50 protein-coding genes and 1 tRNA gene (1 of these 51 only partly in view) are annotated in these 57,671 nt (G+C 47.7%); 15 read left to right on the top strand and 36 right to left on the bottom strand.

Features of this window, described 5'->3' with window-relative positions:
* On the bottom strand, positions 1-105 hold the 5' portion of the coding sequence (locus FC47_RS01420; RefSeq protein ID WP_033934673.1) for a metal-dependent transcriptional regulator. It extends 561 nt beyond the left edge of the window; 105 of the gene's 666 nt are visible here — the first part of the coding sequence; it begins with the start codon at positions 103-105; its stop codon lies beyond the left edge, outside the window.
* 169 nt (positions 106-274) lie between these two features.
* On the opposite strand from FC47_RS01420, the gene FC47_RS01415 reads away from it, so the two are divergent.
* Positions 275-1,177, top strand: a complete 903-nt coding sequence (locus FC47_RS01415) for a cation diffusion facilitator family transporter (protein WP_048345786.1) — start codon at positions 275-277, stop codon at positions 1,175-1,177.
* Positions 1,178-1,300: 123 nt separating this feature from the next.
* Entirely contained in the window at positions 1,301-2,014 is a 714-nt protein-coding gene (locus tag FC47_RS01410; RefSeq protein WP_056967621.1) for a glycerophosphodiester phosphodiesterase, read from the top strand.
* Positions 2,015-2,107: 93 nt separating this feature from the next.
* Here the strand turns inward: FC47_RS01410 and FC47_RS01405 are convergent, their stop codons facing one another.
* From FC47_RS01405 to FC47_RS01395, 3 genes are all read right to left on the bottom strand, one after another.
* On the bottom strand, positions 2,108-2,794 hold the full coding sequence (locus tag FC47_RS01405) for a VIT1/CCC1 transporter family protein (protein WP_034540744.1): 687 nt from the start codon (positions 2,792-2,794) through the stop codon (positions 2,108-2,110).
* Between the two features lie 15 nt (positions 2,795-2,809).
* Positions 2,810-3,490, bottom strand: a complete 681-nt coding sequence (locus tag FC47_RS01400) for a VIT1/CCC1 transporter family protein (protein WP_006500656.1) — start codon at positions 3,488-3,490, stop codon at positions 2,810-2,812.
* Between the two features lie 161 nt (positions 3,491-3,651).
* Positions 3,652-4,128, bottom strand: a complete 477-nt coding sequence (locus tag FC47_RS01395) for a universal stress protein (RefSeq protein WP_006500657.1) — start codon at positions 4,126-4,128, stop codon at positions 3,652-3,654.
* A gap of 237 nt (positions 4,129-4,365) precedes the next feature.
* On the opposite strand from FC47_RS01395, the gene FC47_RS01390 reads away from it, so the two are divergent.
* Positions 4,366-5,904, top strand: a complete 1,539-nt coding sequence (locus tag FC47_RS01390; RefSeq protein ID WP_006500658.1) for a multicopper oxidase family protein — start codon at positions 4,366-4,368, stop codon at positions 5,902-5,904.
* Positions 5,905-6,071: 167 nt separating this feature from the next.
* Here the strand turns inward: FC47_RS01390 and FC47_RS01385 are convergent, their stop codons facing one another.
* The 5 genes from FC47_RS01385 to FC47_RS01365 form a co-directional block, all read right to left on the bottom strand.
* On the bottom strand, positions 6,072-6,926 hold the full coding sequence (locus tag FC47_RS01385) for an undecaprenyl-diphosphate phosphatase (RefSeq protein ID WP_080967967.1): 855 nt from the start codon (positions 6,924-6,926) through the stop codon (positions 6,072-6,074).
* A gap of 81 nt (positions 6,927-7,007) precedes the next feature.
* A complete protein-coding gene (locus FC47_RS01380) occupies positions 7,008-8,219 on the bottom strand; it encodes a CPBP family intramembrane glutamic endopeptidase (protein ID WP_034540738.1) in 1,212 nt (403 codons plus the stop codon).
* A 148-nt stretch (positions 8,220-8,367) separates the two neighbouring features.
* Positions 8,368-10,245, bottom strand: coding sequence for a ribonuclease J1 (gene rnjA, locus FC47_RS01375; RefSeq protein ID WP_006500662.1), 1,878 nt, complete (start codon positions 10,243-10,245; stop codon positions 8,368-8,370).
* A 239-nt stretch (positions 10,246-10,484) separates the two neighbouring features.
* Positions 10,485-10,832: a hypothetical protein gene (locus tag FC47_RS01370; protein ID WP_006500663.1), complete on the bottom strand. Its 348-nt coding sequence runs from the start codon at positions 10,830-10,832 to the stop codon at positions 10,485-10,487.
* A 73-nt stretch (positions 10,833-10,905) separates the two neighbouring features.
* The gene (locus FC47_RS01365; protein WP_006500664.1) at positions 10,906-11,352 is read right to left on the bottom strand and encodes a MerR family transcriptional regulator; all 447 of its coding nucleotides are present in this window, start codon (positions 11,350-11,352) and stop codon (positions 10,906-10,908) included.
* Between the two features lie 235 nt (positions 11,353-11,587).
* Between FC47_RS01365 and FC47_RS01360 the strand changes: the two genes are divergently transcribed.
* Both FC47_RS01360 and FC47_RS01355 read left to right on the top strand, forming a co-directional pair.
* Complete coding sequence (locus FC47_RS01360) at positions 11,588-13,018, top strand: MDR family MFS transporter (protein WP_235803978.1); 1,431 nt, start codon at positions 11,588-11,590, stop codon at positions 13,016-13,018.
* Positions 13,018-13,740, top strand: coding sequence for a DUF4811 domain-containing protein (locus FC47_RS01355; RefSeq protein WP_056967616.1), 723 nt, complete (start codon positions 13,018-13,020; stop codon positions 13,738-13,740). Before FC47_RS01360 ends, FC47_RS01355 begins: the two co-directional genes overlap by 1 nt.
* Positions 13,741-13,825: 85 nt before the next feature.
* On the opposite strand, the gene FC47_RS01350 is transcribed toward FC47_RS01355, so the two are convergent.
* From FC47_RS01350 to FC47_RS01340, 3 genes are all read right to left on the bottom strand, one after another.
* Positions 13,826-14,302 carry an S-ribosylhomocysteine lyase gene (locus tag FC47_RS01350; protein ID WP_048345780.1) on the bottom strand — a complete coding sequence of 159 codons (477 nt, stop codon included), beginning with the start codon at positions 14,300-14,302 and terminating at the stop codon, positions 13,826-13,828.
* Positions 14,303-14,372: 70 nt separating this feature from the next.
* Positions 14,373-15,248, bottom strand: a complete 876-nt coding sequence (locus FC47_RS01345) for an RluA family pseudouridine synthase (protein ID WP_056967614.1) — start codon at positions 15,246-15,248, stop codon at positions 14,373-14,375.
* Between the two features lie 64 nt (positions 15,249-15,312).
* A tRNA-Asp gene (locus FC47_RS01340) sits at positions 15,313-15,388 on the bottom strand.
* Between the two features lie 192 nt (positions 15,389-15,580).
* Between FC47_RS01340 and mprF the strand changes: the two genes are divergently transcribed.
* The 3 genes from mprF to FC47_RS01325 all read left to right on the top strand — a co-directional run bounded on the left by mprF (position 15,581) and on the right by FC47_RS01325 (position 21,360).
* A complete protein-coding gene (gene mprF, locus FC47_RS01335) occupies positions 15,581-18,187 on the top strand; it encodes a bifunctional lysylphosphatidylglycerol flippase/synthetase MprF (RefSeq protein WP_056967612.1) in 2,607 nt (868 codons plus the stop codon).
* 362 nt (positions 18,188-18,549) lie between these two features.
* Complete coding sequence (locus FC47_RS01330; protein WP_056967610.1) at positions 18,550-19,983, top strand: APC family permease; 1,434 nt, start codon at positions 18,550-18,552, stop codon at positions 19,981-19,983.
* Positions 19,984-20,013: 30 nt separating this feature from the next.
* The gene (locus FC47_RS01325) at positions 20,014-21,360 is read left to right on the top strand and encodes an aspartate aminotransferase family protein (protein WP_006500671.1); all 1,347 of its coding nucleotides are present in this window, start codon (positions 20,014-20,016) and stop codon (positions 21,358-21,360) included.
* Between the two features lie 42 nt (positions 21,361-21,402).
* Here the strand turns inward: FC47_RS01325 and FC47_RS01320 are convergent, their stop codons facing one another.
* The 11 genes from FC47_RS01320 to FC47_RS01270 all read right to left on the bottom strand — a co-directional run bounded on the left by FC47_RS01320 (position 21,403) and on the right by FC47_RS01270 (position 32,168).
* A complete protein-coding gene (locus FC47_RS01320; protein ID WP_056967608.1) occupies positions 21,403-21,978 on the bottom strand; it encodes a DJ-1 family glyoxalase III in 576 nt (191 codons plus the stop codon).
* A 36-nt stretch (positions 21,979-22,014) separates the two neighbouring features.
* Positions 22,015-23,001, bottom strand: coding sequence for an alpha/beta hydrolase (locus FC47_RS01315; protein WP_056967606.1), 987 nt, complete (start codon positions 22,999-23,001; stop codon positions 22,015-22,017).
* Positions 23,002-23,077: 76 nt separating this feature from the next.
* A complete protein-coding gene (locus tag FC47_RS01310) occupies positions 23,078-23,743 on the bottom strand; it encodes a uracil-DNA glycosylase (protein ID WP_052669132.1) in 666 nt (221 codons plus the stop codon).
* Between the two features lie 66 nt (positions 23,744-23,809).
* On the bottom strand, positions 23,810-25,180 hold the full coding sequence (locus FC47_RS01305; protein ID WP_006500675.1) for a threonine/serine exporter family protein: 1,371 nt from the start codon (positions 25,178-25,180) through the stop codon (positions 23,810-23,812).
* 159 nt (positions 25,181-25,339) lie between these two features.
* Complete coding sequence (locus FC47_RS01300; protein ID WP_006500676.1) at positions 25,340-26,230, bottom strand: LysR family transcriptional regulator; 891 nt, start codon at positions 26,228-26,230, stop codon at positions 25,340-25,342.
* Positions 26,230-27,114 carry a triphosphoribosyl-dephospho-CoA synthase gene (locus FC47_RS01295; protein WP_056967604.1) on the bottom strand — a complete coding sequence of 295 codons (885 nt, stop codon included), beginning with the start codon at positions 27,112-27,114 and terminating at the stop codon, positions 26,230-26,232. Before FC47_RS01295 ends, FC47_RS01300 begins: the two co-directional genes overlap by 1 nt.
* Before the next feature lie 86 nt (positions 27,115-27,200).
* Complete coding sequence (gene citF / locus FC47_RS01290; protein ID WP_006500678.1) at positions 27,201-28,739, bottom strand: citrate lyase subunit alpha; 1,539 nt, start codon at positions 28,737-28,739, stop codon at positions 27,201-27,203.
* Positions 28,729-29,643 (bottom strand): citrate (pro-3S)-lyase subunit beta, encoded by a 915-nt coding sequence (gene citE / locus FC47_RS01285; RefSeq protein WP_006500679.1) that lies wholly within the window; start codon positions 29,641-29,643, stop codon positions 28,729-28,731. The genes citF and citE overlap by 11 nt, the downstream gene beginning before the upstream one ends.
* 2 nt (positions 29,644-29,645) lie before the next feature.
* On the bottom strand, positions 29,646-29,939 hold the full coding sequence (gene citD / locus FC47_RS01280) for a citrate lyase acyl carrier protein (RefSeq protein WP_006500680.1): 294 nt from the start codon (positions 29,937-29,939) through the stop codon (positions 29,646-29,648).
* Positions 29,929-30,990: a [citrate (pro-3S)-lyase] ligase gene (citC, locus tag FC47_RS01275; RefSeq protein ID WP_056967602.1), complete on the bottom strand. Its 1,062-nt coding sequence runs from the start codon at positions 30,988-30,990 to the stop codon at positions 29,929-29,931. Before citC ends, citD begins: the two co-directional genes overlap by 11 nt.
* A 14-nt stretch (positions 30,991-31,004) precedes the next feature.
* A complete protein-coding gene (locus tag FC47_RS01270; protein WP_006500682.1) occupies positions 31,005-32,168 on the bottom strand; it encodes an NAD(P)-dependent malic enzyme in 1,164 nt (387 codons plus the stop codon).
* 181 nt (positions 32,169-32,349) lie between these two features.
* On the opposite strand from FC47_RS01270, the gene FC47_RS01265 reads away from it, so the two are divergent.
* A complete protein-coding gene (locus FC47_RS01265; protein ID WP_034540723.1) occupies positions 32,350-33,300 on the top strand; it encodes a sugar-binding transcriptional regulator in 951 nt (316 codons plus the stop codon).
* 35 nt (positions 33,301-33,335) lie between these two features.
* Here the strand turns inward: FC47_RS01265 and FC47_RS01260 are convergent, their stop codons facing one another.
* The 8 genes from FC47_RS01260 to FC47_RS01225 form a co-directional block, all read right to left on the bottom strand.
* Complete coding sequence (locus FC47_RS01260) at positions 33,336-34,124, bottom strand: alpha/beta fold hydrolase (RefSeq protein WP_056967600.1); 789 nt, start codon at positions 34,122-34,124, stop codon at positions 33,336-33,338.
* A gap of 56 nt (positions 34,125-34,180) precedes the next feature.
* Positions 34,181-35,599, bottom strand: a complete 1,419-nt coding sequence (locus FC47_RS01255) for a DASS family sodium-coupled anion symporter (protein ID WP_006500685.1) — start codon at positions 35,597-35,599, stop codon at positions 34,181-34,183.
* Between the two features lie 40 nt (positions 35,600-35,639).
* The gene (locus FC47_RS01250) at positions 35,640-36,560 is read right to left on the bottom strand and encodes an L-lactate dehydrogenase (protein ID WP_056967598.1); all 921 of its coding nucleotides are present in this window, start codon (positions 36,558-36,560) and stop codon (positions 35,640-35,642) included.
* 198 nt (positions 36,561-36,758) lie between these two features.
* Positions 36,759-38,147: a flavocytochrome c gene (locus FC47_RS01245; RefSeq protein ID WP_056967596.1), complete on the bottom strand. Its 1,389-nt coding sequence runs from the start codon at positions 38,145-38,147 to the stop codon at positions 36,759-36,761.
* A gap of 16 nt (positions 38,148-38,163) precedes the next feature.
* Complete coding sequence (locus FC47_RS01240) at positions 38,164-39,561, bottom strand: class II fumarate hydratase (protein ID WP_056967594.1); 1,398 nt, start codon at positions 39,559-39,561, stop codon at positions 38,164-38,166.
* A gap of 331 nt (positions 39,562-39,892) precedes the next feature.
* Positions 39,893-40,483 (bottom strand): peptidylprolyl isomerase, encoded by a 591-nt coding sequence (locus FC47_RS01235; RefSeq protein WP_034540716.1) that lies wholly within the window; start codon positions 40,481-40,483, stop codon positions 39,893-39,895.
* 978 nt (positions 40,484-41,461) lie between these two features.
* Complete coding sequence (locus tag FC47_RS01230) at positions 41,462-43,396, bottom strand: sucrose-specific PTS transporter subunit IIBC (RefSeq protein WP_048345772.1); 1,935 nt, start codon at positions 43,394-43,396, stop codon at positions 41,462-41,464.
* A gap of 215 nt (positions 43,397-43,611) precedes the next feature.
* On the bottom strand, positions 43,612-44,658 hold the full coding sequence (locus tag FC47_RS01225; RefSeq protein WP_056967592.1) for a zinc-dependent alcohol dehydrogenase family protein: 1,047 nt from the start codon (positions 44,656-44,658) through the stop codon (positions 43,612-43,614).
* An 87-nt stretch (positions 44,659-44,745) separates the two neighbouring features.
* Between FC47_RS01225 and FC47_RS01220 the strand changes: the two genes are divergently transcribed.
* From FC47_RS01220 to FC47_RS01210, 3 genes are all read left to right on the top strand, one after another.
* The gene (locus tag FC47_RS01220; RefSeq protein WP_006500693.1) at positions 44,746-45,192 is read left to right on the top strand and encodes a GNAT family N-acetyltransferase; all 447 of its coding nucleotides are present in this window, start codon (positions 44,746-44,748) and stop codon (positions 45,190-45,192) included.
* 81 nt (positions 45,193-45,273) lie between these two features.
* Positions 45,274-46,737, top strand: coding sequence for a sucrose-6-phosphate hydrolase (locus FC47_RS01215; protein ID WP_056967590.1), 1,464 nt, complete (start codon positions 45,274-45,276; stop codon positions 46,735-46,737).
* 17 nt (positions 46,738-46,754) lie between these two features.
* Positions 46,755-48,140, top strand: coding sequence for a DUF2252 domain-containing protein (locus tag FC47_RS01210; protein ID WP_056967588.1), 1,386 nt, complete (start codon positions 46,755-46,757; stop codon positions 48,138-48,140).
* 61 nt (positions 48,141-48,201) lie between these two features.
* Here FC47_RS01210 and FC47_RS01205 read toward each other — a convergent pair whose 3' ends face one another.
* The 3 genes from FC47_RS01205 to FC47_RS01195 form a co-directional block, all read right to left on the bottom strand.
* Positions 48,202-48,876: a TVP38/TMEM64 family protein gene (locus FC47_RS01205; protein ID WP_056967586.1), complete on the bottom strand. Its 675-nt coding sequence runs from the start codon at positions 48,874-48,876 to the stop codon at positions 48,202-48,204.
* A 267-nt stretch (positions 48,877-49,143) separates the two neighbouring features.
* On the bottom strand, positions 49,144-49,761 hold the full coding sequence (locus FC47_RS01200) for a hypothetical protein (RefSeq protein WP_056967584.1): 618 nt from the start codon (positions 49,759-49,761) through the stop codon (positions 49,144-49,146).
* A gap of 15 nt (positions 49,762-49,776) precedes the next feature.
* Positions 49,777-50,667 (bottom strand): PPK2 family polyphosphate kinase, encoded by an 891-nt coding sequence (locus FC47_RS01195; RefSeq protein WP_056967583.1) that lies wholly within the window; start codon positions 50,665-50,667, stop codon positions 49,777-49,779.
* Positions 50,668-50,874: 207 nt separating this feature from the next.
* Here FC47_RS01195 and FC47_RS01190 point away from each other — a divergent pair, with 207 nt between their 5' ends.
* Complete coding sequence (locus FC47_RS01190) at positions 50,875-51,528, top strand: hypothetical protein (protein ID WP_048345768.1); 654 nt, start codon at positions 50,875-50,877, stop codon at positions 51,526-51,528.
* A gap of 61 nt (positions 51,529-51,589) precedes the next feature.
* Here the strand turns inward: FC47_RS01190 and FC47_RS01185 are convergent, their stop codons facing one another.
* Positions 51,590-54,448, bottom strand: coding sequence for a DEAD/DEAH box helicase (locus FC47_RS01185; protein ID WP_056967582.1), 2,859 nt, complete (start codon positions 54,446-54,448; stop codon positions 51,590-51,592).
* Positions 54,449-54,645: 197 nt separating this feature from the next.
* On the opposite strand from FC47_RS01185, the gene FC47_RS01180 reads away from it, so the two are divergent.
* Positions 54,646-55,566, top strand: coding sequence for a serine hydrolase (locus FC47_RS01180; RefSeq protein WP_034540708.1), 921 nt, complete (start codon positions 54,646-54,648; stop codon positions 55,564-55,566).
* Between the two features lie 90 nt (positions 55,567-55,656).
* Here the strand turns inward: FC47_RS01180 and FC47_RS01175 are convergent, their stop codons facing one another.
* On the bottom strand, positions 55,657-56,775 hold the full coding sequence (locus FC47_RS01175) for a D-alanyl-D-alanine carboxypeptidase family protein (protein ID WP_081036717.1): 1,119 nt from the start codon (positions 56,773-56,775) through the stop codon (positions 55,657-55,659).
* 431 nt (positions 56,776-57,206) lie between these two features.
* Between FC47_RS01175 and FC47_RS01170 the strand changes: the two genes are divergently transcribed.
* Positions 57,207-57,572: a HesB/YadR/YfhF family protein gene (locus FC47_RS01170; RefSeq protein ID WP_006500707.1), complete on the top strand. Its 366-nt coding sequence runs from the start codon at positions 57,207-57,209 to the stop codon at positions 57,570-57,572.
* Positions 57,573-57,671: the final 99 nt, after the last annotated feature.

Below are 57,671 nucleotides of genomic sequence, written 5' to 3'. Positions count from 1 at the left end.
GGCTGCGATGCCCAATCCCAGTGAAATTTCTTTATTAGAAACCTTTTTATAGCCACCGCCTAGCTCAAAAATTATCTTTAAATAGTCTTCTTTCATTGGGGTCATGTTTTGTACAACTTCCTCCTAAAATATCAGCGGCAGTAAGTGTCGTCGAGCTTTTAACCATGTATTTTTCCATATTGAAACTAATCAGATTATAACATATCATAAAAATGTAATTTGGAATACCTAAATCTATTTTTAGCTTATTTATTTTAAGGCGGGGAGTGATTTTATGGAACGGTCCAACGTTTCCAAACAGCGTTTCTTAATCGTGACGCTGCTTAATGTTTTGATTACCGTTGTCGAGATTATTGGGGGATTGGTATCCGGCAGTCTGGCACTGCTTTCCGATGCCTTTCACAACTTAGGGGACTCGATTTCGATTGTTTTAGGCTACTTTGCCCAAGTCATTTCGGGGCGGCCGGAAAATCGGCGACGTACTTATGGCTACCGGCGAGCTGAGATTCTTTCAGCAATGGCTAACAGTATCTTTTTGATTGTCGTTTCAATCGCGCTGATCGTTGAAGCCATTAAACGATTCAGCCATCCCGAACACATCAACGGTCGGATCATGCTGATCGTAGCGATTATCGGGCTGATTGCCAACCTGGTTTCTGCGCAGCTTTTACACAGCGGCAGCCATGACAGTCTGAACGTCAAAGCTACCTACTTGCACGTCTTAAGCGATGCACTGTCTTCAATTGCCGTAATTTTTGGCGGTGTGATCTTAATGTTTTTCAACATCACCTGGCTTGACCCAACCCTGACGATTCTGGTTGCACTCTACATCGCCAAGGAAGCCTTGCCAATCATCAAGCAGACTTTAAGCATTCTGATGCAGTCGTCGCCTGATCTGGACTATGAAGCCATCAAGCATGATCTGATGCAGGTACCAGGAGTCGTAGGCGTCCACCATGTTCATGCCTGGACGATTGACGAACACCGCATCGTCTTTTCAGCACACCTCAACTGCCATGATATGATGCTGAGCGAAGTCGAAAAAATCTATCTGCAGGTTGAAAAAATCCTAAACGACAAATATGACATCAAACACGTAACTTTGCAGGCCGAATGCCAGCGTGGACGTGACGAAGAGCTCTTTAATCCACCGGTTGATCATGACAAGCTGTGCTAATGAGTTTGAGCGGTCCGATCAATAATTTACACGTTTTTTACCAAATTGCTATTGCTTTATCATACCAAGCGTCTATAATTCGGTTCGAGAAATAAGCAAAGACAATCTTTAAGAGGTAAAAAAATGAATACTCAATCAAATCAAGCCATCCAAACCAAGATTTTTGGGCACCGCGGCTACCCTGCCAAGTTTCCGGAGAATTCATTAGCCGGTTTTCGCTATGTGGTTGCCCACCAGATCGATGGCGTTGAATTTGACGTTCATCTGACTTCGGATCGCATTCCGGTTATCATGCACGATGAAACCATTGACCGCACGACAGATGGCACTGGTCGCATCGTTGACTACACGCTGGCTGAGCTGCGTCAGTTCAAGCTGAGCAATGGTGAATCCATTCCAACCCTGGATGAGCTGCTGGACGTATTTGAAAACAAAGACGTCTGGATCAATCTGGAATTCAAGACCGACAACATTGCCTACCAAGACATTGAAAAAATCGTTATGCCAATGGTCAACCAACACCAATTGCTGCATACGGTTATCTACTCATCATTTAATCTGCAGACGTTAAAAAACTGCATGCAGCTTGACGCAACGCAGGACTATAACTGGCTGACTGAAAATGACGTGCCCAAAGCCCAGGAATTCGTAAAAAAAGAGCACCTGCATGGCATTCACCCGCATCATTACCAAGCAACCACCGCTACACAGCGCGTCTGGACCGTTAATGATGATCAAGAGGCCCAGCAGCTGTTTGAAAAAAACGTTGCCGGTATTTTTACAAATCGCTTTGAAGACATGGTTCAATTAAGAAAAAACGTTCAAATCGCTCAATAGTCTCAAATCCTCGTTTCAAAACCTGAGACGAGGATTTTTTGACACAAAAAAATCCGAGATGATAAACATCTCGGATTAGTATAAATTGATCTATCAGAACATCTTACCAACACAGTAGTGAATAATAACGGTAATAATACCAACGATAATATTACGGACGATCGCTACCTTAACCAAGCCATTGCCTAATTTGGAACTGATATATCCGGTCAGCGCACTGGTAAGGATAACTGCCAAAATTACGGCTTCCCAGCGCCAGGCCAACGGTGCCAAGACCATTGCCAAAAGCGGCAACAATCCTCCTGCCGCCGCCGCTGCCAGGGATGAGAAGGCCGCATTCCATGGGTTGAGATAATGTCCCAGCTCAATATCGTATTTAACGCGTACCACCGTCTGCAGCGGCTTTTTGTTCAGTAGATCCTTGGCAATTGCCGTTGCGGTTGCCTCGCTGACCCCTTTTTCCATGTAGTGATCGCGAACTGCGACAACTTCGCTTTCAAAGTCATGCTTGAGCAGATATTCCTCATGAGCAACGGCTGATTTTTCCGTATCCTTTTGCGTAGAGACTGATGCATATTCGCCAGATGCCATTGAAAAAGCGCAGGCCAACAGATCCGACAGACCAGCGATAAAAATCGTAAATTGATCCGTTGTTGCCGCGGCTACCGAAACCAGCACGCCAACGACCGTCAAGATTCCGTCATTGGCTCCTAAGACACCCGCACGCAGCGTATTGAGCTTTTCTTGCATCGTCTGCTTGGGCTTTTTATTTTGATCCATTTTCACTTACCCCTTTCAACGTGCAAAAAGCTGACCAATCAAGTACGTTACCAGCATCGTCAAAAAACCGGATGCTACATTGCGAATCACTGACTTCCACCGGTTTGACTTACCCAAAACGGCTGCCAGATAGCCAGTAATGATCAAGGCAATCAAAACGGCAATAATCGTAGCGGCAATCGCGATCTCATGCGGAAAGCTCATCACAGCAACCATCGGCAAAATCGAGCCCAGAGGAAACGCGATCAATGAAGCAATTGCTGCTGCATAAGGACTGGTAAATTCCTTGGGATTGAAGCCATAGCGCTCTTGAACGGTCGTAACCAGCGGATCTTCATCCATCAGCTCTTTAGTGGCTTGGTGAGCTAATTTTGGATCAATATCTTGCGCTAAGAACTTATTTTTGACATAGTTGAATTCACGATCATAGTCTTCTGACAATCGTTCCTTTTCTTCAATCAATGCCATCTTCTGCGAGTCTTTTTCAGTAGAAACGGAAACGTACTCACCCATACACATTGAAATCGTGCCAGCCAAACTGCCGGAAAGCCCAGAAATCAAGATTGCATGTGGATTGCTGGTCGCGGCTGCCACCCCAATAACAATTCCGGCAACCGAAATGATCCCATCATTGGCCCCCATTACACTGGCTCGCAGCACATTGATTTTTTGTGCCAGCGACATTTTCTTTTTCATAAGCCAGTCCTCTTTTCTTCTCCTAGTTTAGAATCATTATAACATAGAACTGAGAACCGACAAGCTTTTTATTTTATCAACTAAAACTAAAAGGCAAGCCCGATGCCGCCACCAGCATTCGGCTTGCCTTTTTGATTGCCAAAATATTTTTGATCAGCTGACTATTCGTAGTGAGTAACCTCATCCGTACGAATCACGAAAACCGAAGTTCCCGAATGCTTAACCATGTATGAAGCCTGTGAACCAACCGTATTACGATTGCCGTTTTTACCAATCGAGCCAATAATCAGCAGATCTGGCTTAAATTCAGGAATCACATGATTGCAGATTCGTTCAGCGGGACGATCGCCTTGGTCAACGATCGCCGTGATTTTTTTAGGATCCACGCCATAATCAATCGCAGCCTGCACGTAGTCGTTCAAGCGTTTGCGTAAATCATCTTCCGTACTGTGAACGTAGTCTTTGTCCAGTGCTTGATAAATGTTGACTCGGTTAGTCTCCAAGATCGAAACGATTCCAATCTCAGACCCATCGCGCTTGGCCTTATCAACAGCGTAGGAAAAGGCAGCCCGAGCGTCAGGCGCATCATCAACGCCGACGAGAATCTTTTTAAATTTCTTTGGCTTAATGTCGAACAAACTAACGACTCCTCTCTTAGATAGCAAACCGACGCCACTCGCCGGTACTGACTGATGTTCATTTAACTCATCTATGTCTATGTTACTACATTTACCGACTTTGTAAACTCAATTTTTTAGACAAGCCTAAATATTATTTAATGAATCATAAAATGTTTGCAGGCTATTTAGTTCAATTAATGATTATTAGCGTTATAATAGTTTTGTAAACGTATTCATTTAAGGGAGGTTATTGACATGAACGACCAAGAAACGATTCAAGACTATTGTTATGATGAAGCCGCCTTTGACTACCATGATCGTGCATACATTCCGCTGCAGGTGGCAGACGCACCAGAACAGCCTCTGCGGATTCCAGAAATTTTAAAACCCGATCAAGAAACTGCTACTGATGTTTACTATACGATCACCGCGCAAACCGGCGCCGTTCAGCTCCTGCCAGGCAAAAAGACCGCAACCTGGGGATATAACGGACCGCTGCTTGGCAAAACCGTCATCTTTAAAGATGGACAAACCGTGCACATTCACTATATCAACGACCTGCCCGAAGTAACGACTTTTCACTGGCATGGCCTGGCAATTCCGGGACCGATCGAGGATGGCGGCTGTCACGCTCCCGTCTATCCTGGACAGACGCGCGACGTTGAATTTACGATTCATCAACCAGCTGCCTTTGTCTGGCTGCACGCTCATCCATGTCCGGCCACTGCCGAACAAGTCTGGCATGGACTAGCTGGTGGCGCCATCGTTCAAGACCAGCACGAAGCTCAGCTGCCTTTGCCGCGTAACTATGGCGTCGATGACATTCCGGTTATTCTGCAGGATCGCCGTTTTCACGAGGACAACCAATGGGACTATCGCCAAGACTACGATCCAGATGGTATTTTAGGCCCCACGCCAATGATCAATGGGACGATTAACCCCTACTTCGACGTTACCACGCAAAAAGTAAGGCTGCGTTTCTTAAACGGTGCCAACCGACGTGAATGGCGGCTGCATTTTAGCGATGATCTGCCATTTACCCAAATTGCCGGTGACCTTTCACTGCTCCCTAAACCGTTGAAAATGACCAAACTAATGCTGACGTGCGCCGAACGAGCCGAAATCATCGTTGACTTTGGCAGTTATCGCCCTGGTGATGAGGTCGTGCTCTATTCAGACGATACGCCGCTGCTGCGCTTTAAGATTCACGAATTCAAACCAGATCACGCTGCACTGCCTAATGTCTTATTTGAAACTCCTAATCCGGCTGTAGCTCCTGAAATGCCGATTCACTACGTAACCTTGGATGGAATGGACGAAGCAGTTGCAATGAACGGCAAGAAGTTTAAGATGGATCGTATCGACTATCAGATGCCAATGCATAAGGTTCAGCTTTGGGATATTGAAAACACCAATCACGCACCTGGTATGATTCATCCATATCACATGCACGGAACCGGCTTTGTCACGGTAGCTCGGGATGGGCATGCGCCAAATCCAAACGAGCTGGGGCTTAAAGATACGATTGCCATCAATCCAGGCGAACACGTCCTGCTTAAAGTCTGGTTTGACGTGCCCGGCGTCTTTATGTATCACTGCCACATTCTTGAGCATGAAGACGGCGGCATGATGGCACAATTAAAAGTCGTTGATCCCAAAAATCCCAACAAACAATATCAGTTGATGGATCATATGACCCTAATGCGTGCCTTTGCCGAAGAACGCCATGTGCCATTAAATGAGCTCTGGCTGGGCGGGATGGATTCCTATCGCAAAATGGGTGAAGAAATGTAGCGTATTTCCCGGGAAATTTTGTTTTTTCCTGCTGATCAGCCAGCTATAAAATTGCCGGAAACAAATAATGGTGCTTGCTCAAGCCGCTAAAACTTGAGTAAGCACCATTTTATTTTAGGAAAAATAGAAGTTCAGGCTACGACTGTCTGATTTTCCATCTGCTTTGACTACTTCAAGACCAAAAAGTACAGCAGCACAAGCAGACCAAGGGCAATCCGGTACCAGCCGAATACCTTAAAGTCATGCTTTTTGATGTAGCGCATCAAGAATTTGATAACGATAATCGATGAGACAAATGCCGTAAGCAAGCCAACCATCATGATCCAAAATTCCATTGAGGTAAACGCCAGACCGAATTTAAGCAGCTTAAACAATGCTGCCCCAAACATGACTGGAATGGCTAAGAAGAAAGTATATTCGGCCGCTACCGTCCGTGATACCCCCAAAAGCAGCGCACCGACAATCGTTGCCCCAGAACGGCTGGTTCCAGGGAAGACAGCGGCAATCAGCTGAAAGAAGCCGATCATAACTGCCATGTTATATGAAATTTCGGCAATTGAATTAACCTTGGCTTTTTTACCCTTGTGCGCCGTTTCAATCCAAATAAAGGCCACCCCAAAAACGATTAAGGCGATTGCGACACTGACTGGGTTGTAGAAAAGCCGTTCGAAAGTATCATTGAAGGCTACCCCGATGATCCCAGCCGGCAGACACGAGATAAAGATCTTCAGCCACATGATCATGATGTCTTTATCAACATAGCGCCAGATGCCTTTAGGTGCAGCAACCCCCACGGCTTGACTGTGATGGAACGGCCAGATGCGCTTCCAGTAGATTACAACGACGGCCATGATCGCCCCTAATTGGATGACGACTTCAAACATGCTGTAAAACGATTTGGACACATCCAATTTAACGAACTGGTCCAACAGAATCATATGGCCGGTACTGCTGATTGGCAGCCATTCAGTGATCCCTTCTACAAGCCCAAAGAAAAAGGACTTGATTAGTTCAATTATCATTAAGTTAAACATCCTTTCAAAAATCGCTGTTTATAATGATAAGCTTTTTTTTCAAGATAATATAGGGCCTTTACCAAAATTTCACATTCTAAAGTCAAATGAGAAGTCGAAATGCTGGTGATCGCCAGTAAAACGATCGGCATGCCGCTCCATAACCAAGCGGCGGTTGCCAAACATCATCCAAAGCGTAACCGCAACAAAGTAGAGAAACTCAATCGTCAGGGCAATCCAATCAGCCAGACTGGTGCTGCCGACGATCGTTTCATGATGCGTTAAGCAAAAGATTGCTGCATCGATAAAGAAATGCATCAGCATCGTCAGCCATAATTGTCCCGTGTATAGATAGACGACGGCCAGGTATAGACCCAGACCAATCGCAAAAATCGCCTGCAGAAGCGTGACGTCCCATTTCTGCACGGCAGCATTTGGCAGGTGCAGCAGACCAAAACAGAGCGCACTCAGGCCCACCGCAATTGGTACGCGCTGCGTCAGATTACGGCAGGCATAAAGCAGCGCGCCTAAAATCCCAAATCGGCAAAGCGTCTCTTCAGCAATTCCTGCTTCCAGAGCCGTCAAGACCAAGCGCCGGTTCCATTGAACGTGAAAATCAAACTGCAGCCAGCCAGTTTGGAAAATGTCAAATGCCACATAAATTACATAAACAGCCAGCAGAACGCTCATTACCCACCAGCTCCAGCCAGTGCCAAACGTTGGTACCAGCCCAGGCCATGACAGATGCCAGGCTCGCATCAAAACCGTTACCGAAACAAAAAATGCCAGGGCACCCCAAAAGCCGGTCCCAATAAACTCCTTAAACAACTGTGGCTGAATAAACTTATCTGGCAAAAAGTACTGCATCATCATCACCGTTGTCATAAACAGATAAACCAAAAAGACGATGCGGGCAATCACGTTTTCCAATTGACCGCCAATCTCACTGGTAAACGGTGCAAACATGATTAGGTAGTATAGCAGCGTTACGGCAATTACGCCTCGTGCCGGCAGATGCAGCCGCACGATGATCTCTCTGGTGACGGTTCCCCACAGCATGATCAGCATGATCGGCTGCAGCATAGTCTGTAAGAACACGTCGACAACCTGCAGCCAGCGCGGTACATGCGTGACAATCGTGATCATCAGCCCCTCTAAGGCAACCAGCGCCAAAATGAATACCAGCAACCGGATCCCGCGCCCCATAATCAAGACGTTCCACCAAGCAACGGCAATCAAGAAAATCAAAGCGCCGACCAGCTGGGCTTGATACCAGATGTGAAGATAGTCTCTCCCTGACATCAAAAAGCCTCCTTAAATAATGAAAAAAACAAAAATAATTACAGTTTTCATGATACCAGAGGGCAGACAATTGATTAAGTCCGGAATCGAAAAAGTCAATTTATTATAATCAAAAAAGCTCGCCATTTAGACGAGCTTTGGTTAATTGCTATTTTTCAGTTACGACTGGCTGCGCGTTTTTCTTGGCCGCCGGACGACTACGCCGACGCGGCCGTGGCTTGTCGCTTTCATTATTGGCAGCACCGTTTTTGGCCTTGTGCTTGGAACGCGAATTAGTCCGTCGTGCGTTATGGTGAACGTCACGCTGCAGATCGCTGCCCTGCCCTTCCTCATCGGCATTCAAAATAGTAACCATCGGAATAATAACTGGCCGCCGCCCCGTCCATTCAAACAAAAGCTTTTGCAGTCGGCTGACGATGGTGCGGTTGATTGCCCGCCGATCAACGTGCTGATGGTTCTTAAACGTATTCAGAATTGCCCAGAAGACTTCATGGTTAGCCGCCTTGATCAGCTCTTGTGATTCATGCATGTAGACGAAGCCTCGCGAAACGATGTCAGGCCCAGCCACGATCTGGTAATCTTTTAAGTCAACGACGGCAATCGCGGTAACTACCCCTTCTTCAGAAAGCATCCGTCGTTCGCGGATCTCTGGGTTACCAACCGTGTCGCCAGCATCGCGACCATCAATATAGACATCACTGGCCGTTTCGATATGGTCGGCAACGCGGCAGGTATCCTTGGTCAAGGCTAAAACATCGCCATTAGCCAAAACGAAGCTGTGATCCATTGGTACGCCAGTTAGTTCAGCCAGCTTGGTATGAATCTTCTGCATCCGATATTCGCCATGGACCGGTGCAAAGAACTTTGGCTTCATCAAGCGCAGCATCAGTTCTTCATCAACCTGACCACCATGACCGGATGTATGAATATTGTTGACATAGCCATGAATTACCTCGGCACCGTCTTCTTCCAGCTTATTGATCAGAGCATTGACGCTGGTGGTGTTGCCTGGAATCGGATTGGAAGAAAAGACAACCGTATCGCCAGGCTGAATGGCAATCTGCCGGTGCGTGCCATTGGCAATGCGACTCAGCGCGGCCATTGGCTCACCCTGCGAACCGGTACACATGATCATGACCTTTTCTGGCGGGTAGCTGTTGATGTCATTTTGATCAATCAGGGCATCTTCTGGAATGTGCAGATAGCCCAGCTCTTGTCCAGCCGTAATTGCATTCTCCATGCTGCGGCCAAACACGGCAATCTTACGGCCCTGCTTCAAGGCAGCATCACTGGCCTCGCGAAGCCGGTAGACGTTGGAGGCAAATGAGGCAAAGATGATGCGGCCCTTAATTCGCTCAAAGATCCGGCGAATATGAATATCAACCCAGCGTTCAGATTTGGTAAATTCTGGTCGTTCCGCATTGGTTGAATCCGAAGTCAAAAGCAAAACGCCTTCTTCACCAAGCTTGGCCATTTGTTGGAAGTTTGGTCCCGGCAGATGACCAACCGGCGTTAAGTCAAATTTAAAGTCACCGGTTTGAACGATCGTGCCTTGTGGAGTATGAACGGCAACTCCCAAGGTATCCGGAATCGAGTGCGTCGTCCGGAAGAAGGAGACCCACAGCTTTTTAAAGTGCACCGTATCGAACTCATTGATTTCATGCAGCTCGGCATTCTTTAACAGATGTTTTTCCTCCAGCTTGCCACGAATCAAAGACATGGCAAACGGACCGGCATAGATTGGTGCATTGACCTTCTGCAAAAAGAATGGAAGTCCGCCAATGTGGTCTTCGTGACCGTGCGTAATAAAGATCCCTTTAATCTTGTCTTTGTTTTCAACCAGGTAGTCGTAGTTTTGAATAACGTAGTCGACCCCCAGCAGCTCGTCTTCTGGGAACAAGACCCCACAGTCAATGATGATGATCTCATCTTGGAATTGAACACAGTACATGTTCTTGCCGATCTCGCCCAAGCCACCCATCGCATAAAAAGCGACTTCATTATTTTTGATTTTTAATTTGCGCATAATACCTTTCTTTCCTTTGTGTTATTAAATTTCGTCAATTTTCGCAATCCAGAAATCAATGCAAGTAAAAATAGCGCCGTCAAACAGCTGACGTCACGTCTGAATTTGAAAATGAGCAACTCGTATTATTTATCCGTTCAAATAAAACTTAGTTTATTCTAACACATCCTAGAAGGCATTAGTAGTAAGTCGTTTTTGGAAAAATAAAAAGCACGGCTGAGTACCGTGCCATGATTGATTTAATCTTCTTGGGGCAGCTTGGCATGCTCTGACTGCATCCATTCTGCCCAGGTCTTAACTGGTTCACCATCGGCATCAAAGCGCGCCGACAGCTCATTTAAGATCTTAACGTAGCAAGACTTAACCATCGAAATACTCATTGCAGCCAGTTTGGCAACGGTCAGATAGTTGTTTTCTTCCAGAATCTGATTGATCATCGCCACTGCCTCATCGTCACCAGCCAGCGCGTCAATAATTTCGAGATTGTCCTGCTTGTACTGGCGGACGTAGTACTTGGCAAATGTTTCTAAAGCATTGTCCTGTGCTGCATCGGTCAGCTCATTAAAGCCAAAAGTATCTTCGCTCATGGAAGTCGTCCCCTTTAAAAATAATTTGTACATTACTAGCTTAACACTTTTTACGACTTCTGCAGTTGCCAACCTATTGACGGTTTCGCAGCGTTAATTTAACGTGTCCGGGTCCTTGAACGATTGCAACGACTTCCTTATCTGGCGCATCATCCAGTTTCCCCAAATTAATCAGCGTCGCGCCGGTCTTTTCATCATTTTCAAAATCCAACAGCCGGTCGCCAATAAAATGCTTGAACGACTTGGCCATTACCTGATGCTCTTTTTGCTTTTTGACGGCAACCGGCAGCGTAAAGCCCTCATCTAAAAAATACTTGATGCCGGTCACCTGCACCAGCGTCATCAACGTATACTTATGGCTTTTATTTTGCTGATCCTGCTCTGAAGCAATATAGCCTTTGCGCTCCCAATATCTGATCTGGCTTGGTGAAACGTTGGCTGCTTGCGAAAGCTCGCTCATACTGATGCGCAGTTTTTCATGAACGAACATCTTGCGGAACTCTTCCGTAATGGGACTCATTTTCTGATTCCTTTCCTATTTTCTATCAATTATAACCATTTTACATTGTAACCTAAAAGCACTAATCAATATAATATTTTTAAATATCTTTATCAAGAAATTTGACAAAGATATTTAATTATCATATATTTATAATCGCTTTTAAAAAATCAGTAACTTCAAAGGAGGGCTTTACGTGTCTGCAAATACAGCAGTCGACATCAATGGCAAGCCATACCATCGTAATCTGTTGGTAATGGTAATGCTGATCGGGAGCTTTTGTACGGTTTTAAACCAGACGATTCTGGCCACGGCTTTTCCAACTTTAATGAAGGCCTTTGACATTAGTACGGCAACCGTTCAATGGCTGACAACCGGTTTTATGATGGTTAATGGGATTATGATTCCCGTTTCGGCATATCTCAGCAATAAATTCAATTCAAAATGGCTCTATATCTCAGCGATGACGATCTTTGAGCTGGGTACCATTACTGCTTTTGCAGCGCCTAATTTCGGTACTCTGCTATGCGGCCGTCTGATTCAGGCAACTGGGGTCGGAATCACGATGCCGCTGATGCAAAACATCATGCTGACGATCTTCCCGCCTGAAAAACGTGGCGCTGCCATGGGAATCAACGGTCTGGTAATCGCGTTGGCACCAGCTCTGGGTCCTTCGCTTTCCGGCTGGGTAGTTGACAACTACTCATGGCGGGTACTCTTTGGCATGATCATTCCAATCGTTGCCATCGTGATCTTTGCCAGCTTCTTCTTGATGCAAAACGTTATCAAGACTACCGATCCTACGTTGGACTGGCTTTCGCTGCTTATTTCCACGGTTGGTTTCGGCAGTGTCTTGTATGGTTTCTCATCAGTCGGCGACAAAGGCTGGACTGATGCCATCGTCTGGGGCACCATTTTGATCGGCGTCATTCTGATTGCCATTTTGGTATGGCGCCAGAATCGTTTGGAGCATCCGTTCTTGAACTTCAAGGTCTTTAAAACACCGGAATTTGCCCTGGCCACGCTGCTCAGCTCCGTTGTAATGATTGCCATGGTCGGCGTTGAATTGGTCCTGCCGCTTTATCTGCAGATCGTTCATGGCATGTCGGCTTTCCATTCTGGATTGACGCTGCTGTTTGGGGCCATCATGATGGGGATAATGAGCCCAATTACGGGAAATCTTTTCGACCGCTATGGTGCCCGTCGCTTGGCAATGACGGGGATGTTTATCTTGACGATCGGCACGCTGCCCTTTGCATTCTTGACCCGCGAAACGCCAATCCTCGACGTTGTTTTCCTGTATGCCGTGCGCATGTTTGGGATCTCAATGGTCATGATGCCGGTCACTACTTCCGGTATGAACGCTTTGCCATTCAGCATGATCTCACATGGGACTGCCGTCAACAACACGATTCGTCAGGTGGCATCTTCAATGGGTTCAGCGATTCTGATCTCAGTCTTGACCAACGTGACGAATTCGCAGAAACCGGCACATTCGCTACTTAAATCCTCACCACTGCAGTACAAGTCGCAGATGATCGATGTTACGCTCAACGGCTACCATGCTGCCTTTTGGATTGCCATCGCTTTTGCCGTAATTGGTCTTTTGGCAACTTCACGACTGGGGAATGGTAACAAGATCCACGCCAAGTACGACTCAAATGCCAAGAAAGGAGGCAATGCATAATGATTACCGTTATCATGTTTATTGGCGCTATTGCCTTCTTTGTCTCAATCATGTTTGCTCCAAACATGCGTACTCGCTGGATCCTGGGACTAATTACCGGCCTGATTTTTGTCGGCTCAACCGTAATTATCACGGCCAACTTTCACGACCATTGGGGTATGAAACGAATCACCACGACCAAGACCCAAAAAATCTACTCTGCCAGTTCGCAGATGCAGCTGATTCTCTATCAGCCAGTTGGCACTTCCGGTAAAGACAACGTATACATCTACCAGACCAAGCCACGGCAAAAAACGCCACAGCATACGCAGGCCAATGAGTTTACGACCAACCGCCTAGTTTGGACCGATTCAGATCAGGCGACCTTAACCGTCAAAGAGACCCGCTGGCGCTTTAAAAACGACTTTTATAAAGTACTGTTTGCCGGTTCCAAAATGGATGGGAAGCTAGTTTCGCGAACCAATACGTTTAGATATCCAAAAACGTTTGTTAAGATTTCAGTCAAACAGGCCCAGGCGCTAAAAAAGCAGGCCCAGGCACTGAAATCCCCCGCAACTCAGGCTCAGTTAAAAGCACAAGCGGCCGCCTACGTTACGGCTAAAGTTCAGGCAGCCAAACAGCAAAATCCAGATCTGACGGAAGCTCAGCTGCAAAAGCTCACCGAACAGGCACAACAGGAATATCAAGCACAGATGATCAAAAAAATGATGGCTGCCAAATAAAGTCATCGCCTAATCAATAAAAAACGACAGCGTCACATCATATTCGATGTAATGGTGTCGTTTTTTCTGTATTCAAAACTGCCGACTAATCAACGATATGGCGCTCAAACGGCTGGTCGCTGATGCCTTGTGCCAGAATCTTCTTGCACCATTCCTTGGCCGAAAACAGTGAGTGATCGCGATAGTTCCCACAGCTTTTTTCCGTAGTTCCTTGGACGTCTTCCCACTTGGTCTGGTAGGCGATTTCTTCCAATGAGGACTTCAAGGCTTTAGCAACTTCAGTCGTGCTGTGCTCGCCCCAGGTAATCAAATGAAAGCCAGTCCGGCAGCCAAATGGCGAACAGTCGATCACGCCCGTCAAGCGGTCCCGCAGCAAGCCGGCTAACAGGTGTTCAATCGTGTGCAGACCAGCCGTTGGAATGGCATTTTCATTTGGCTGAACCAAACGCAGATCGTAATTGCTGATCTTGTCGCCTTTAGGTCCTTCTTCAACCGTAATCAAGCGAACGTATGGCGCCTTTACCTTTGTATGATCCAGTGTGAAACTTTCAACTTTAGCCATGAAAAATTCCTCCTAAAACTTAATTAGCCTTATTATAGAACTTTTAATCAGCTCTGTATGAATAAAATTATCAAACCATGGCCTGAGCAAACATTGCCGGCAATTCAATCGTAAAGTCGCGATGCTGCAGCGTAAATGGATCGTCAAACGCGATATGCGAGGCGCAGAGCAACTGGTGATCAAACTGTGCGGTCTGACCGCCATACAGATGATCTCCCAGCAGCGGATGACCAAGGTAGCTGAAATGTACCCGAATCTGATGCGTCCGTCCCGTATGCAGCCGTACTCTGACCAATGTCCAGTCATCACCGCGCTCTTCAACCCAATATTCGGTGCTGGCAAACTGACCATCGGCACTGACCTCGCGTCGCGCCTGTCCTGCTACGCGCGCGATTGGTTCTTCAATCACGCCATGATCGTTTTCCAAGACGCCTTCTACAATCGCTTGGTATTCCTTAACCATTCGATGCTGCTGAACCTGTTGACTGATCATGCTGACGGCTACTTGATGCTTGGCTATCAGCAGCAGACCACTGGTAAAGCGATCCAGGCGCGTAATCAGATGCGGCCGCTGATCTGGCGAGTCTTGATCCATCAAGTATCCGGTCACGCGGTTAAGCAGCGTGTCGTCGCCAGTCGTCGGTCCTGGAATCGATGCCAGACCGGCCGGCTTATTGACAACCAGCCAGTTGGCATCTTCATACACGATTTCCAGGGTACCGTGGCTTGGCTGAACGTCTGGATTGGGAAACTCTGGCACGACTTTGATCGTCAGTGGCTGATTAGGTAAAATCTTAGTCGTTGGTCGCACCGTTCGATGATCAACCTGAAATTCACCAGCACCATTTTTAATATCGTTAAACATCCGATGTCCCATACCTAAAGTCTGTAGATATTTTTTAATCTTGATCGGTTCTTGACCACGATAGATCCAAGTATTTTCCATTTTTCCCTCCAAACGAGCATACAAAAAAAGTTGAGACCGAAATCCCAACTTTCAAAAACTATAGCGGTCCGTACGAGGCTCGAACTCGTGATCTCATCCGTGACAGGGATGCGTCCTAACCAAAACTAGACCAACGGACCAATTTCACAACAATTGATAGTATACGAAAAGATTTGCTCAGCGTCAATAGCAGCGACCAAAATTAAGCCGTTTTAAATTGAAAAATTTTTTGCCACGTCAGATGCAATCTACTATTATTGATATTGAATTGCAAATTGGCAGACCATTTTGTTTGTCAGGCTGACATAATAAAAAAGTGAGGATTCTGAAACATGAACTCATCCCTAGCTACACGCATTAAAAATTGGTGGCAGCATTATGCCAAACTGCTGAAGCTGCTGTTCATTGCTTCAGTGATTATTTTTGTAATCACGGCGCTGGGCAGCTTTTTAAAAGATGTTGACTGGCACCGTGTCGGCATTGGCCTTGCCAGTCAGTCGCCCATTCACGTTTTGATGATGCTGATCGGCGGCTGCATCTCCATCGTGCCTATGCTTGGCTATGACTTTGCCATTACTCATTTTTTGTCTGGCCGTTTTTCTAAGCACTACATTATCAGAAGTGGCTGGATCACCAATACCCTGACCAACGTCGCCGGTTTTGGCGGACTATTGGGCGCAACCTTAAGAGCCTATTTTTATGGCAAGCATTCCAGTAAAAAACAGGTCCTGTTTGCCATCTCAAAAATTGCCATCTTTTTACTGTCCGGGCTTTCGATTCTTTGCTGGCTGGCGCTGGCAGTACTGCTTTTAGTGCCAAACGGTCATCATTTCGATCGCTACATTGTCTGGCTGGTCGGCGGTGGCCTTTATTTCCCCATCGTCTTCATTTTCACGCGTCTAAAAAATTCCAGCTTTTTTAAGGATCTAACGCCCAAGCTTGAATTGTTCATCGTAGCCAGCTCAACTGGCGAGTGGCTGTTGGTGGCGCTCTTTTTCTTGATGATTGGCTGGCTGTTGGACGTTAGGATCAATTTGTTATTGGTCCTGCCGATGTATGTCGTCGCCCAGCTCTTAGGCGTCATCTCCATGCTGCCTGGGGCAATCGGCTCCTTTGACATCATCATGCTGATGGAGTTGAGTATGCTGGGCGTTGATCGCTCAACGGCTCTGGTCTGGCTGGTTTTCTTCCGCGTCTTTTACTATTTGGTCCCGTTGGCTTTTGGGGCGTTATTGTTTGTATACCATTTCTGCCAGAAGATTAATCGCTTTTTCAAGGGGCTGCCCAACTTAATCTGGCATCAAAGCGCGCATGTCTTGATCACGGTCTTTATGTACTTTTCCGGTATTCTCATGCTGATCGATGCCTCCTTGCCCGATCTGACCGAAAACAGCCGCTTTCTGCAGCGTTTCTATCCTTTTACTTTCTTCTTTTTGCATCAGTTAAGCACCGTTTTATTTGCCATTGCGATGCTGGCATGTGCGCGCGGCGTGCAGGCCAAGCTCAAAAAAGCATATTGGCCGTCTTTGATTCTGCTGCTGATCGGTATGGTCAACACGCTATGGAACCTGGGAACCTGGGGACTGACCATCTACCTGCTGATCCTGCTGCTGCTCGTTTTGACCATGCGGCATGCCCTTTATCGAGAAAAAATGGCTTATTCGCTAGGAAAGGCATTTAGTGATGGGATCGTCTTTGTCGGTATTTTTATACTTTATATTATTATTGGGATTGTAAATGAACCAAACTACTATCACCATCATAAGATTCCTCAGTTCATGTTCTTCCCTGGTGAAAGTCTCTGGTTCTCCGGTTTCATCGGCTTGATCTTAGGAATTTTGGTCATGCTGGCCATTCTGCGCTACTTCACCAGCGGCTACGATCCATTTAACGGCTATCATTCATTCGATGCCCAACGCTGTCGACAGCTGATTGAGCGTTTTGGCGGCAATGAGACCAGTCACCTGGCTTTTTTGCGCGATAAGAATCTCTACTATTATCAAGTTGAAAAAGAAGACCGGCTCTTTTTCATGTATCGACGCAAATATGACAAGCTGATCATCATGGGCGAACCAGTCGGCGACCAAAGCGTACTGCACGATGCCCTGAGACAGTTCATCGTTGAAGCTGACCGCTATGGCTATCAGCTGGTATTTTATGAGGTCGGACAGTCGACAACCATGCTGCTGCATGAATTTGGCTTTGACTTTCTTAAAACTGGTGAGGACGGTCTGGTCAAAATGGCTAACTTCACGCTTGCCGGTAAGCGTCAGCGTTCACAGCGCGCCTTGATGCACAAGTTTGAGCGTGAAGGCTACACGTTCGATGTAGTTGAACCGCCATTTAACCAAGATCTGTTAAAAGAACTGAAGCACGTTTCCGACAGCTGGCTGGGTAAGCAGGTTGAAAAGGGCTTTTCATTGGGCTTTTTTGATGAATATTACCTGCAGCAGGCCCCAATTGCCATCGTTAAAAATCAAGACCAGCAGATCGTGGCCTTTGCAACGCTGATGCCTACTGGAGGCAAACAGATTCTGACGATCGATTTGATGCGTCACGATCGCGATCTGGCACCATCAGGCATCATGGATATGATTTTCGTCAATCTATTCCTGTATGGTCAAAAAACCGGCTACGAATATTTTGATCTGGGAATGGCCCCATTGAGCAACGTGGGCGAATCACAGTTTAGTTTCATCGAAGAAAAGGCCGCGCACTTTATTTACGAGTACGGCTATCGGCTCTATGGCTTCCAAGGACTGCGCAACTATAAGGAAAAATATGCCGATATCTGGCTGTCACGCTACACCGTCTACCGTAAAAAGAGCTCGCTGGTCGGTTCAACGCTGGCCCTGGTCAGTGTCGTCAATCAGCGTTCAAACCCCGATCACAGTCGGCGGCTGAAACCGCAGCTAATTGAAGATATTCTCAAACATTAATTAAAAGGTCGTCTCTTAAGATGAGGCGGCTTTTTTGTTAGTTGACCAATTTTTAATCAGTATTTGGGGGCAGTTCTTTGATAAGAATTAAAAAAATTAATTTTTAATCAAACATTGCTAAACTTAATTCAGCGCGTCACACTTGATAAGTTTACGCTTACACGTTTTAGGCAGATTGTTAGAATGCACAAAAAGTTCTTGCAAGCTGTTTAAATTATAGTTATAATTTAAAACATTAGAGAATTCTAATTTAAATATAATTATTTATCGCTTGGTTTTCCCGCCAAGTCTGGATGCGTTGCAATCATATTGGAACTTTTTGCAGAATTAGGATTGTCTCACTTAGTTCAGGAGGAAGATTTATGGGATTTTGGAAAACTATCACTCGAAAAGAAGACCCCAGTGTCTACCAAGATAAGGACAGTCACCTTATTCGCTCATTACGCGTACGGGACTTTTTGGCCTTAGGGGTTGGGACGATTGTGTCCACTTCGATCTTTACTTTACCTGGTGAGGTTGCTGCCATGCATACCGGTCCAGCCGTTGCCATCTCGTTTGTGATCGCGGCCGTCGTTGCTGGTCTGGTTGCCTTCGCTTATGCTGAAATGTCGGCTGCCATGCCATTTGCTGGTTCGGCCTATTCATGGATCACCGTCGTATTCGGCGAATTCTTCGGCTGGATTGCCGGTTGGGCACTGCTGGCTGAATACTTTATTGCCTTGGCCTTTGTCGGCTCTGGTCTTTCTGCCAACCTGCGGCCACTGCTTGCCAACATCGGTATCAAGCTGCCGGCTTCACTTTCCAATGCTTTTGGTACCAGTGGCGGGGTCGTTGACTTGATCTCTTTGATTGTGATCGCATTGGTTGCCATCCTGGTTTCTCAAGGGGTTAAGGATGCTGCCCGTGTTGAAAACGTACTGGTTACGCTGAAGGTGCTGGCAATTCTGCTGTTCATCGTCGTTGGTGCAACTGCAGTTAAGCACAGTAATTTCGTTCCATTTATTCCTAAGTACCGGATGACTTCTAATGGTGCTTTTGGTGGCTGGCAAGGTATCTATGCTGGGGTTTCGATGATCTTCCTTTCCTACATCGGATTTGACTCCATTGCCGCCAACTCTGCCGAAGCCATCAACCCTGGCAAGACGATGCCACGCGGGATCTTGGGCTCACTGGCAATTGCCGTGGTTCTGTTCGTTGCCGTAGCCTTGGTTCTGGTTGGGGTTTTGCCTTACCAAAAGTACGCCAACTCTGCTGAACCAGTTGGTCTGGCTCTGCGTTCAATTGGTCACCCAGTCGTTGCTTCGGTTGTCCAAATCGTTGCCGTTGTCGGGATGTTCACTGCTTTGATTGGGATGACCATGGCCGGTTCTCGTTTGATCTACTCATTCGGTCGTGACGGCATGCTGCCTAAGTTCTTGGGGACGCTGGACGAAAAGAACCGTCCCAACCATGCTCTTTGGACCTTGGCAATCATTGCCATCCTGATTGGTGCCATGTTCCCATTCGCATTCTTATCACAGTTGATCTCTGCGGGGACGCTGATCGCCTTTATGTTTGTTTCATTAGGGATCTATGCACTTCGTCCTCGTGAAGGCAAGGATATTCCAACACCAGCCTTTAAGATGCCATTCTACCCAGTAATGCCATGCTTAGCTTTCCTGGCTTCCCTGTTCGTGTTCTGGGGACTTGACATCGATGCCAAGATTTATGCCGGCGTATGGTTCCTGCTTGGTCTGGTAATCTACTTCACTTACGGAATGCGTCACTCTTACTTGAATAAGACGAAAAAAGACTAGTTGTAAGCTTTAAAAGGGGGCGGCTGTCAAATGACGGACAGTAACAACAAGCATCTGCTGGAAGAAGAAGCTAAAGCGTTTGCATCTTCTGGCCGGATCAACTATTACGATATCGTTATCGATCATGGCAAGGGCGCGGTGATTACCGATGCTGACGGCAATGACTATATTGATCTTTTGGCCAGTGCCAGTTCAACCAACACCGGTCATGCCCACCCTAAAGTCGTCAAGGCAATTCAGGATCAAGCGGCCAAGCTGATCCAGTATACGCCAGCCTACTTCGCTAATACTCAAGAAGCCCGTCTGGCGCCACGTCTGGCAAAACTGGCACCGATGAGCGGTCCGGTTGAGGTTTCATGGGGACTGTCCGGCTCCGATGCCAACGATGCCATCATCAAGTTTGCACGTGCCTATACTGGCCGTCAGTATCTGGTGGCCTTTACTGGTGCCTATCATGGGTCTACCTATGGCTCAATGTCGCTTTCCAGCATCAGCATGAACATGAGCCGCAAAATGGCGCCGCTGCTGCCGGGCGTTGTCAAGGTCCCCTTCCCTTCTCCTTGGGAACGCGAACCCGACGAAAGCGAAGAACACTTCGTTGACCGTTTCTTCCGTGAGTTCATGCGGCCATTTGAAACCTACCTGCCGGCTGAAGAAACCGCGGTTATCTTGATGGAAGCTATTCAAGGCGATGGTGGGATCTGCAAGACACCTCCTGCCTTTATGAAGAAGGTCTATGACTTTGCCAAGGCTCATGGTATCTTGTTCGCAGTTGATGAAATCAACCAAGGCATGGGCCGCACCGGCAAATGGTGGTCGATTCAAAACTTTGACGGAATTGAGCCTGATCTGATGTCAGTCGGCAAGTCGCTGGCATCCGGCCTGCCTTTAAGTGCCGTGGTTGGGCGCAAAGAAATCATGGAATCGCTTGGTGCGCCAGCGCATCTGTTTACGACGGCCGGCAATCCAGTTACCACGGCGGCTGCCAATGCAACGCTGGATGTTTTTGAAGAAGAGCATCTGTTGGAACGCTCAGCTAAGCTGGGGCAAAAAGCCAAGGCATTCTTTGAGGCCGAAAAAGAAAAGTTCGACTTCATTGGCGATGTACGAATGTATGGTCTTGATGGCGGAATCGATATCATTGATCCGGCAACCGGTCAAGGCGACACTAATGCCACGGTTAAATTGATGTACCGCATCTTTGAACTGGGTGCGATCATCATCAGTCTGCGCGGCAATATTCTGCGTTTCCAGCCGCCTTTGGTAATTACCGAGGCCCAGCTTGATCAGGCCTTTACGATGATTGATCAAGCCTTTAGCGAGCTGGCAGCTGGCAAGCTTACTCTGCCGGCTAAGGCTGCTGAAATGGGCTGGTAATCAAGCAAAAAAGATCCGGAGAATCAATCTCCGGATCTTTTTTTAGATGTTTTCTTTAAGATAGTCGTACAGCGTATCCTGCTTAATTGTCTTGGTATCAAGTCCCAGTGCCTCAGCAATTGCAAATGCATAGGCCCATGCCGTTGCCGGAACACGACTGGTAACCAGGTGGCCTGCTTGATCGGTAACCGTAATATCTTCTTTAAAATGACCGTTTGGTGCCAACTGATGCGTTTCCTTTTCAATTCCTGGATAGCAGGTATAGTCATGACCATCCAGCAATCCATAGCGTGCCAGTGCAATCGGCGCTGCGCACATTGCCGCACACCATTTGCCAAGCGATTGACGCTTCTGCATGATTACCATCAACTGGTCATTATCGCGTAAGGTCTGCGCATTGCCATACCCACCAGGAAAGGCCACGATATCATAATCCAGCAGCTGATCACTGATTAGCTTGTCAGCCTTAAAATTAATCTGATGAGCTCCATGGATTTCCGATCCTAAGACGCCTACGATATCGCATTTTACCCCCATGCGGCGCAAAACGTCGACTACCGTTAAGCCTTCAATCTCTTCACAGCCATCTGCAAAAACTACTGCTGCCGTCTTTGTCATTTTTATCACCTCATAGTTATGATAGTCCAAATAAGCCTATTGTTGATCAAAATCATGAGCCATCTCCATAATCACGTGCTCTGATTCTGGAATTGGATACAATGGATAGGAATGAAACATCCCACGCCCAATCACGGTATTAGTGTTGACGCCAGCTGCCTTTAGCCGCCGCGTAAAGTGAATGGCGTCTGGATACATGATCTCATGCGTGCCAATGTAGATCGTAACGTTGCGCAGCTGATCCACGGGGCCATACAGAGGACTGAGGCGTGCATCGCGGGGATCGGTCTGCCCAGCCCACAGCTTTCCTAACGCCCGTAAACCTTCTTGATCAAGCAGGCGATCCTTGGCTGCGTACTTTTTGATCAATGGGTTTCCCAGCTGCAGATTCAGCCATGGTGAAATCAGCACCAGCCGACCCGGTTGCGGCAACCCCTGCTGTGCCAAATTTTCACAGAAACCAGCTGCCAGCCCTGCTCCCGATGAGTCGCCCATTAAGATAATGCTGCTGACCGGCCGCTGATCATACAGCCATTTATAAAGATCAAGCAGCTCTTGATAGGCATCCTTAAAGTCATGATCGGGTGCCAATGGGTAATCAGGCACCACGATCTCGGCATTAGCTGCTTTTGCCAAACGATTCAAAAACTGCCAGTGTCCCTTTAACGGCCGCTGAATAAACGCGCCCCCGGCAAGATAAACGATCAGATTGCGTGCTTGAGCATTCTGATTAAGCCAAATCAGTGGATAAGGCGCTGTCACCAGTTTTACGGGAACGCTGAACTGAACGTTGGCTGGGATCTTTAAAGGTTCTCGATTGGCTTGCCGGCAGCTTGCCACCAGCCCCTGCCTTTTTTGAGGATCAGCCAAAGTCTGCTTGAATCCCGACAGCTGAATACCCATCTCGGTTAAGGTAGCCCTTTTGGATCGCGAATGTCCGCACCGTGCCATTTCGCGCAGGCTGTTGCCCAGGTTATCGGCCATTGCAGCTAAAATATGATGATCAAAATTTTTTCTATCCATAGACTGAAATTCACTTTCTTATTGTCTTTGCCTTTAATCCTATCACGAATCAGCCGCTAACTTTTATTTGATTTCTTTAAATTTTATCGGTTTCCAACTGATCTAGCTTTTGGGCAATTGCTTCCCAATCATGACGAACGATCGGCTCCAGCTTGCGTGCGTACAAAAAGGCTGCTGGATGATACATTGGAATCACCGTATAGCTCTGATTGCTCATGACATAGCCTTGATGATCACTGGCTGCTCTTTGAATCAGGCAATGCAGGATCTGACCATGCAGACTGCCAATTTTCGCACTTGGCCCTAATAAGCGCTGCAGGCTGGTGTTTCCCAGCGGCATTAAAATCTTTGGGCGCACCTGGTCCAGTTCCCAGTCAAACAGACGCGCATAGGCATAGACCTCAGCCTTGGTCGGGGTTCGATTGGGCGTTTTTTCAACGATTGCACCGGTTTTCTTATCTTTGACCCGTTTGATTGAATAAGGCCGTCTTCTGACCACGCTGGTAATATAGACGTCTTCTCTGGTCATGTGAAGATATTCTTCGATCAGTTTCATTAATTCTTTCCCAGAAGCACCAACGAATGGTACGCCGGTCTTGGCTTCCTCTCTTCCAGGCGCTTCGCCAATCAGCATAATCTTAGGATGTTTGGGACCCTGCCCGGCTACAAATCCGGTTAGATGATGACCTTTTAATAAATCCTCAGCTTGCTGCAGCAGCGATGGCGGATACTCAATAATCATGCTTTCACCTTCATAAATAAAAAAGATTTCGGTTATCAATTATAATAACAGAAATCTTTGGTATTACTAACTGGTATGACGCCACTTAGGATCACCCAAAATCCGTGCCGCGATCAGCCCTAGCGGCAAGAAAACGATGATCAAAAGCGCTTTGGTAATCCATAAGGCACCAACGCTGATCGACGTGAGCCCCATATTATACATAGCCCGATAAAGGTAAAGTCCAGGCACCATGATCACGATTGCCGGTACCGTTAAAGAGATTCGCGGATAGCCAAGCCGATCACGAACGAACGAGGCCAGGATTCCCGCCGTCAACGCCCCTAAGAATGCGGCCGCACCTGCCGGCATTACGTTATAGTCAACCAGTTCGAGCCGCAGCGTATTGGCAATTGCGCCGATTACACCTGCAGTGGCTGCCATTTTAGGCGTGGAATTAAACATGATCGAAAAGCCGAAAACCCCGCAAAAGCTGGCCGGCAGCCGCAGTAAAAAGAGCATCAGTGGTGAAAGTGCCAAGGGTTCAAAGTTTTCCGGCTTGAGATGCACCAGCATGGCAACCAGCCAACCGACTAAGGTAGCCACGATAATGATCATCACGGCATAGGCCAGTCTTTCCAAACCGGAACGCATGTCAAGCTTAGAAAGATCCAAGCCGCTGGTAATGAATGGAAAACCAGGAATCACAAACAGCATGGCCCCAATATAGCCGGCTTCATGACGCGGATTAAGTGAAATTCCCATGTTTAAAAGCTTTAGGGCCATCACATAGATTACACAGGCCACAGCTACCGAAGTCGCGAGACAGGCAAACAGCGTCAGCTTACGGTCAATCATCTTGCGCCGAACGTAATTGCCGATGCCAGCGCCAAAAAATGAACAGATCATTTCAATTGGTCCACCGCCCAGTAAAAAGACAAAGGCACTGCAGGCTAAAGCCGCCGCCAGACCAACCTGCAGCGGCGAATAGTTGCCTTTCATCCGGTGTATGACGTCCAAGCGTTTGTGAATCTCGCCAACGGTCCAGTGATCGCCTCGTTGGTCAAACTCCTTGACAAAGCTTTCCAGCGCATTCAGCTTAGTCGTATTGACTCCAGTATTAGGCAGCGATAAAGCCTGGGTATAGCTGTTATTGGCGTCCATACAGGTATATTCGATTGAAACCAGACCAATATCAGCCGAACAGGTCATATTGAGCTTTTGAGAGACCACGTTCATCGAGTCGCGTACTCGCCAGGCTCCCGTGCCACAAGCCAGCATCATGATGCCAATGCGCCCAACAATCGTCGAGCGCTCAACCAGATTGGCTTTTTGGGCGGGGGTTACATTGTCGCTGCTGTAGAAGTCATGCCAGTGAATCGCCATATGATGACGATAGTTGCTGAGATCCTCATTATCGCTTTTGGGCTGGCCTTGTTCGATCGGCAGTTTTCTCATTGTTTAAATCGCTCCTTAGTCGGGATATCAAAAATTGTCAAACTTCTTATCATTATAAAACGATTAAAGCTGCTTGAACGAAAAAAATATTTTAATGATCACAAGTCATGCAAAAAGGCCCAGTATCCGATTTCAGATACCAAGCCTCATTCAGCTTTACTATTCGTCTTCTTTAGCAACTTGGCCCAGCAGTTTTACAAAGTGCTGCTCTTCATCACTAAGGACGTAGCCATTGCGAATTGCCAGTGAGATATAGAACCATTCTGGCAATGGATCGTCAATCTCCAAGGGCACGATGCCCGTCTCATTTTTAGCGGCATCCCGGACCATTAAGGCAATCCCCACGTTTTCTCTGACCAATTCCTTAACCCATGAAATATCAGGTACCTTGTAGACGGCTACGGTTGGCTTGATATGCGCATAGGCAAAGTAGGAACGCATTGCGGCCACATGAACGTACTGCTTGTCATAGGTAATGAAATGCTGATTGGCCAGTTCCTTAAAACTGATCTTTTTTCGCTGTGCCAGGGGACTTTTGGCACTGACCATAATACTGTATGGACGTTTGGTTAGGAGCTGTACATAGACCTTTTCTTCATCCAGCGGTGCCACTGACCCCAGCATGGCAACGTCAATTTCGCCTTTAAGCAGCTTGGACAGCAGTTCCTGGGAGCCGGCTTCACAGATCTGAACGCGCCGCATGATGGATCCTGGTACTTTCTTGGCAATCTTGGCTACCAAAAGCTTACCGATAATCGGCGGCAGGCCAAAGCGAATCTGCCGTTCTTGAACCAGATCAATCGAATGATGGGCCAGCGAGATCTGTTCATTGATAGCCTTAGCACTGGCCGCCAAAAGCTGACCACTGCGCGTAATCATGTTTTGCCGGTGAGCACGATCCGTATAGACTAATTGGGCATCAAATTCTTTTTCTAATCGTTTGATCGCCTGAGTAACGGTTGGCTGCGAGACGCCGAATTCCTTGGCGACGCGCGTGTAGTTTTTATACTTGACCAATGCTTGAAAATACTGCAGATCCCGCGTATTCATCAAATCATCCCTTCAGATTGCATGGCTTCTGGCCGTAAGATTCCTTGACGCAGACCAATAAAAATCGTTAATATCAGCAGATCGGCCGAACCGCCCAGACTGTAGTTGTTGAGCAGATATTCTTGATTGAGCCGTGCCAGATAGTCGCGGCCGGCCTGCGTCTGCGTGCCGCCCAGCTCTAAATATCTTTTTGCCTGTTGATGAGCCTCTTCAACAACGTCATGACGACCAGCCCGTTTGATCAGATTGGTGTCCTCAGTCTGCGCGACGATATGCATAAACGTATCCAACAAGCGCTGCATCGTTGTTCCCTGGCTTTTTTTCAGTGCTGGCACGCCAATCTGCATGACGGTTGGATAGCCAGCCTCAGCCTCACCACGAATGCCTTTGATGCCATAGCGCAGAAATTCTTTTTCACCGGCCGTCAGCTGCTCAACGGGCTTGGCATGCAGCTTTTCAATATCGTAATCACTGGCTGTCAATCCTTTAAGCATCCGTTTAACGATCGTGGTCAGATCCAACTGGGGATGCTTGATGCGATAGGCTTCGGCACACGTCAGGACACCGAGCGAAAAAACCGCACCCTTATGCGTATTAACGCCATTGGTTGCCTTAAACATCGTCTTTTCGGCTTCAATCCCAAAAGTTCGCAGTTTTTTAAACATAAGCGTCAGATCAGTCGCTGTAAAATTCATTCCCAAATCAACGCTTTGTTCAAAATAATGATGCAAACTAAGGGCACTGTCAATAAATAAGAATACATCCATATCAGGGTGTGGTCCAGAAGACACCGGATCCACCAGTCCAGGCTTGGGGTTGACGGAAACCTCATAAATCATTGCTCGCAGTGCATCGTTAACCAGCTTAGCGCTTGTTTGTTCCATAAATCATATCCTCAATTTTGGTAAAAAACCGCGACTGATTTTAAATGCCAGCCGCGGTTTTTAAAATTTTAATCAGTTTAGACTAACTAGTCCTTAACCTGCTTGATCGTGTCAATAATCGTTCCATCACGGTATTCAACCAGGGCCACCGTCCGATCAGTAAACTGCAGTGGTTCTGGCTTGCCAACCTTGGATTCAGCCAGCTTTTGCAGATCATGAATATCGTAGACTGGCAGACCAGGAACATTGCTCAGGGCATCCTGCAGGTCCTTGCGACGAGGGTTGATGGCAATCCCGTATTCAGTAACCAGTACGTCAACAGATTCGCCTGGCGTAACTACCGTCGTTACATCTGGAACAACCGTAGCAATCCGACCACGAACCAATGGAGCCGAAATAATCGTCAGCTTAGAGGTAGCAGCATCCTGGTGACCACCAATCGCCCCACGAATCACGCCATCAGAACCCGTCATAACGTTAACGTTGAAGTTGGTGTCGATTTCCAGAGCAGATAAAATGGCAACGTCAAGCTGGTCAACCATGGCCCCCTTGTTGTCAGGATCAGCATACCAGGAAGCATCAATTTCTTGTTGGTTTTGGTTGTTCTTCATGGAAGCAGCCGCACCCTTGTCAAAGTCTTGAACGTCCATTACCTTCTTGACCAGGCCTTCTTCAAGCAGCTTAACCGTTGGCGAGGTAATCCCACCCAGAGCAAATGAAGCCGTGATGCCGGCATCGATCATGGATTGACGCAGGAACCGCGTAACGGCCAGGGCTGCACCACCAGAACCAGTTTGGAAGGAGAAGCCATCCTTGAAGTATGGTGAGTTGACGATCACGTCGTTTACCATTGAGGCAATCTTCAATTCCTTAGGGTCCTTAGTGAAACGAGTAGCTCCAGAACCGATCTTGTCAGGGTCACCCACCTTGTCAACCTTAACAACGTAGTCAACCTGCGTCTGCTTGATTGAAGCTGGCGTGTTAGGGTAGTCGACAATGTTGTCAGTCAGCAAGACGACCTTGTCAGCATATTGAGCATCCATCAAAGCATAGCCCAATGAGCCAAAGACGGCATCACCATTCATCCCATTAGCGTTACCCAGCGCATCTGAGTTTGGTACCCCCAGGAAAGCAACGTCGATCTTGATGTTGCCGTTTTCGATTGAACGCGCCCGGTTACCATGTGAACGGAAGATAACTGGGTTCTTTAAGCCACCATGAGATACAAAGTCGCCCAAAGAGCCACGCATTCCTGAACTGGTAATGTTGGTAATCGTACCTGCCTTGATGGCTTCAATCACCTTGTCGTTCATGACACCAGTCAGTGAGGATGGTGCCAGCGTCAGGTCCTTGATCCCCAGCTTCAAGATGATGTCCATTACTTGATTGAAGACAAAGTCACCGTTACGGAAGTGGTGGTGGAAAGAAATCGTCATGCCGTCTTTAACGGTCTTTTTAACAACGTCTTCCAGTGATTCAACAACCTTGTCGTCACCAGTCGTTACAGTAACCTTAGGCGCAACCCGTTGAACCTCGGGATGGCCGATTTCGGTAGTTTCAAATGGCTTGTAGTCGAGCTGCTTCATCAGATCTTCTGGCAGTTCGCGATTTACATTATTTTTCAATGTAGTTTCCCTCCTCGTCAATCAGGTTGGATGCCTTAGCCAGGCGCATCACCCGTTCAGCACGCAGCACAACTGGACGGTCGACCATTTGACCGTTCATGGAAATGACGCCAGAACCCTTGAGTTTGGCTTCCTTGATGGCATTTTCAACGTTCTTGGCGTTTTCGATTTCCTTCTTGGTTGGTTCGTAAACCTTGTTAACCATTGGAATTTGACGTGGGTTAACCAACGACTTGCCGTCAAAGCCAAGCTGGTGAATGTATTCAGTTTCACGGTAGAAGCCTTCCGTGTCGTTCATGTTGGTGAAGACCGTGTCAAAGGCAGCTACACCAGCCGCCCGAGCAGCATGCAGAACCATGTTGCGGGCAAATTCAAGTTCGGCACCATCTGGGTAGCGGTGCGTCTTCATGTCAGTCGTGTAGTCTTCGGCAGACAGCGCAATTCCCATCATCCGATCAGATGCAGAAGCGATTTGGTAGGCGTTGATAACCCCCTTGGCGCTTTCAATGGCAGCCATCAGCATCGTTGAGCCTTCTTCACGGCCAAATTCTTTTTCGGCAGCCGTGATGTCAGCATCCAGCTTCTTAACCATTTCGGCATCTTCAGCTTTTGGCAGCCGGACAACGTCGATCCCAGCCTTAACCATGGCCCGAACGTCATTAGCATAGTATGGCGTGTCTTGACCATTGACCCGGACAACCAGTTCCGCGTCGCCATAGTCCTGCGTTTGCAAAGCTTCGTAAACCAGGTCACGAGCAGCATCTTTTTCAGCCATTGAAACGGCATCTTCCAAGTCGAACATGATGGAGTCGGCACCATAGATACCAGCATCCTTAACCATTGCTGGGTTGTTGCCAGGTACGAACATCATCGTCCGGCGCAAGCGTTCTTTAATTTCAGCCATGCTTACAATACCTCCCATGCAGGTTCATCAGTCGTCTTGGCAGCACGTTGCGCAGCGGCAATCGTGCGGGCCTTGATTACACAATCCAAGGCGCCCTTGTCAACGGCCTTAACCTTAGCGTTTTGAATTCCCATTGCCGTCAGCGTTTCAGTGATGACCTTCTTGATCTGGGTGCCAAACTGCTTGGCAACGTCTGATTCCAAATCAATCGCAATGCCATCCGTACCCTTGGACAGCATGATTTGAATATCAGATGATTCCAAGGTACCAGCTACTGCGGTTTCCTTAATTTCCATTGATGTTCATTCCTTCCTTGATCCGCTCTTGAAGTATCGCAACATGGTCTTCAACGAACTTCTGCGTCGTTGCTGGGACGAGCCCCACGATGGCATCGAGATTGTCATCCTTGATGCATTTGCGTACCTCGGTCGCGGTAATATAATTTCCATTAGTTGCCGTCTTGCGATCAATAATCTTTAACGCAACTTTAGGCGGCAGTTCCTGCTGCAAAACTTGATTATAGATTCCAGTCGTTCGTGATAACGGCTCACTGCCAACATAACGCGTCTTTATATTGAGTGCCGGTGCGATCGTGTCGCGAAAGACGCGGGCATCTAAGGTTGTCTGGTAGCGAATCGTCTGGTCGGCTGATTCCAAAAAGTAGGCTGGGAAAGTAGCATAACTGACCATATAATCGCCACCATCAACGACAATGACGTTCTTTAGGTCAGCCGTCCCCGCTTTTACCAGTTCGAATCGTTCACTGGTCTTAAACAGCGACAGATCCGTATTGACTACAAAGACATAGACCAGATCGTTTTCTTTAGCTGCCTGCTCGACCAAGTAGCGATGACCATTGGTAAAGGGGTTGGCATTCATAACGATGCCCGCTACTTTTTTAGTCGCTTGTCCGTCCACACGCGGAACAGCGGCTAAATAATCATCAACGTTCGGATCGCCGGTTTCCAAAAAGGCGGCAACATCCGAATGAGCCAGTTCCTTAAAGCCGAGGTGCTGAAAGCTTGCGGAATATCTGGCCTTGGTAAAGACAAACAAATGAAAGCGATGTTCTTGAAAGAGTCGATTCGTCAAGGCACTGACAATAGCATTGAACCTGGCTCCCGGCACGGCTTCTTTGTTGCAGACGCCAATGTATTTCAAGACATTGCCGGCAGCTGATCCCGTACCAACCAACTGGCCTTGTTCATCAAGCAGTCCCAGAGTAAAATCGATCTTGTCGACCTCAGCATCCGAAAAGTTATGAATTCCCAACGATTCCAAAAACTGCTGCCATTTCTGCCGGGTAGCTCGATCACTCAGATGCAGATCAACAATGTGATTTTCCATGGGACGACTCCTTTTTATTTTGATTGACTGGCATAATCAACAACCGCTTTTGCTACGGTTGGGACGACGCGCTCATCAAAGACGCTGGGAACGATATTCTCAGCAGTCGGTTCCGCAACCACGCTGGCCAGTGCCTGAGCAACTGCTTTTTGCAGATCCATGTCAACCTTTTTCAAGCCGCTGGCCAATAAGCCTTTGAACAGTCCGGGAAAAGCCAGAATGTTATTGACCTGATTAGGGTATTGGCTAGATCCAGTAGCAATTACGGCTGCCCCGGCTTCCTTAGCTTTTTCAGGTGCAATTTCCTGATGCGGATTTGCCAGAGCAAAGATGATTGGCTGCTCATTCATCTGCTTGACGTCATGACGATTGATGACATTGCCGGTTGAAAGTCCGATAAAGGCATCCTGTCCCTTGATGGCATCATGAATATTTTGATTTTCCATCCTTTGCGGCGTTCCCAACTTAGCGGCAAACAACCGCTGATAATCATTGGCGCGGTAATCCTCACTGGTAATGACGCCGTGAACGTCAACCAGCGTTAAGTGCTTGATGCCGGCCGCATACAGCAGGCGCGCCGTTGCCAGTCCAGAGGCACCAACACCATTGATTACGACGCGCAGATCCGTCAGCTTTTTGCCAACGACCTTGGCAGCATTGATCAAACCAGCTAAAACCACAATGGCACTGCCTTCTTGATCGTCATGATAGACTGGTATGTCCAGCTCTTCGCTCAGGGCATTTTCAATTTCAAAACAGCGCGGTGCGGCAATGTCTTCAAGATGAATGCCAGCAAATGATAGCGAGATGTTTTTGATCGTCTTGATGATTTCTTTTGGGCTAACTTGATCAACTGCCAGCGGAATGGCGTTGATATTGGCCAGATCCTTGTACAGCAAGGCTTTCCCTTCAATAACCGGCAGGCCGGCAGCCGGGCCGACGTTACCAAGTCCCAGTACGGCCGTCCCATCAGTAATCAAGGCAACCAGTTTGCCGCTGACCGTAAACTTGTCTTTGAGTTCCGGCTTTTCGGCAATCATTCTTGATAAGACCGCTACCCCGGGCGTATAAGCCTTTTGCAGGTCTGCTCGGTCCTCAATGTCAAAATCAGTTTTAATGTCCAGCATCCCGGTATGGGCTTGATGCAGACGAAGAATAGCATCTTCTTCTGAAGTCATCTAATCATCCCTTCAAGTTATCAAATTCTCAAACTCATCTATTATTTCAAATCTCTCATCAGTAATTTTACTCTCCCTTTTTAACTTTTTCAAATAGTTATAATATTTTTTCAAAATTAAAAAAGTTTGCTATTATTAAAAAAGAGATTCAGAATCGTCTTTAGAAAGAAGGATCATTAACATGAACGACATCACACAGCAAGGACAACTGGCAGATATTGCCCGTGACTATTATCTCGGCCAGCTGACCATCACCCAACTGTCGGAAAAATACCAATTAAGCCGTTATCTGATTACCAAGGCTTTAAATGAGGCACGCGCGGCTGGCATCGTTAGAATCACCATTAATTCACCAATCGATCGCAACACTGAATTAGAGACTCGTTTTGCGGAGCTCTTTCCGCATACCAACACGATGATCATCAAAGACGCCGCCACGACCAACGCTGATATCGAAAACATCATCGACTTTGCCGCGGCGGAAATTCAGCGCCATATTAAAGGCAGCGAAATCGTTGGCGTCAGCTGGGGCGGAACGCTGATGAACATCATCAATCGTTTCCAAACCGACGTCCGTGATGACCTGATCTTTACCCAGTTTATGGGCGACAATCTCAAGTACAGCTCAGCAATCGGTGCAACACCATTGGTTCAGCGCGCTGCTGCCAAGTATGGATCCAGTTACCTGACCATTCCAGCTCCACTTTACATTCTCAACGACACCGTCAGAGAACAGCTTAAAAATGAACCAGCCATGGCTAACGTCTTTGAACAGTGCGGTAAGATGGACATGCTTTTTACCGGTATTGGCACGATCGACTCAGTCAACAGCATTCGGGTCTGGCATCAAAGTCTTAACGAAATTTTCGAAAACGTTGATCGTCAAGAAATCGTCGGTATGCTTTACGGTCGCCCCTACAACATTGATGGTCAGATTCTAACGCCAAAGAGCGACAAACTATTTGGTGCCTCCGTAGCCGCACTTTTAGAGGTACCTTGCCGGATTGGCGTCGTTAAAAGCAAGTTTAAGGCCCGCGCCATGCTGGGAGCCTTACGCGGCAGTCTCTTAACCGACATTATTACCAATGAGGCCGTAGCCAACCGAGTCCTGCTGGAATTGGACAACAACTGATCTTTATGCGTCGTCTGCTGTAGGCGACGTTTTTTTTATGACTGAACGCTCATCGCAAAACGATCTAAAATCTGGTTGAAGGCAGCTGGCTGTTCTGCCATTACGGCATGACCGGCATTGGCAACAACCTGTGTCTGCGCTTTTTCATTTAGGATCTGAATGGCCTGCAGAAAATCAGGATTAAAGTATGGCGACTTTTCACCAGCAACCGCCAAAAACGGTACCGGCATCAAAGCAACGATATCGCGCCAGTCCTGGAAGGCATGGTCAATCGCAAAATTAAAATTGGCGCTTTGGTCATACGGATGCAGGGTATTGGCCTGACGAACGGCATTAACCGTAGCCTCGTCAATCTTGACGGCAGTAGCGCGGCCAAGCGGCATTTTCAGTGCTGCCGGGAATTCATCCCAGGTCAGATTCTTAAAGCCATAATGCCACGTCTCGTCATTAATCATCTTAGGGCTTTGGTCAATATCAATCAGGCCATCCAACTGACCACGGCCAAACAATGAGACATAGCCAAACATCGTCGAAGCGCCCATTGAATGCCCCACTGCTAAGCAATGCTCAATCGACAGACTCTGCAGCAATTCATAAACATCGATTGCATGCCGCGAGATGCGCGCACCCTTAAAAGTATGTTCAGAGGCGCCTTGATTGCGTGCATCAAAAGTAACCACCCGATAGCCGTTTTGCAGCAAAAATTCCTTGGTCGGCCGCCAGATTTCCTTGCACATTCCCAATCCACTGACCAATATAACCGGATAGCCAGTTCCTTCATCCTCATAATCCAGACGTACGTGATCTGATGTAATAAATTTCATAATCTTTCCTTTCGATGCAAAAAAAGCGACCCCAACCGGATCGCTTTTTTGCATGTCTACCACATGCCGATAACTTTCATCCAAAGAGGTGCTACCGTCAAGAAGACTACCAGATAAAGCAGACCCAAGACAAAGCTCATGCGCCACCATTCACCCTGTTTAACATAACCGGAGCTTGCCAAAATGGAAGCAGGACCGTTGGCATAGTGAGTGGTCGAAGCCATGATTGAAGAACAGAATGCCAGCATCATTGCCGCCAGCATAACTGGTGCCCCCGCCGAAACGGCAACTCCGACAAACGGAGCGTACAAAGCCGTAACGTGTGCTGTGGCACTGGCAAAAAGATAGTGAGCGTAGAAATAGATGATCATCAGAATTGCCAGAACTGCAACCCAGTTCATACCGTGCAGACCGCTAGCAATTGACTTAGACAGCCACTTGATCAGACCCATTTCAGAAAGCTCGCCTGCCATGAAGACCAGAATTGAAAGCCAAATCAAAACGTTCCAGGCACCTGTTTCACTCAGCAGATCCTTAGTAGTCAAAACCCCAAAGATCAGCAGCAGTGAGATTGCCAAGAAAGCAACGAATGAAGCTTCAATGCCCAAGGTGTTGGACATCATCCACAAAACGATCGTTAAGATGAAGACGCCTGCCATGATCTTTTCAGAAACTTTCATTGGTCCCATTTCGCGCAGGCTCTTGTCAGCCCATTCACGAGCATTTGGCGTTTCTTTGATCTCAGGCGGATACATCTTGTAGATCACGAATGGCACCAGGATAAACAGCAGCAGACAAGGTACGACACTAGCCGTAAACCAGCCCAGCCAGGTAATGTGAATCTTCATCGTCTTAGCCAGGGCAACGATAACCAGGTTAGGTGCCAGGGCCGTCATAAACATAGCCGAAGTGATGATGTTGCTGTTAAATTCAGAGAACGTCAGGAACGCCCCGATTTTTTTGCGTGAATCGTCATTTGGTTCGGAACCAAACGTCTTGGCCAAGGATTCAACCAGTGGGTAAACGATCCCACCGGCACGGGCCGTGTTGGAAGGCGTAGCTGGCGCCGTGATCAGATCGATTCCCCCAACGGCATAGGCCAGGCCAAGCGTCTTTTTACCAAAGGCTTTGATCAGATACAGGGCAATCCGGTGACCCAGACCAGTCTTAATGATCCCCCGTGCCAACATAAAGGCCATGGCAATCAGCCAGGAAGAAGAATTGCTGAAGGCCGTCAGTGCATCGTCCATTGGTACCAGCTTGGTCAGTACCATGACAGTAAAGCCGATCAAAGTTACGGCAGCAATTGGCAGCGGCTGCGTAATGCAGGCAGCAATCGTTGCAATAAAGATCGCCATCATATGCCAGGCAGCAACTGAAACGCCGGCTGGCCGAACTGGAGCCGTGAACCAGATCAGCAGCCCGATAATTAATGGGGCAATAAAGCCCTTATACTTAACTTTTGCTAAACCCATTGTGATATTTCCTCCAAAAAGGTTGTCTCAAAATCCTAATCTAAAGCTCAACGCCATCCAAAACTTCTTTCATTTTGGCGGCGGAGTGCTGCATTGCCGCTACCTCGCGTTTTGAAAGCGGCGTTTCAATGACATAGCGAATTCCAGTCCGGTTAACGGAAGCCGGTGTTCCCAGATATAGGCCCTTGATGCCATACTGACCATTCAAAGGAGCCGATAATGGCAAAACGATTGAACGGTTGAAGATGATGGCCTCGCAAATCAAAGACAGGCAGCGGGCAACGCCATAATAGGTCGCACCTTTGGAACGAATAATCGCGCCACCTTTTTTCTTGACCCCGGACTGCATTTCTGCAAGCTCTTCATCGCTGACATCAGCAAACTCTTTTAAAGGCTTGCCGGCAATCGTCGCTTCATCAAAGTTGGCAAACGACGTATCACCATGCTCGCCTAATACGTCAACGCTGATTTCGCGTACAGGCACATGACAGCGTTTGGCAAGCGCTACTCGCAGTCTGGCCGTATCCAGCGAGGTCCCCGTACCGATAACCCGGTTCTTTGGAAAACCAGAGATCCGCTGCGTCAGCGTCGTCAAAATATCAACTGGGTTGGAAGCAACGACAAAGATTCCCTTAAAGCCGCTGTTAACGATTGGGTCGATGATCGTCTTTAAAATGCCAACGTTTTTGTTGACCAGGTCTAAACGACTCTCGCCGGGCTTGCGCGGAATACCCGCCGTGATGACTACAACGTCGGTATCGGCTGCATCTTCATACTTGCCAGCGCGAACCACCGTCGTTCCATCGAACATGGCCAGGTCTTCCAAATCCATTGCATCGCCGGCCGCTTTTTGCGTCTTACGATCAACAATGATCAATTCATCTAAACTAACGTGTTGCAGTAAATCGTTGGCAAAAGCAGAACCAACTGCACCATCGCCAACCAGCATAACTTTTGACATATCTGATTTTCCTCTCTACTCGACTGAAACAGCACTTACAGCACTATTTTCAAAATTTTCCAACAAATTTTAGTATTGTACACGCTTCTTGTGATAATTTCAACAAAATAATGGCTAAGAATACGACAGGGTGACATCCTACCAACCCTGTCGCATATTAATTTATTCAGACCCGCGTACGCTACTCAAAGCAGAAAATTAATGTTCGCGAGCATAAACCGTTACTTGTTGACCAGCCTGACGACCAAAGATGATCGTTTCAGCGATTGAGTTGCCGCCGACCCGGTTGTTGCCGTGCAGGCCGCCAGAAACCTCACCAGCTGCATACAGGCCAGGAATAACGTCACCATTGCCATCAAGTACCTGCGTCTTGGTATTGATGTGAATTCCACCCATCGTGTAGTGGATGGCAGGTGCGATATGAATGGCAAAGTAGCCTGGCTTGGACAGATCGCGATCCATCCCCGTCGTCCGGCCAAATTCCTTGTCGTCGCTAGCTTTGACAGCCTGGTTCCAAGTTTCAACCGTATTCTTCAAGACAGCTGGATCCATCTTCAGGTTCTTAGCCAGATCCTCAATCGTGTCGCCATGAACGACCAGACCAACCTTGTCGTAGAATTCAATGGCCTTGGCATGATCGCGCACGCCTTGGTCAAAGATCAGATAGGCACTGTGTTCTGGCAGAGCGGTAATCGTTTCTGAGACGATCTTACGCGTGTTCAGCTCGTTGACGAAACGCTTGCCTTGGAAGTTAACCAGGATTGCCCCTTCACCACGAACGGCTTCACCAATCAGGTAGACATGTGGATTGTCTTGTTGAACGGTTGGGTGAACCTGAACGAAATTCATCTGCGTCAGCTGGGCGCCAACCTCTTCAGCCAGCGTCAAGCCATCACCGGTTGCACCTGGCTGATTAGTCGTCTTGTAGTCGGCCAGATCTGGACGGTAGCGCTTGATGTATTCCTTGGAGGCCCCAAAGCCACCAGTTGCCAATAAGACGGCCTTGGCATTGATCTGCTTGGTTTGACCATCAACACTGGCAACTACGCCGGCAACTGCGCCTTGATCGTTTTTGACCAGCTTTTCGACCTTTACCTTGTTGAAGACCGGAATCTTCTCTTGAGCCGCTACATCCAGCAGGCTCTTAACCAGGAATCCACCAATTGGCGCCATTGAAGCTGGGCGGTGCGTCCGTTTTTTAGACATCCCACCAGTAATCGTAACGTCTTCCAGCTTGATGCCATGATCAGCCAGCCAGTCGATTGCCAGTGGCGAGTGAACGACGAAGAATCCCAGCATATCCTTATCATTGAGCTTACCACCGTCTTTGTAGGTTTCCCGGTAGAAGTCATTGATGTTGTCAATAATGCCATGCTTGAGCTGAACGTTGGTCTCGGCGGCGTTCATCCCAGAAGATGCTCGGTTGGTATTACCGCCAAGCTGTTCTTCTTTTTCCAGTACGGCAACGTTCATTCCCAGTTCATGGGCTTGAATTGCAGCTGCCAGACCGGTACCGCCAGAACCAACGATTACCGCATCATAGCTGTCTGCCAGTTGACTGACTGGCGTGGTTTGAAATTGTGCCATTTTGCAGCTCCTTTGATTAGTCTTCGTAGTCATGACGATCAGCGTTGGTCATCTTCAGCGGATCCATCCATTCGTCATATTGTTCTTCAGTAACCTTGCCAGACTTCAAGGCAGCTTCCTTCAGCGTGCTGCCGGCCTTGTCAGCGGCTTGAGCAATCTTGGCACTGTCATGGTAGCCGATGTGTGGAGAAAGTGCCGTCACGGTCATCAGCGAGTTGTCCAGCAGTTCCTTCATCCGCTTTTCGTTAACCGTTAAGCCATGAATCATCTTGTCGGCAAAGCCCATCGTCGTACCCGTCAGCAGGTCGGCAGATTCCAAGAAGGCATCGATCATAACCGGCTTGAAGACGTTCATTTCAAAGTTGCCTTGTGAGGAGGCAGTTGAAACAACCACATCATTGCCAAAGACCCGCAGAGCAGCCATCGTAACGGCTTCAGCTTGAGTTGGGTTAACCTTGCCGGGCATGATTGAAGAGCCTGGTTCGTTGGCAGGAATGTGCAGTTCGCCATAGCCAGCCCGTGGACCAGAAGCCAGGAACCGGATGTCTTGGGCAATCTTGAACATGTCAGCTGCCAGCGTCTTCAAGGCCCCGTGAACCACGTTAAGACCAGAGTGGTGCGACAGGCCGTAGAACTTGTTGCTCTTGGCAGTCAGCTTCAGACCATATGCCTGGCTGAGCTTTTCAGCGATCTTTTCAGGCATGCCTTCAGCTGCGTTCAGACCAGTACCAACAGCCGTACCACCAATTGCCAGTTCTTCCAGCGTTGGTTCGAGCTGTTCAATGTACTTCAGGTCATGTTCAAGCGCAGCCACATAGCCAGAGACTTCTTGGCCAAAAGTCAATGGAACGGCATCCTGCAGGTGGGTCCGGCCAACCTTAACCGTTTCCCAGTACTTGTCCTGCTTGATCTTCAGTTCGTCAATCAGGTGCTGTACGGCTGGCTTCAGCTTATCCAAAGCTTCCAAGGCTACGACGTTCATTGCCGTTGGGAACGTGTCGTTTGAGCTTTGACCCTTGTTGACGTCATCGTTAGGCAGGATCTCTACGTCAGGGTTGATCTGCATAGCCTTGTGAGCAACGACTTCATTAGTATTCATATTGGTCTGCGTACCAGAACCGGTTTGGTAGACCTTCAATGGGAAGTCCTTGCGCAGATCTTCATCGCTTAAGGCAAGCAGTTCGTCAACGGCTTTAACGATCAGGCTGCCCTTTTCTTCTGAAATAGCATTGGTTTCCATGTTGGCTTGAGCAGCTGCCTTTTTAATGTTCAGCAGTGCACGAATGATGGCGATTGGCATGTATTGGCCAGTTGGGAAGTTGTGACGGCTCCGTTCAGTTTGCGGGCCCCACAAAGCATCAGCAGGGATTTGAACTGGACCTAGAGTATCTTCTTCAGTACGAAATTCTGGCATATTAAAACCTCCAATTGAATTCAACATGCGATATAAACAAAGTGATGTAAGCGTTGTTGCTTTTCTACGGTTCCAACTTTACTCTGCATAATTAGATATAGTCAAAACAAATAGAGCTGATAAGAATTCCTTATAATCCCCCATTAAAATGCCTTTCCTAAGCTGTTTTAATCTTTTTGAAACTTTTGCACAATCTTTAATTAATTTCAAAAAAACTAAAATTTTTTCGCTTGATTGATCAATTAGGCATTTTACATTTAAAAGTCAATCAGCAGCAATAAAAAATACTGCTAATCAGCTCAGTCAAGCCATTAGCAGTATTGCACTCATATTATTCTTCTGTAATTTCAACCGTCGTCATTACAACGTCTTCTTTAGGCTTGTCAGCTGCATCACGAGCAACCCGGCTGATCTCATCAACCACGTCCATGCCGCTGACTACCTGACCAAAGACGGTGTGGTGCCCATCAAGCCATGGCGTACCACCATTCTTTTCGTAATTGGCGATGACTTCGGCTGGCCAGCCCAGCTGCTTCATTTGACCAATCATATTGCCAGGTACCTGCGTAGCACTGACGATAAAGAATTGGCTGCCGTTGGTATTAGGACCGGCATTGGCCATTGACAGCGCGCCATTAAAGTTAAACAGCTCACGGCTGAATTCATCTTCAAACGGTGCGCCAAAGCTGCTTTGTCCGCCAGCTCCAGTCCCGGTTGGATCACCGCCTTGAATCATGAATTCGGGAATCACCCGGTGGAACGTTACCCCATCATAGTAGCCCTGCTTGGCCAGCGTAATAAAGTTCTCAACCGTCTTAGGCGCCTGATCTGGGAACAGCTGAATGGTTACATCACCATGGTTGGTCTTGATGGTTGCTTTAGGTCCCTTGGCATCTGCCAGGTTCAATTGTGGATAGGTCATGTTTTCCTCCTGCTAATATAGAAAATCAAGTTATACCTAATTCTATCATTATTTTGGATTAACACGATCTGATATTGATCAACGTTTTTATCACGATGAAAAATTTTAAGACAACTGCTGACCGGCTTGGCATCTATTGATATACCGTACGCTCCGCAGAAATCGGAAACGAAAAAACAGCTCCGGCAGCCAAGCTCCATAACCTCAATGATAATTTCAACAGCATTTAGCTTCCCAAAACCATTTTGCAAACTAGAAGTTCAAGTCCAATGACGCAGCAACAGTCAACCAATATCGGCCAAACATATTAAAGCCACCGATATTTTATCGTTAGGATCAAAACGACAGCTTACTGGCTCATCGTGACTGTCAGACGACCAACTTTGTGAAAGAACTGAATCTTTGACCGCTGATAATACTGAATTTACCTACTTTACCTTGTTTTTTCACCCATAGTAGGCAGCTGTATATCCAGCCAAACTTTACCTACTTTTGGCAGCTTTTCTTCAAATCGTAGGTAACAATGCATATTCTAGGGTTGATTAGGTCAGACCAACTTTGTGAATTACCTACGATTAGGGGATTTTTAGTTAATAGTAGGTAATGTTAGACTCCCCTAACTTGATATACATTAATTTTTACCTACTATGCATCGCTTTTTCACCGATAGTAAGTAATCGTCTTTGATCATCTAAAATTATGCAGATTTTTTTGCATAATGCCACCACTATCGTTTGATGACGACTTTTACAACTGACAGACAAGCGCTTCTTGATGATGATCAGATGCTTGACTGACTACGCGACTCCGAATTATCCGCCTTGCTCAGATTCTTAGCCATGACCAGGATTATGCCGACCCAGACATTCTGGACCGCCGCGATGCTGATTCTAATTGCCAAAGCTGCCAAGCAAATCAAAAACCGCCCGATTCCCAGTCATCGAGCGGTTTTAGCATTAATGCAAAGATGTTTAGTCGTTATTTGGCAACTTCAATCAGCTTTTCGCCGTGCTTGATCTCGCCTTCTGCAACGTGTTCAACCTTGGCGTAGCTGGCCGTATTGGTTACAACGACCATTACCGTAGTATCGTAGCCAGCCGCTTCAACAGCCTTGAGATCAACCGTCCCCAGCTTGTCACCGCGCTTAACGGTTTGGCCTTGCTCAACTGCACTGGTGAAGTGTTCGCCTTTCAGATTAACCGTGTCCAAACCAACGTGGATCAAAATTTCGGCCCCATCATCAGACGTAATGCCATATGCATGCTTAGTAGCATAAGCAACGGTAATCTTACCATCAACTGGTGAGTAGATGGTGCCATCGCTTGGTACGACAGCCGCGCCATCACCCATCATCTTTTGGGAGAAAACCTCATCTTTAACCTTGGACAGATCTTCTACCTTGCCATCAATTGGGCTCAGCACTTCTTCACTCTTAACGGCACCAGCAGGCTCAGCAGCCGTTGCCTCAGCCTGAACCTCAACTGCCTTGGCTTCAGCATCAGCCTCAGCTTCAGTAACTGGATCGATCAGGTTGCGGTGGGCCTTGCCATAGAAGAACGTGACACAGAATGCAATGGCAAAACTGATCAGCTCACAAAGGACGTAAAGCGGAATCGACTTGGCATTGATCGAAAGGAAGCCAATGAAACCAGCCGAGCCAAGCGATACGGCAATCACGTGGAACATACCGGCCAATGCACTGGCAACACATGAGCCAATCAAAGCACAGAAGAATGGGAACTTCAATTTCAGGTTAACCCCGAAGATTGCTGGTTCAGTAATCCCCAACAGAGCTGAAACAGCGGCTGAGCTGGAAAGACCCTTCATCTTCTTGTTCTTGGTCAGGAAGTAGACCGCCGTCGTCGCAGCCCCTTGCGCAACGTTAGCCATGGAAGCAACGACAAAGATAAAGTCGCCATAGCCAGTTCCCGACTTAAAGGCCGAGATCAATTGCGTTTCGATGGCTGGGAAGCTTTGGTGCAGACCCGTCAAAACGATTGGTGAGTAGAAGGCACCAAAGATACCAGTTCCGACCCAGCCAAGCGTGTTGTAGATCCAAACAATCGCAGCCGTGATCCAGTCGGAAAGATCCCGCATAACCGGACCCACAATGGTAAACGTCAGAAAACCAGTCAACAGAATCGACAGCAGCGGCGTAAACGTAAAGTCAACCGCGCTTGGCAGCTTCTTGTGGAACCACTTTTCAAAGATCGACAGCAGCCAAACTGCAGCCAGCGCCGGAATAACCTGGCCCGTGTAAGGCTGCATTGAAACGTGCAGACCAAAGACGTTCCAGAAGTGCCCCGCCTGCAGCAGCGGTGAGGTCATCATCATACCGACAACCGCGCCCAAAAATGGGTTGGCACCAAACCGCTTGGCACCAGAGATCCCAACCAGAATTGGCAGGAACGTAAACGGCGCTGCCGACATTACGTTGACCATCGATTCGATTCCCTTGAGCGAAGGGTACATCTGAATGACTGACTTTGGCCCAAACAGACCAGGTGAAGCCAGCACGTTGTCCAAAGCCATCAAAAGACCGCCGGCAACCAAGGCTGGAATCAACGGTACGAAGATGTCAGACAAAAGCTTGATGAACGCCATCACCGGATTCGTCTTTTGGTTCTTGGCGGCAACCTGCTTCAGCTCTTGGGTTGACATTTCCTTTAAGCCGGTAATCTTAACCATTTCATCGTAGACATTGTTGACATCACCAGGGCCAATGATGATCTGGTATTGACCGTTCGTTTCAAACGTCCCTTTGATGTCGGCATCGCTATCCAACATTTTTTGATTGATCTTGGAATCATCCTTGACCACCAAACGAAGCCGCGTGGCACAGTGCGCAGCAGCCACGATGTTATCTTTGCCCACCGCTTTGACAACGGTTTGGGCGACTCGTTTATGATCCATAATTGCTCTCCCCAGATAAATAATTGCATTGCTAACCAAATAAAATAAATGTTAAAAACATCTGTAAGCGCTTTTATTGTTATTTATCATACCTGCTTTTCGCAAAATGTCAATCGTTTAACAATTATTTTTACCAGCAAAATGACAATGGGTTGACATATAATCCCGTTTTAAAGGCATTTTGCCCACCTGGTGGAATTTAAAAAAATTTTAATTCATTCGCGTGTCCCGACTCTTAAGACGCAGGCACCGTCAATATCGCCCTGCTTAACCCGCCGCAATGCTTCATCAGCTTTGGCCAGCGGATATTCGGCAACTCTGGGGTGAATATCCAGACGATCGGCCAGCGTCAAAAACTCTTCACCGTCACGCCGCGTATTGCTCTCAACACTGGTCAGTACTTTTTCATGAAAGAGATGATCCTGGTAGGCCATTTGCGGCACGTCGCTCATATGAATACCTGCCAAAGCCAGCGTTCCCCCAGGTACCAGATTCTCCAGCGCCTTGGGAATCATCTGGCCGGCTGGTGCAAACATGATTGCCGAATCAAGCAGTACCGGCGTTTGATCATACGCACCCTGCGCGGAGGCACATCCCAGCTGCCGAGCAAACTGCCGCGCGTCTTTCCCTCTTGTAAAGACGTGAACCTCAATTCCCTGCTTAATCGCAATCTGCGCCGTGATGTGCGCTGAACCACCGAATCCGTATAGACCCAAGCGACCACCTGCCGGAACGTTGGCACGCAGATAGGCTCGATAGCCGATAATCCCAGCACAGAGCAGCGGGGCCGCCGTCAAGTCATCGAAACGCGCGGGGATTCGATAGGCAAATCCTTCTGGTACCGTGACATATTCAGCATAGCCGCCATCGTGATCCCAGCCTGTGTAGCATGAATGGGGGCAAAGGTTTTCGCGACCCGAACGACAAAAGCGGCAAACCCCACATGCATGCCGAAACCAGGGAATCCCGATCCGCTCGCCAAGCTTAAAGCGCTGTGTATCTTCGCCAAATGCCACAACCTGCCCCACGATTTCATGACCAGGCGTGACGTTGGGCTGATGAACCGGCAGATCGCCTTCGCTGACGTGCAGATCAGTATGACAGACGCCACAGGCCAGCACCTTAACCAGAACCTCGCCTCGTTTTGGCTTCGGCACTGGCTTTAAGACAAATTGAAGCGGTGATTGTTCGCCATCGATTGGTCCCGGCTTGACAACCGCCCAGGCATGCATCATTTCAGGAATTGATTCTTTTTTCTCCATATTGCCACCTCGCTTGCTAAAAACCTATACTTAGACTACAAGTAAATAATAACGCTAATTCAAACTGACATTACAGGAGGTTTTATCATGATTGACGTAAGACAGACCAATGAACTGACGCCGCGAGAACTGGTTACGATCTTTAAGGAACGGACGCGCGTTTTTGTCGTTGAACAGACCTGCTATTATCAAGAAGTCGATGACGAAGACTACCAATGTTTTCACGTGCGGATTTTAGACGATCGGACCAATGAGCTGATGGCCTACGCGCGCATCATGCCAAAAAAAGACTCCGTAACGTTTGGCCGCGTGCTGGTCGTTGAAAAATTCCGCAGGCAGGGACTGGGCAGTCAGCTGCTCAAGGCCGTCTTGGATTATATCTCAACGCATTTTCCTGGTCTGGACGTTGAGATTGAAGCGCAGGCCTATCTAACCAAGTTTTATGGCAGCTTTGGCTTTAAGCAGACATCCGAGATCTACCTACTGGATAATATTCCTCATTGTCAGATGAAACTGGCCGCAAGCGTTGATTGATAAACGTTTGACATCAAGCCGTCAACTCCTTAAAATTAAAATGTAAAACAGCGCTTTCAAATTAACAGAGGGGTTGAAATTATGGAATGGACTCGCGAGCAACGCTACTTACCTTATGAAAAGCACAGCGCCTTGGAACTGCTGAAACTACAGGCACAGGCTGCCAATTCGTCTTATCAGATGCATTATCACGTGCGGCCGAACTCTGGTTTGCTGAACGATCCAAATGGCTTTTCCTATTACAATAATGAATGGCACGTTTTTTACCAGTCGTTCCCATTTGGTGCCGCTCATGGTCTGAAGTCATGGATGCACATGACTTCACCAGATCTGGTACATTGGCAGAATCATGGCCTGGCCCTGGCACCGGACACTGAATATGACAGTCATGGCGCTTATTCAGGATCAGCCCGTGTAATTGATGATCGGCTGTTCTTAATGTATACCGGCAATCATCGTGATGCTGACTGGCAAAGAACGCCTTATCAGCTGGGAGCCTGGCTGGACAAACAAAACCAGGTAGCCAAGCTGGACCAGCCACTGTTTGTCAATCCCGATCACATCAGCGAGCATTTTAGAGACCCACAGTTGTTGAAACACAACGGCAGATACTACGCCATCATTGGTGCACAAGAAAAAGACACTCAAGAAGGACACATTGATCTATGGGTCAGCGATGAGCTTACGACTGGCTGGCAGGAAGTCGGCTATGTTGATTGTATGGCCGATTCAATGGGCTATATGTGCGAATGTCCCAATCTGATCGACGTTGACGGCCATCCCGTTTTGATTTTCTGTCCGCAGGGCTTGGATAAAAAGGTCGCCGACTATGAAAACATCTACCCAAACATGTATCTGACCGGTGATGATTTCGACTATGAAAAGGCTAAACTGATCAACAGCTCACAGATTCCCGTCAACCTGGATGATGGTTTTGACGTCTATGCCACGCAGGCCTTCAACGCGCCAGATGGCAAGGCTTATGCCATCAGTTGGGTAGGCTTGCCAGATCTTTCCTATCCTACCGACACGGAAAACTGGGCCAACTGTCTGAGCCAGGTTAAAGAACTGCACTATCAAAACGGCCGCCTGCTTCAAAAACCCGTTGCGGCAATGAAAGAACTGCGCGGCCAGGCTGAATCGTTTAATGGCAACGTCAGCCACATCAAGACCGGCCGCCAGTTTGAGATGACCGTTGACATCGCCGCCGACCAAGCTGGCACGCTCTTTTTAGCAGCTGCCCAGGATCTTTCTGCCGGTTTACAGGTGCGTTTTGACACGCGGACTGGTAAACTAAGCGTAGATCGCAGTCATGCCGGCCAACCTGTCGCTCCCGACTTTGGCACGGTAAGAAGCGTAAAGCTGCCAGCCGATCAGCCTTTAAAGCTTGACGTTTTTATCGATCATTCGCTAGCCGAGATTTTCGTCAATGATGGCGAACACATCTTGACTCTGCGTTTCTTCAATGATCCTTGTCAGGTCTGGGCAGGCTTTGATGAGCGGATCAATGCTCATGGAACGGTATGGCAGCTGAAAAACATGTGAAGGAAGTTTTGTCAGTGATGCTCAATCAGCCTCTGGATGTTTTTGACTTAAAAAAAATCCAGGTCAACGCCACGAAAGCCGAACTGGAAACCGATGGCAAGCTGCAGCGCCGCCAAGTCCCAGTCGAAAAGCTCGGTGAATACGTTCCCGTTCAGCGCGATCCAATCAATTTGATCAAGCTGACCGAAGCCAAGATGATCCCTGAACTGCTGCCATTGCGTCATCAACGCATGGCCGCCAGCCGCTTCGCCTTTTTTCGCGGCACCGCGGAATTAATGGAACAAGACCTTAAGCAGCAGTATCAAAGCGGCATCTCAATCATTATCAATGGCGATGCCCATTTAGGAAACTATGGCTTCTATGCCTCGCCAGAACGCAAATTGCTGTTTGATCTCAATGATTTTGATGAATCTCGGATCGGCAATTGGGAAAGCGACTTAAAGCGCCTTTTGGTCAGCACCTACCTGGTTGGTCTGCAGAATAATTTTGAGCCAGATCGGCTGCAAGCGCTCTTAAGCAGCATGTGCAAGGTTTATCGACGCGGCGTCAAGCATGCCGAGACGCTCACTCTGCTGCAGCGCTTTTATTTTTCATACGAGATTCATGATATGATTCAAACGCTGAACTCGCTGGAGGATAACGATCGTGCCGAAATGAGCCGCATCGTCGATCGAATTCTCAAAAAGAGCCATAAGAACAACTCAGAAACGGTCATCAAAAAATTCACGACGCTCAATTCGCGTGGTCATCTGATCTTCCGTGAGAATCCGCCCCGCGCCCGCCACGTCAGCGACCACACTTTCAGACAGATTCAAGCTGCCTATAACAGCTATCGCAACTACGTCAGAGAAGACATCCGCGTTTTGCTGGCCAGCTACCATCTTTCGGACGTGATTCGCTACAGCGTCGGCGTTGGCAGCTTTGGTACGCGCTGCTTTTTATTGCTGCTGACCGGGATTGATGGCAGTCACCTGGTCCTGCAGATGAAAGAAGCCTTGCCGCTGCGCTATAATCTGCTGGCCATGCCGGTTGCTGAATCCATCAAAAGCAGTCTGAATGCTGGACGGCGGATCGTTACGGCACAAAAGGTTCTGCAGTCGGCTTCTGATCCTTTTCTCGGCAGTACGCATTTTGATGGTCGCGGCTACTACCTGCGCCAATTCCGAGACATGAAGGAATCAATTGACGCGACCCGCTTGGATTTTGAAAGTCTGAGCGTTTATGCCGAGATCTGCAGTTTTCTATTGGCCATGGCGCATTTCCAAAGCCCTACCGCTCCTCGCATTGCCGGCTATCTGCGCAAGCAAAAACAGCTGGATGAAGGCTTGGCCAACTGGGCGGTTCAATATTCCAAACAGGTCGATCAAGACTATCAGCGCTTTTTAGCTTACCTGAATCAATAGCAATTATAAAAACACCTCGTCTGGCAACTGCCAAGCGGGGTGTTTTTAGTTTCATGAATCGTTAGACAGCTGGACTGGTCGGTTTCTTCATCCGGCGTCGAACCAAGAAATACATAGCGATCAGAATCAGCAGCGCGACCAATGCCCCGCTGCAGCGCTTGAAATCAGCATTAAACAGTGCATCACCGCCAAATGCATACAAAAACGAGGTTGGCAGCATTCCACCAGCAATCATCAGCAGAAAATGCCCGCGATCAAGCTTCATCCTAACCCCGGCATAATCAACCAAAATACTGGGAATTACGGGAATCATGTAGCCAATCGTCAAACCAATCAAAGGATGCTGCTGATCGGTCAGTGCCGTCAGCAGACGACTGGTCTTGATTTTTTTCGAAACGTCAACGTGCTTGATCAGCTCAACGACCAGACAGCTGCCCAAGACGTTGCCGACCCAGTTCATTGCAAAACCGATCCATGGTCCATAGCATAGACCAGCCAGAATGCACAGCAGCGAATTGGACATTCCTGGAATCGCATTCAAAAGGCCAATCACAATGGTTAACAGCACGATATCAGCTGCCCCATGCGAACGAATCAGCTTCATCAATTGATGCCGATGCGCCACGGTTGGGTCAACCACCAGCATCAGTTCGCGCCGAAAATCCCAGACCAATAAAATCAGCCCAATCAGCGCTAAAATACCCCCAACCGTCAAAACAATTCTGCGTTTCTTCATTGCAATCTCCCCTAGACTAAGACGACCCCTGTCCAACTGATCAGCCAGGCAGGGGTCGCGCAATAGGTGTGTATATAGTATACGGGTTTATTGTATGAAACTTTGCTGCCAAGTGCAACTAAATTCATCAATTCATTGATAGTCAGCATGCCACCAACGCTGTTTTTCAATCCTCCAGCAAAGCTTTCTAATCAAGATCACTTGTCTGGCCAATAACCCATCACTTTCACGCCTCAGCATTTCCTTTCACCAGCCGCTCTACAAGACTCAGTCCCACCAGGCATTGATATTCTGGAGATCCAGCTGCAGCCGATCCCACTGCCGGTTTAAGAGATGATGAGCAGCTGTTTTTAACTGAGTTGCCGTGACATGGCGATCGCTCGTCAAACCGCGCTTGGCAAATTGATGCGCGCTGGCTTTTAGATAGACCGCGTATGGTTCGATCAAGGCTGGCGAAATCTGCAGCTTTTTAACTAACACTCCGGCCATCATTGCAGCCGCCTGCTGATAGCGCTGCTTTTCCAAATAGCCATCCAGCTTGTCGGCCATTTCTTCAATCCACTGGTTCAGCGGATCGTCTGGCGTCAGGTCTTCTAGAAACCTTAGATTAAACGACCAGTCCCACCAAGGATGCTCACCTACAAACCAACGGCGCGCCGTTTGATCTTGAATCAACGGTGCCAGGCTCTGGTACAGTCGCTTGGTCTGCAAATGGCTGAACTCATTTGCCGGCCGGTGCTGCCAGTCTGCAATTACTGGTACCGCATGCTTTTTTTCAATCAGCTCCCATTGACACTGACCATCGTTAAGCTGTTTGAGACTAAGATAGCTGTCAAGCGGCACGGTTATTTTCTGCCATTGATCAAATGAATTTACCAGGCCCATATTTTTCCTCACTGATTAATCTTTTTCGTTTTCCAAGCGGTGCAGCGCATCATCCATGGCAGCCTTTTGCTCAGCAGTAACTTCGGGGAAGGAAAGATCCAGCTTGCCCAGCCGCTTGGTCAAAATATCCGAGACGACCAGCCGCGAGTACCACTTGCTGTCGCTAGGAATTACGTACCAAGGATTATTTTTGGTAGCAGTTTCGTTGATGGCTTTTTCATAGGCCAGCTGGTATTCATCCCAGTATTGACGCTCCTTGATGTCTGAAGCGGAGAATTTCCAGTTCTTTTCCGGCATAGTGATGCGCCGTTCAAACCGCTTCTTCTGCTCGCCTTTTGAAACGTGCAAGAAGAACTTCAAAACGACATAACCGTTGCGCGTTAAGTATTTTTCAAACTGGCGAATATCTTCGTAGCGGCCATCCCAAAAGGCATCGTTGACATCATCAATCGATAGGACGTTTGGCAGGTTGGCATTAAGAATCAGTTCAGGATGCACCCGCGAAACCAAAACGTCTTCATAGTAGGAACGATTCAAAACACCGATTGCCCCGCGTTCAGGAAGTTTCTGGTGGATCCGCCACAAATAGTCGTGACTCAGATCAGTCTTGCTGGGCTGCTTGAAGTTATTGACCGTAAACCCAACCGGATCAATTCCAGAAAAGATGTGGGCAATCATACTATCCTTGCCGGCAGCATCCAGTGCCTGAAAGACCAAGACGACGCCATAGCGCGATCTTGAATACATCTTCTTTTGAAATTTCTTCAGTTTTTTTAGATTGGCTTCGATCTGACCCTTCACGTTTTCAACCATGGCCATGTCTTCATCGTTATAGCCATCGATTTTGGTTGGGGCCGCTTCAATATCAAAGTCCTTGCCAACAAATTTATATTGTTTGGTATCCATTGCAAAAACTCCCTTCAAAACATCATTAAAAACTATTATACCGCATTGGACGGCAACAATTCCGCCAATCAATCGAGTCAGCAGGCATTCTTAACTAATTGTGCAAAAGACGGTCCTAAAACATACCATTGCAGCAGTGCTTAGGTTTGAGAATGAATAAAAACCTGGCTTATAATTAAGTCAGCATTACTAGAGGAGGAGTTTTAAATGACCGCGCAAGCAACCCTCGATTGGCAGCATGAGATTCACCATGCCATTATTGCCGCATTGCCTAACCGCGACTATGAACTGATTGCCTTTAATCAGGCCAAGTCGACCGAAAGCATCTACGCCAACGTTTTGCATGGTCAGCGGCTGTTTTATCTGCGTTTTTCCTGGCATGAGAATGAACGCTCGCGCCGCTTTGCCGATGCTTCTTTTGATCTGCGCCGCTATGGCAGTCATCGTGAGCTGGTTGCAAGTCTTAGAAAAAATTTCCAGCAGCCGCAATTTGGCAGCATCAAGCTTGGCTATTGGCATTTTGTCTGGCTGGCCATGCTGGAAAAGCTGGGCCAGACTGGCAATGAGCCGCTGCGTTTTAATAACGATGGCGTTTTGATCAATCATCAGCTGCTCAGCAATCCGGCGGCTCTGCATCGCTTGCGGGCATTGATCAACTTTGGCCTGGCAATCACGGTTCATGAAGACGCCTACCTTGCCATCAGCAAAGACGGCCTCAACCTGCTCAATCATTACTGGGATGTTGCCGACTTTGCTGACAGCCGCCAGTGGGACGATAATCCGCGGATCATGACGATTGATGAACTGACTTGGCAGCTCAACAACATCAAGCCCCCTGTCCGCCATGCCAAACGCCATTAAATACTTTTAAACGCGCGACTCAAGCCCCGCTGAAGCCTGAGTCGCGCGTTTTCTATTTTATTTATGAATTCTCTTGATGGAACTGATGAGCCGCTCTTTCATTTTGCCAGGCCAGATAAAGTGCTTGATCAACAGGATGTTTTAACAACAGCTCCACGCCAAAAATCGGCTTATTGGTACCCTTTTGCAAAAACTCATGAGCAGATCCCGGCATAACCTGGCAAAGACCAAGGTAGACAAACTGCGACTGGTCCTGCTCATCTGAATTTTTAACGAATAGATGCAGGCTGGCGTTTGGATTCAGCAGCTTTTCGGCATCGCGGCTGTTCAGCGTGCGGTTGGTCTTGGAATAAAAAGAAAGCTGCGTCCGGCTGCGAAACTGATTGTCAAAGTCAATCGCAGCCCGCGTATTTGAATGGTGGTAGGTCACAAACAAAATCCCCGTCTCACCCATGAAATAATAGCCGCCAATTCCATTAGGCACCATGTATTGAGCGTTGTTCAAGAGCTTGACGGCATCCATGCGGGTATAGCGCTGGTTGAGCGTCAGCGGTTGTTTCTGATCATACTTTTCAGCCTGCAGTCTGCCGGTTTCAATGGCATCATTCCAAAACAGCCTGAACTCAGCGTCTCTCAGATAGTTTTGAATCTGGGGGTGCAGCTGAATCTGCTGACCAGTCGTGATAATCAAGGACTGATTGCCATAGCGGATCCGACTGCCAATCTTGCCTTTAGTCAGATAATATTCCAGCGTCAAGACTCGTTTAACCGATGCCAAGGTCGCGTCATCAACCCAACAGCCATTCTGATGCAGTTGCGCTTGATAATCAGCGACTGTAATCGTTGACTGCTTGGTCAGCATTGCCAATAAAATCAGTTCATGCTGGCGCTTGCCATTGGCCAATTCCTCAGTCAGAAACTGTAAAACCGGTTCCGTTTGAGGATTGAGATTGACCGTTGTTCCCATTTTTTGCAGGAAGCGCGGATAGGTCTTAAACTTTTCGGCAAAGATGCTTTCATCAAGGATTCCTGCTCTTTGAAAATCAGCCATCAATGGTGTTCTTCCCAGCCGCTGCTTAAGCTGACTAAACTCGCTTTTGAGCAGACTCATCCCGGTCAGCTGAGCCTTTTCAACTGACGCCAGGATCCGTTCATAGGCCAGCCGCGTAAATGAGATCGTTGAAATTCCCAAGGTTGGCTCGGCACGCAGCGTCTGAAGCGCCCGACTGCGCTGGTGGGAATGATCATCAGTCAGTGCCTGGGGAATCAAATAGTTGTGCTGATAGTTACCGATAAAATCAATCACTGTCAAAAACTGCTTGCCAACTGCTTTGCGCAGTCCGCGTCCCAGCTGCTGCAGAAAAACGATTGCCGATTGCGTATCGCGCAGCATGATCACTTGATTGACGCAGGGAATATCGATCCCTTCGTTAAAAACATCAACCGTGATCAGATAGACCAACTCACCGGCTTGCAGTCTGGCAACTGCCTGCTCTCTTTTGGCTGCCGAATCCTGTCCCGTTAGCGCCTGCGCCGGATACCCCTTCTGCGTCAAAAGGGCGGCCAGTTCTTGAGCTTCTTTGGTTCGCGAGCAAAAAATCAAGCCATGCAAGACATCCCCGTCATGTCCATAATAGTCAGCCACTTTGATTATCCAGTCCACCCGTTCAGGCTGAATCAAATGTTTGAGCGGCGTTTTTTCGCTAACGGTCTGTCCCTGCCAGACATAGTCACTGACGCCAACAAACTGAAATGGGCACAGCATCCGCTCGCTTAACGCCTCTTGAAGTCGAATCTCATAGGCCAGCTGGTAGTTGAACAAGGCATAGACGTTGAAATCATCGGTTCGATCCGGAGTAGCCGTCAGTCCCAATAAAAAGCGCGGCTGCAGCCAGTTGATGATTTTTTGATAGCTGGCCGCACCGGCATGATGGACCTCATCAATAATCACATAGTCAAAATCAGCCGGCCCAATCTGATCCAAGTGCCTTGCCAGCGTCTGGACCGTGGCAAACACGTATCGCGCGGTGCCGGGCGTCTGCTGACTGGTAAAAAAGCCATAGTCTTGATCTTGACCGCCAATAATCTTTTGAAAACTGGCCCGCGCCTTTAAAAGCAGCTGCTCACGATGGGCAATCACCAGGACGCGGTTAGGTTGGGCGTTTTGAACGGCAAACGCGGCCAAATACGTTTTCCCTGTCCCCGTTGCTGAAATTACCAAAGCCCGCTTTTCACCAGCCTGGCACAGCGCCTCAATTCGTTTGCAGGCAGCTTTTTGCATGGCATTGGGCGTAATCAGATCAGACTGGCTCGTTTGCGATGCTGTGCTTAAGACTGGTGCCTGCCAGCCTTTTTGATATGCCGTCAGCCATGCCGCGTTTAATTGAACCCCCGCCTGCCATTGATTGCCAAACTCAGCTGCAAACTGCTGAATAACGGCTCCTTGATGCTTAGAGCTGACTTTAAGACACCATTCGGCATTTTTTAAAAGCGCGTCCATCGTCAGGTTGGCACTGCCGATGATCAACGTCTCATAGTCTTGATGGTCAAACCAGTAGCCTTTTTGGTGAAAGCCGACCTCTCCAGTCAAGCGCACCTTCAAATTAGGAATCTTCATCAATTCGGCAAAGACCTGAGGAGAATTGAACTGCAGATAGGTTCCCGTCAAAAGCTCACCGCCAACTCCTTTTTGCGCCAGGTCCATCATGATCGATTTAATTGGCACTAAAACAGCCGGCGTAATGAAGGCAACTGCCATCTTAAAATTCGTGCAGGTGCGCAGTTCATTTTTGATTTCGTTAAATATCGTATTGCCTTGTCGATTGGTTAAGATTTCTGGTCCCAGTGCGCCAGCCGGCAGACTGCCATCGATAAAGCCATTTTGTAAGTCAGCTCGCAGCTGATCATCTATCCACGTCATAAACCTCTCCTTAAGCTAACAATGTTGATCACGATATCTACTTTAGATTAATTCAAAATCTGTGACAAAGCTTTTGCCTGCAAACATGGCATAACTGCTTCAAAATTCATGAATTCTTCAATTTGAGGTGTTAAACTATTTTAGTCTTTACAAAAGTTTTTATATTCTAAATAAAAAAATCATGGAAGGAAATTGTAATGAACCAGCGACCAGCACGAAAAACTCAGTTTAAACCCAATCGAAGGCGCCGTCTGTTTAAATGGCTGACGATCATCCTGATATTTGTCGCCTTAGGATGTACGGCCGGTTTGCTGATTCCTGGTCTGAATAGTTCCCGTAACGCCAGCGTTAAACTGTCATCGCCCTTAAAAATCGTCCAAAAGGTAGTCTCCAACAGCTCCTCATCAACTGCCGACAGTACCAATACTCAGCTGCAGGACGCCTGGAAATCAACTCTTCAGCAGGCTGACGGACACGTGGCCATTGCCGTCTACTCGAACCAAACCAAAAAGACCTACACGGCATCCAACGCTGCAAATCATTCATATCGCATGGCCAGCACAGTCAAGGTCTCAATTTTGGTCGGTCTCTTGATGAAACAGGGCACATTAAACAGCAGCGAGCAGGCCAATGCCCAGGCCATGATTGAAAACAGCAGCAATACCGCCGCTTCGGCTCTGTTTGTTGAGCTGGGAGAAAAAAGCGGCCTGCAGGAGACTTTTGACAAACTGGGAATGACTGACTCTAAGGCCCATGAAGAATGGGGACTTTCAACTACTACTCCTAGCGATCAGCTTAAACTGCTCAACGCCATTTTCTACTCATCCAACCTCTTAAGCACCAGTCAGCAGTCGTATGTACGCAATCTGATGCAAAACGTTGAAAGCGATCAGCAATGGGGAATTTCAGCCGGCAGCACCAACTTCTACCTTAAAAACGGCTGGCTGGACGAAGACGATGGCTGGATCATCAACAGTATCGGCTACATACCCGGTAACAATGGCGCCAGCGACAGCTATACGATCGCAGTCTACACTGATGACAACTCTTCAATGCAAAATGGTGAAAATACGATTGAAAAGCTGGCCAAATCAACCAGCAAGATCTTAAACAAATAGGTCCAGCAGTTTAAGATCGGCACTGCTTTACCGATTCAGCATAAAAGCGCTGATTTAGACTTTGAACAGTCTGAATCAGCGCTTTTGCTTTTACTTTAGCTTTAGGGCAACCTGTGGCATGTCGTTAGGCGTTAGCTTGCTGCCTTTCAGTGTTCCCTTTATCTTAATCGTCTTTTTTTCAAGCTTGGTATCTTTAGGCAGCCACAGCGTCGTTGTTTTAGCTGCTCGTGCCTTCTTTTGACCGACTTTGATCAGCGCACCTTTTTTGATCGTCTGTGGTGCAAAGCGACCCAATACGCGATTATAGAGGTTATTGGTCTGTTGGAACTGATTGTTGAAGTCGCCAGGAACGTTTAAGACTACCGTAACCAGGCGGCGATTGTTAAACGTTCCGGTGCTGACAAAGCAGTTGCCGGCTGAATCAGTCGTCCCGGTCTTTAGGCCATCGATCTCACCATCTGCTCGATCCAGAGCCGCTCCCTTGATCATCAGATTGATATTTTGCATGTGATATGTCTGTGAGGCACTGACTGGAAAGTCTTCTTGCGCTGTTTTGGTAATGTTGACGACATCGGGATAATGGTTCAACAGCCAGCTGGCAATCTTAGCCAGATCGACAGCTGAAATTTGATTTTCGGCGTTTTTGGAGACATTTTTCAAGCGCAGCGTCCCCAAATCACCATTCTCCAGGCCAATCATGTTGTAGATCTTGGCATCGGTCACACCAGCTTCTTTGGCAACCTGCTGCATCTTTGTATTGAACTTAGCCACGCTGCCGGCGTCAGCTAAGGCTAGCGCTTCGGCACTGCCATCAGCCGAAACCAGCATCATTGAATCAACCAATGACTTAATCGTATAGCTTTCACCTTCATTCAGGGGAACGTTGGAAAAGCGCCAGTCATTGGCCATGACCGCCACTGGATGCGAGATCGTTACCTTTTGATCCCAGCTTAGCTTATGAGCCTGAATATCTTTTTCAATGACGGCCAGTGTGAGAATCTTAATGGTGGAAGCAACCGGATAACGTTTTCGCGCGTTTTTTTGGTACAGAATCTGCCCAGTCTTAGCATCCATGGCAATCGCAGCCTTGGCATCGACATCTTGGCTCGTACCCACGTTTTGTCCCGATTGGTGGCCGTTGCTGTCTGATAAGCTGTCTTGCGCGACAACCGTTGATTCTTCAGTTGCCTCGCCATCAGCCAAAACCATTGAAGAAAGGCCAAGCAGGCTGAGATTAAGGCTGAGCAGTACCAAAACCAGGTTCTGCAGGCGTTTCTTCCAGCTATGTCTATTCATTTTAAATATCAATCCTTATTAATAATTCTTTCTTGACACTGTCTTTTCTATCTTAACGCAAAATTCTGCCTGATTAGCAGCAAAATCCAAAAATCTCCCTGACGTTTTTTAGCCGCTAGTTTGACTCACTTTTTGAGGGCCAGCCAATTATATGCCAAGTCAGCGTTTCGATACTGCTGAATCCAAAGCTTGCTTCAAGCGCTGATTATTTGCATAACGGCCCAAACATCGATATTCTAGGGTCATCGGTTAAGCTTAGATTTTAATGACGCCAGCGAATCGAATAAATCTTGCTCAAACATCTTAAAACAATTATTTTCTAGCAAACAAAAGCAGGTGATTTAATGCAGCTAAAAATTTCAAAGACCGCTCAACAATGGCTGATCAAGCAGCTGGATCTGCAGCCTGGCAGCGGCGTGCGCTTCTTTACTCCAACTGGTGGCCGCAATGGACACGTCAATTATGGCCCCAAGCAGTCCTATCAAAGAGAAGATCAGCCCAAACAGCCGGTTTTGCAGGTTATTATCGATGAGATCAACTACCATATCGATGATCAAGACAGCTGGTTCTTTTCAGGCAAGACCACGCTGATCGACTATGATCCGCAAAATGGCCTGACGTTTCATTTCTTTAATGGCAATGGCGAGCCGGTCGATGCCAACACCGCAGCTTCTAAAGGCAATACCCGCTTTGAGGGGCTGTGGGACTGATTTCGCCATAGTTATGACTCTGCTGCAATCTGGATCAGGTTAGGTCCGTCATTAACAGCTTAAATAGCGGCTCTTATGCAGAAATTTTTGTATAAAACA

It is taken from the genome of Limosilactobacillus mucosae DSM 13345 (assembly GCF_001436025.1).
Lineage (GTDB): Bacteria > Bacillota > Bacilli > Lactobacillales > Lactobacillaceae > Limosilactobacillus > Limosilactobacillus mucosae.
Note: the sequence above shows the minus strand (reverse complement) of the source record. Positions and strands in the feature narration are given on the sequence as shown.

Excerpts from the sequence above, each read along its gene's own strand:
- FC47_RS01415 (WP_048345786.1), top strand. The coding sequence starts at position 275 with ATGGAACGGTCCAACGTTTCCAAACAGCGTTTCTTAATCGTGACGCTG.
- FC47_RS01410 (WP_056967621.1), top strand. The coding sequence starts at position 1,301 with ATGAATACTCAATCAAATCAAGCCATCCAAACCAAGATTTTTGGGCAC.
- FC47_RS01405 (WP_034540744.1), bottom strand. The coding sequence starts at position 2,794 with ATGGATCAAAATAAAAAGCCCAAGCAGACGATGCAAGAAAAGCTCAAT.
- FC47_RS01400 (WP_006500656.1), bottom strand. The coding sequence starts at position 3,490 with ATGAAAAAGAAAATGTCGCTGGCACAAAAAATCAATGTGCTGCGAGCC.
- FC47_RS01390 (WP_006500658.1), top strand. The coding sequence starts at position 4,366 with ATGAACGACCAAGAAACGATTCAAGACTATTGTTATGATGAAGCCGCC.
- FC47_RS01385 (WP_080967967.1), bottom strand. The coding sequence starts at position 6,926 with ATGATAATTGAACTAATCAAGTCCTTTTTCTTTGGGCTTGTAGAAGGG.
- FC47_RS01380 (WP_034540738.1), bottom strand. The coding sequence starts at position 8,219 with ATGTCAGGGAGAGACTATCTTCACATCTGGTATCAAGCCCAGCTGGTC.
- rnjA (WP_006500662.1), bottom strand. The coding sequence starts at position 10,245 with ATGCGCAAATTAAAAATCAAAAATAATGAAGTCGCTTTTTATGCGATG.
- FC47_RS01370 (WP_006500663.1), bottom strand. The coding sequence starts at position 10,832 with ATGAGCGAAGATACTTTTGGCTTTAATGAGCTGACCGATGCAGCACAG.
- FC47_RS01365 (WP_006500664.1), bottom strand. The coding sequence starts at position 11,352 with ATGAGTCCCATTACGGAAGAGTTCCGCAAGATGTTCGTTCATGAAAAA.
- FC47_RS01360 (WP_235803978.1), top strand. The coding sequence starts at position 11,588 with ATGGTAATGCTGATCGGGAGCTTTTGTACGGTTTTAAACCAGACGATT.
- FC47_RS01355 (WP_056967616.1), top strand. The coding sequence starts at position 13,018 with ATGATTACCGTTATCATGTTTATTGGCGCTATTGCCTTCTTTGTCTCA.
- FC47_RS01350 (WP_048345780.1), bottom strand. The coding sequence starts at position 14,302 with ATGGCTAAAGTTGAAAGTTTCACACTGGATCATACAAAGGTAAAGGCG.
- FC47_RS01345 (WP_056967614.1), bottom strand. The coding sequence starts at position 15,248 with ATGGAAAATACTTGGATCTATCGTGGTCAAGAACCGATCAAGATTAAA.
- mprF (WP_056967612.1), top strand. The coding sequence starts at position 15,581 with ATGAACTCATCCCTAGCTACACGCATTAAAAATTGGTGGCAGCATTAT.
- FC47_RS01330 (WP_056967610.1), top strand. The coding sequence starts at position 18,550 with ATGGGATTTTGGAAAACTATCACTCGAAAAGAAGACCCCAGTGTCTAC.
- FC47_RS01325 (WP_006500671.1), top strand. The coding sequence starts at position 20,014 with ATGACGGACAGTAACAACAAGCATCTGCTGGAAGAAGAAGCTAAAGCG.
- FC47_RS01320 (WP_056967608.1), bottom strand. The coding sequence starts at position 21,978 with ATGACAAAGACGGCAGCAGTAGTTTTTGCAGATGGCTGTGAAGAGATT.
- FC47_RS01315 (WP_056967606.1), bottom strand. The coding sequence starts at position 23,001 with ATGGATAGAAAAAATTTTGATCATCATATTTTAGCTGCAATGGCCGAT.
- FC47_RS01310 (WP_052669132.1), bottom strand. The coding sequence starts at position 23,743 with ATGATTATTGAGTATCCGCCATCGCTGCTGCAGCAAGCTGAGGATTTA.
- FC47_RS01305 (WP_006500675.1), bottom strand. The coding sequence starts at position 25,180 with ATGAGAAAACTGCCGATCGAACAAGGCCAGCCCAAAAGCGATAATGAG.
- FC47_RS01300 (WP_006500676.1), bottom strand. The coding sequence starts at position 26,230 with ATGAATACGCGGGATCTGCAGTATTTTCAAGCATTGGTCAAGTATAAA.
- FC47_RS01295 (WP_056967604.1), bottom strand. The coding sequence starts at position 27,114 with ATGGAACAAACAAGCGCTAAGCTGGTTAACGATGCACTGCGAGCAATG.
- citE (WP_006500679.1), bottom strand. The coding sequence starts at position 29,643 with ATGGCTGAAATTAAAGAACGCTTGCGCCGGACGATGATGTTCGTACCT.
- citD (WP_006500680.1), bottom strand. The coding sequence starts at position 29,939 with ATGGAAATTAAGGAAACCGCAGTAGCTGGTACCTTGGAATCATCTGAT.
- citC (WP_056967602.1), bottom strand. The coding sequence starts at position 30,990 with ATGGAAAATCACATTGTTGATCTGCATCTGAGTGATCGAGCTACCCGG.
- FC47_RS01270 (WP_006500682.1), bottom strand. The coding sequence starts at position 32,168 with ATGACTTCAGAAGAAGATGCTATTCTTCGTCTGCATCAAGCCCATACC.
- FC47_RS01265 (WP_034540723.1), top strand. The coding sequence starts at position 32,350 with ATGAACGACATCACACAGCAAGGACAACTGGCAGATATTGCCCGTGAC.
- FC47_RS01260 (WP_056967600.1), bottom strand. The coding sequence starts at position 34,124 with ATGAAATTTATTACATCAGATCACGTACGTCTGGATTATGAGGATGAA.
- FC47_RS01255 (WP_006500685.1), bottom strand. The coding sequence starts at position 35,599 with ATGGGTTTAGCAAAAGTTAAGTATAAGGGCTTTATTGCCCCATTAATT.
- FC47_RS01250 (WP_056967598.1), bottom strand. The coding sequence starts at position 36,560 with ATGTCAAAAGTTATGCTGGTTGGCGATGGTGCAGTTGGTTCTGCTTTT.
- FC47_RS01245 (WP_056967596.1), bottom strand. The coding sequence starts at position 38,147 with ATGGCACAATTTCAAACCACGCCAGTCAGTCAACTGGCAGACAGCTAT.
- FC47_RS01240 (WP_056967594.1), bottom strand. The coding sequence starts at position 39,561 with ATGCCAGAATTTCGTACTGAAGAAGATACTCTAGGTCCAGTTCAAATC.
- FC47_RS01235 (WP_034540716.1), bottom strand. The coding sequence starts at position 40,483 with ATGACCTATCCACAATTGAACCTGGCAGATGCCAAGGGACCTAAAGCA.
- FC47_RS01230 (WP_048345772.1), bottom strand. The coding sequence starts at position 43,396 with ATGGATCATAAACGAGTCGCCCAAACCGTTGTCAAAGCGGTGGGCAAA.
- FC47_RS01225 (WP_056967592.1), bottom strand. The coding sequence starts at position 44,658 with ATGGAGAAAAAAGAATCAATTCCTGAAATGATGCATGCCTGGGCGGTT.
- FC47_RS01220 (WP_006500693.1), top strand. The coding sequence starts at position 44,746 with ATGATTGACGTAAGACAGACCAATGAACTGACGCCGCGAGAACTGGTT.
- FC47_RS01215 (WP_056967590.1), top strand. The coding sequence starts at position 45,274 with ATGGAATGGACTCGCGAGCAACGCTACTTACCTTATGAAAAGCACAGC.
- FC47_RS01210 (WP_056967588.1), top strand. The coding sequence starts at position 46,755 with ATGCTCAATCAGCCTCTGGATGTTTTTGACTTAAAAAAAATCCAGGTC.
- FC47_RS01205 (WP_056967586.1), bottom strand. The coding sequence starts at position 48,876 with ATGAAGAAACGCAGAATTGTTTTGACGGTTGGGGGTATTTTAGCGCTG.
- FC47_RS01200 (WP_056967584.1), bottom strand. The coding sequence starts at position 49,761 with ATGGGCCTGGTAAATTCATTTGATCAATGGCAGAAAATAACCGTGCCG.
- FC47_RS01195 (WP_056967583.1), bottom strand. The coding sequence starts at position 50,667 with ATGGATACCAAACAATATAAATTTGTTGGCAAGGACTTTGATATTGAA.
- FC47_RS01190 (WP_048345768.1), top strand. The coding sequence starts at position 50,875 with ATGACCGCGCAAGCAACCCTCGATTGGCAGCATGAGATTCACCATGCC.
- FC47_RS01185 (WP_056967582.1), bottom strand. The coding sequence starts at position 54,448 with ATGACGTGGATAGATGATCAGCTGCGAGCTGACTTACAAAATGGCTTT.
- FC47_RS01180 (WP_034540708.1), top strand. The coding sequence starts at position 54,646 with ATGAACCAGCGACCAGCACGAAAAACTCAGTTTAAACCCAATCGAAGG.
- FC47_RS01175 (WP_081036717.1), bottom strand. The coding sequence starts at position 56,775 with ATGGTTTTGGCTGATGGCGAGGCAACTGAAGAATCAACGGTTGTCGCG.
- FC47_RS01170 (WP_006500707.1), top strand. The coding sequence starts at position 57,207 with ATGCAGCTAAAAATTTCAAAGACCGCTCAACAATGGCTGATCAAGCAG.